Raw genomic sequence first — 56446 nt, 5'->3', positions numbered from 1 at the left:
GTCCTCAACTGCCGCAATCGGCGGCTGGGGCATGACGTACCGGTGCGGCCCGACGATTTCCTGCTGAACGGCGTGCTGTCCGCCCGGGGACTGGCGCCGGTCGCGCCGCCGAACTTCCCGTTCCGCATCGAATATGGCTATCATTTCGATGCGGGGCTGCTCGGCCAGTATCTGCGCGAACTGGCCGTCGCGCGCGGCGTCGTCCACCGTCCGGCCAAGGTGACCGAGGTTCGCCGCGCCGAGAATGGCAACATCGCCGCGCTGGTGACCGACCGGGGCGAGGCCATTGGCGGCGACATCTTCGTCGATTGCAGCGGCTTCCATGGCCTGCTGATCGAACGCACGCTGGGCGTGCCGTTCGACAGCTTCAAGGACAATCTGTTCAACGACGCCGCTGTCGTGTTGCCGACCGACATGACCGGTCGCCCGCCGGTCGAGACCGTCGCCACCGCGCTGTCCAACGGCTGGTGCTGGTCGATCCCGCTTCGGCACCGCTTCGGCAACGGCTATGTCTATGCCCGCGATTTTCAGTCGCCCGACGCTGCGGAAACCGAACTGCGGCGGACGTTGGGCGTCGGCGACGCGGTCGAGGCGCGGCACCTCACCTTTCGCGTTGGACGGGTCGCGCGGCATTGGGAGCGCAATTGCGTCGCGGTCGGGCTGTCGCAAGGGTTCATCGAACCGCTGGAGGCGACCGCGCTGCATCTGGTGCTCGGCACCGTCGAACAGTTCATCCGCCATTATCGCGAGGGTGGCTGCACTGACCGGCACCGCGCCGCGTTCAACGCCGTCGCTGCCGAACGGATGGACGGCGTGCGCGACTACATCGTCGCGCATTACAAGCTAAATACCCGCACCGACAGCGACTATTGGCGAGCGAATGCCGCGAACGAGGCGCTGTCCGACCCGCTGCTGCACATTCTCGACCGCTGGTTCCGACGCGGCGACGTGGCTGAGGAACTGGCGCGGCAGGGACAACGCAGCCATTTCGGCAACCTGTCATGGCACTGCCTGCTCGCCGGCTATGGCGCCTTCCCGCCGGTCAACGAGGCCGCGCGGGACGACATGGACTTCTACGCCGCGCGGAACATCGGTGCGTTTCTCGACGGATGTGCCCTGAACTTCCCGCCCGCCTGACTCAGCGACCCGCCTTCATCTCGGCAACGACCGCTTCGAGCTGCCGGTCGAGCTTGCGGTTATTATATTCGTCCACGACCTTCGCGAACGCTGCCTGACGCAGCTTTACCGCATCGACCTCGCCCGCCGCGATCCGATCGAGCGCCGCCGCGATGCCGTCGCCGTCGCGCTCGTCGACCAGCAACCCGCACACGCCGTCCTCGATCAGTTCGGGGATGCCGCTGTGCCGCGTGGCGAGGACGAGGACGCCATTCGCCATCGCCTCCATCAGCGACACGGGTATCCCCTCCATATCGCCATTGGCGGCGGTGACCGACGGGAGCAGGAACACGTCCGACCGTTCGAGTTCGGCAAATACCCGGCCGTGCGGCTGCGGCCCGAGGAACGCGATCGCATCGCCCGACGGCTGTGCCACGGCATGCAATTCCTGTTCGAGCGGCCCGGTGCCGATCACCTGATAGCGAATGTCCGCCTTCGCCTTGGCGACGCCGTCGATGGCGTAGGCGATGCCCTTCTTCTCGACCAGCCGTGCGACGCTCAGCACCCGCAGCGGCGACTGGATCGGCGTGTCGAATGCCGGGACTACGCCCTCCTCGATATCGACGCCCATGCGCAGCACGGTGATCTTGCGGTCCTCGGCACCCCAGCCCATCAGCCGTTCGCGCCACAAATCGCTGATCGGCAGCAGCCGTTCGGTCCGGGCGAACAATTGCTGGTAGAAGGGCTTCATCTGCTTGATGAGCGCGATCTCGGTAACGTCCAGCCCGTGGAAGATCGTCGCGATCGGGCCGTCGATGACGCCGGCCGACCGCAGGAATTCGGCACGCACGCCCGGCGGGCCGAAATGGGCGATGATCGCGTCATAGCTGCCGAGATGCCGGCCGATCGTGCCCGCCAAATCAGCCAGCGGCGCGTTGTAGCCGCCCTTCGCCGCCCGGATCGCACGCAGCAGCGTGCCGCGAAACCGGCTGCCCAGCATCGCCGCCGCGCCGTGCGCGATGCGCGACGGGATCGAGCGATGCGGATCGCGCGCGGTGCGGATCGCGCGCAACCGCACCTTCCCCGCCAACGGGTCCGCGACTTCGGGATGATATTTCCCGGTCACGACGGTCACGTCATGCCCGAGCTCGATCATGCCGCGAATCTGCCGAATGACGAAGGTTTCCGACAGCACCGGATAGGCGGCAAGGAAGAAGGCGATACGCACTGACGGAGGCTTCCCTATCGAACCAGCGAGCGCAGCTTGCGCGCGATGCGGCGGGCGATACTCGGTGGCGCGACCGGGGCCGGCGCGACCTCGCTAGGCGGCGGCATGGTCGCGGCCACCGCCCGCGCACGCTCCGGATCGGTCCGGGCCAGCAGATGCAACGCCAGCGACGGGATCAGCACCTCGCGCCGTTTGAACGCCCCGGTGACGTGATAGATGTACGTGTCGTCGTCGTCGCTGAGATAGGGCGTCGCGTCGGTCATGTTGGTCCATTCGCCCGGCGGCAGCGTCGATGCCGGCAGGCGGTTGAACGCCTTGGGCAGGATCGTCAACGGCACCTTCGCGCTGTTGAGCAGATAATAGGTCAGCGTCTGGTGCGGATAGGCCGCGAACAGCATTTCGCGCGCGGCGAGAATGCGTTTGGGCGAAATCGCGTCCGCCATGCCGCGCGTGTAAAGCATGACGCCCGAATTCATATAATGCTCGGGATTGTACGGAATTTCCGGCTCGCCGCGCGCCTTCAGATATTTGCGGATTTCCTTGAAGCTCAGCTCGGCATGGGCATGGCTGGTCTCGGTCAGGCCGACCGCGCCCGGCTCGATGAAATCGAACACATTCGGGGCGTCGTGCTTCACGCAGCAGGAATCGTCGACGACCAGCACCCGGTCATAGCCCTCCTGCGCCAGCAGCCGCCATGGCAGGAACGCCTTCAGCGCATAGACGCGCTTGTGCGCGCGGCCGGGGCTGTCGGGCATGGCAGGCAGCGGGAAGTCGGCTTCCGAGGGTTCCTCGGTCTGGAGGATGAACGTCGCGCCGCACTTCTTCGCGTAATCGCGGAACAGTTCGGACGTCGCGCGCGACCATGGCCGTGCGCCGATCGCGATCATCAAAATGGCAAGCCGCTCGTTCGATCCAGCCACACCCATGGTCGAACACCTCCCTCATTACATCCATACCGCACCAAGCCCCCGGCGCGGTATGGATCGACCCTACAGCCATGCTGCAAGTGCGAACTCATGGCGCAAGCGTGACCCGAAGCCAAGCCGTTTCCAAGTGGCCGCTTGGTACAGGCAAGACGGCTGCAGGAATATAGCGAAATGCGGCAGGGCGACCGATCCGTTGGAGAAGCCGTCGCGGCCATCCGCACCAAAACCCTTTCGCTGCGGTGCGTGGTAGGCTAGGCGAACAGCCATGCAAGCTGTCTCCGTCGTGATACCTACGCACTTGCGTTCCCATCTCTTGCGCGAGTCGATCGCCAGTGTCGCCGCGCAGACATTGCAGCCGGTCGAATTGCTGGTGGTCGACGATGCGAACGATCCGGCGACCCAGGCGGTCGTCGACGAAGCGGATGCGCGGTTTCCTTTTGCAGTGCGGTATATTGCGAACGAAACCGGCGGCGTGTGCCATTCGCGCAACAAGGGGGCGGAGGCCGCGACCGGCCGGTGGATTGGGTTCCTCGACGATGACGATCTGTGGCATCCGCCCTTTCTCGAACGGCTGGTCGGACTGGCCGAACAACAGCGGGTCGAGCTGGCGCTGGGCGGACTGCTGCACCATGAGGACGAACATACCGTTACGCCGCGCGCGCAGTTGACCGGGCTGACCCCCGACACCGCCTTGCGCCAGAACGGGTCGATGACCGGCAGCAATTTCGTGATCGATCGGGACGCCTATTTCCGGGTCGGCGGATTCGACCCGGCGGTGACCGTATTCAACGACTGGGACTTCTTCGTCCGGCTGCTCGATGCCGGTGTCACCTATGCCGTCGATCCCGAACCGCTGGCCGAATGGCGGTTCCATCCGGGCGACCGCATCGCCACGCCGTCGCTGCGCCGTGCCGCGGGGATCGGGTTCTTCCTCGACCGGCATGGCAAACGCATGTCGCCACAGGTCTGGCGCGATCTGGAAACGACGATGCTGGGCATTCGTCGCATCCATACCAAGAGCCGGTTCGAAAAGCTGAAACTCAGCGCGCAGTTGATCCGCGCGCACGGGCCGCTTCGCTATGCGAAGCGCATCCTGCGCCGCTGACGCAGCCGCGATCCTGCTTCGGATCGCGAAACCAGATTATGATGAAAGTGAGACTGACAGGTGGATATCGCTGAAGCCAAACGCCGGGCGCAGGTCGGGCCGAAAGCCTTGCTGGCGCGGCGTGCCTTCACGCTGATCATTTCGCTGGCATCGACCTTCACCATCGCCCGGCTGGTGTCGCCAAAGGACTATGGTCTGGCGAACATGTCGCTCATCATGCTGGCATTCGCGGTCACGCTGCGCGATTTCGGCATGACCAACGCGTTGATGCGCAAGGGCAGCATCAGCCAGGCGGAGATGAGCTTCGTCTTCTGGTTCAATTCGTCGACGACCGTGCTGCTGACGCTCGCCATCGGTATCGCATCGCCATGGATCGCCGACTTTTATGGTCAGCCGATCATCGTATGGACCATCCTCGCCTCGCTGGTCGGATTTCTATTCAGCGGGATCGCATCGCAGTACAAGGCGATGCTGTCGCGCAACCTGCAGTTCAAGCGGCTGGCGCTGATCGATTCCGCCTCGCTGTTCATCGGTTTCCTGTCGACGCTGGTGCTGGCCTATCTCTATCGCAACGTGTGGGCGATCGTGCTGGGCAACGTCGCACAGCTCGTCAGCGGCGCGATCATGTATGTCGGCAGCAACCGGTGGAAGCCCGACCGTCCCGCCAAACCCGACAATCTGCGCGAATTGCTGGCGTTCGGTGCGAACACGTCGATCTATTCGCTGGCGCTGTTCGCGGCGGGCAATGCCGCACCGATCATCATCGGTCGTTTTCTCGGCGCGGCGCCGCTTGGCCAGTTCAACCGCGCGCAGGCACTGTTCCAGATCCCGACGTTGAACATCGTGCAGCCAATCGCACAGGCAACCCTGCCCTTCCTCGCGCGGATGCGGCCGCATCCCGACGAATATCGCAGCGCCTATATCGGCCTCGTCCGGCGGCTCTGCACCTTCCTGATCCCGGCATCGGCCGCCCTGTGCATCGTCGCGCTGCCGCTGGTGCGCACGCTGCTGGGCGATCGCTGGCATGACGCCGGCCTCGTCCTCGCGCTGCTGTCGCCGTCGCTGGCGGCGGTCGGGTTCGGCTATGCGGCGGGGGACCTATTCATTTCGCAGAACCGGTCGGGCGAGCTGCGGACGCTGGGCGTGGTCGACATGATCGTGCGCATCGTCGCCATCCTGATCGGCGTGCAGTTCGACATCGCGGGCGCCGCGATCGGGTTCAGCGCGGCGTCGATCGCGATGGCGTTCGTCCGCGTCTTCGCCTCGGGCCGCAAGGGTCCGGTCAGCGCGCTCGATCAGCTTCGCGCGGGGCTGCCGGGGCTGTTGCTCGGCATCGTCGCCGCGATCGGCGCGGGCGCCGGCGTGCTGGTGTCGCACCAGATGTTTTGGTCCGATGCGCTCACCTCGATCGTCGGCTTCGCGGTGGGTGGCATATGCACGTTGCTGTTCGGCCTGATCGTACGGACGACGCGCATCGCGCTGTTCGACCTGTTCGATGCGATCGGGCTGGCCAAGATCGTGACGCTGACCGGACTGCGGCGGTTCGCGGTGAAATAGGGACCGTCCCCGCCATCGAAGGAACCGGACCATGAAGCTCGCCCCGCTCCTCCTCGCATTGGCCATATCGGCCACCCCGGCCACCGCCGCGCCGCGCAGGAACAGCCACGCGTTTCTCGACCAGGGACGCTGGTGGGGCGTGAATGTCAGCGGCATGGAGTTCAAGGACGAACTGCCGGTCAAGCCGCAGGACATCGACTTCTATGCCGATGCCGGCGCCAAGAGCATCCGCCTGCCCGTCAAGCGCGCCAGGTTGCAGACGCCGGAGAAGCTTGCCGCGCTGGACGCCCTCATCCGGCGGGGGACGGCACGCGGGATGCTGATGGTCATCGACGAGCACAGCTACGGTAATATCGGCGACCCCGATATCCGCGACTTCTGGCTGCGGATGGGCCGTCGCTATCGTGGCCAGCCGCTGGTCGCATTCGATCTGCAGAACGAGCCGAAGGGCGGGACCTGGGTCAGTTGGGGGCCGGACGCCCGCGATCTGATCCACGCGCTGCGAAAGGCCGGGGTCGACAACCAGTTGATCCTCGAATGGCGAGGCTGGTCCGGCTTTGGCCGCGCCGATCGCGGCGAACATCCGAAGAAGGCGTGCGAGAGCGCGCTGTGCAGCCTGAACCGCGCGGGCATCTTCACCTTGGCCGACCTTGACCCGCTGAAGCGCACGTGGCTGTCGCCGCATCGTTATTTCAATCGCGGCGGTTCGGGGGCGACGCCCGAATGCCGACCCTATCCGCCGACCGGGCCACTGGGCAATTCGGTAAAGGCGGCGCGCAAGCTCGGCATGCGGCTTTATGTCGGGGAGTTCGCGTTCGGCCGCGCCAAGACGGTACCGCTTACCTGCAAGGCGATGGTCGACGACATCGTCGCCTTTTTCCGCAACACGCCCGAAGTGGTCGGCGGCGCCGCATGGGGCTGGGGTCCGCGCTGGTCGAAGACCTATTTGTTTCGCGGTGAGAGCATCGGCGACCGCAACAAGAGCTGGGACACGGAGAATGGGCGGCTGATCCGCTCGCTCTGGGCCAAGTAACCCTTTGACTGCGCCGACCGTCCCGGTTCGGGACGGTCAGCCGTTCGCCGTGCGGCGCGACGGGTCGGCGTCGCGCAACGCCGCGCGGCGGATCGCCGCTGCCAGCGTGTCGGGCGCGCTGGGCTTGGGACATACCATCGCCTGCGGATAGCGCCGCCTGAGATCGGCATCGTCGGCATGGCCCGAATGGAAGATCAGCGGCACGCCGGCGGCATGCAGCCGGTCCGCCGCTTCGAAGACGTTGCCGTCGGCGAGCCGTACGTCGAGCACCGCCGCGGCGAAGGCGGCGTTATAGCGATCGACCGCCTCCTGCGCCTCGACCAGCGTCATGCACGGACCCTCTACCGAGAAACCCGCCGCCTCGATCGTCGCCTGTACGTCCAGCGCGATGAACAGCTCGTCCTCGACGAGCAGGACCGGGTCAGTCACGCAGCAGTACGGCGGTCGGGAGCCGTATTTCCAGGCGGAAGACCCCGTCGCCAACCACATTGTGCATCGTGCCGCGCAATTGCCGCACGCTGGTTTCGACCAGCACCGAACCGAAACCACGCTTGCCGGATGCCGGCTGCTGCGTCCCGTCCGCTTCCTCGGTCCATGTCAGTTCAATTCCCCCGTCCCCGGCCTGCCACCGGACGCGCAGCCCGCGCTTCCCGTTACTGCCCAGCGCCCCGTATTTCACGGAATTGGTCGCCCATTCGTGAAGAACGAGCGCCAGCGGCGAAAGACAATTCCGATTTAGTGCAACGACCGGACCATCGATTTCGATCCGTGCGTGATCGCGATACGGCGCGAGCGTAGTTTCGACGATATCGTCCAGCCCGACCGCCTGCGGCTGTCCGGCCGGCGAAGCGAGCGAATGCGCCGCCCAGAGTGCGGCAATACGGCGGCGGATATCGTCGGCAAAACCCGGCACGTCGCCATGACTGCGCGAGGCGATGGTGATCATGCCCGCGATCACCGCGAACAGGTTCTTCACCCGGTGGTTCATCTCGCGCAGCATCAGTTCGCGCGTTTCGGCGACGGCATATTCGGGCGTCACGTCGATCGACACCCCGACCAGCCGCTTGGGCGTGCTACCCGCGACGATCCGCCCGAAACCCTTGATCCAGCGGGTTTGATCATCGGGCGCATGGACGCGGAAGGTCGCCTCGAAATCGCCGCTGCGTTCGACCGCGCGGCGCAGTGCCGCCTCGACATTGGTGCGGTCCGCCGCGTCGATCCGGTCGAGCAGTGCGGCGATATCGTCGCCGTCCTGCGTGTTCAGCGAGAAGAGTTCGCGTTCGACCGGATCGAGCACCAGTTCGCCGGTTTCGGGCGCATATTCCCAGACGCCGATGCCCGCCGCCTTGATCGCGATATCGAGCCGCTCGCGCTCGGCGGCGAGTTGCCGTTCGAGCGCGAGCGCATCGGTAATGTCGGTGAGCACCAGCGTCGCGCCATCGACGTCGCCGCTCTGCTTGCGATAGGGCAAGGCGCGCATCGAAAAGATACGCTGGCCGTCGAGCGTGCGGACCCGCCGTTGGCGGGGGGCGGCGCCACCCACCACTGCACGGGCATCTTCGAGGTGATCGGCGCCCTGCAACCGGCTGGCGACATCGGTCAGCGGACGGCCGCGATCGGTGGGCTTGAGCGGGAAGATCGACGTCGCCGCATCGGTATAGCTGCGGACCTTCATGTCGGCGTCGAGCACGACGACAGCCAGTTCGGTCGATTCGTAGAAATTGCGAAGATCGGAATTGGCGACGGTCAGCTGGTCGACCTTGCTCTTCAACTCGTCATTGACGGTCGACAGTTCCTCGTTGGTCGATTGAAGCTCCTCGTTCATCGACATCATTTCTTCGTTGGAGCTCTTCAACTCCTCGTTCGCGGTCTCCAGTTCCTCGATCGCCGAACGCAGACGGTGGCGGGTCAGGCGCAGATCGTCCTCGAGCGCCTCCATATGATCGTGCCCGGCCTCGAGATCGCGCATCTCGTCGTTATCGGCGGGACGAAACGGGCCGGTTTCGCGGAACACGAACAACAATGTGCCGTCACCCAGCGGGTCGCAGATCACCTCGACCGGCTGGTTGCCATAATCGGTCTGGACGGTCACGTCGCGCGCGATCGTCCGCCGCCGTTCGTCGCGCGCCTGTCGCAGCAGGGGGCCGATCACGGTGCGAAGCCCCGGGCGCGCCAGATTGACCGCACTGCTCCCGCCCGTCCGCGTCACCGGAAATTCGAAATAGCGGCTGAGCTTGCCATAGGCCGAGATGATTCCACCATCCTGATCGACGATCAGGCTGGGCGGCGCATAGCGTTCGACCATCCGCCGGACGGCCGTCCCCTCACTCGCCAACGACCGGCTGTCGGCGCGTTCGCCGCGATCGCGCCGGACGACCGGTGGATGGGCGTTGGCCGGCAGGTCGATCGGATAGCTGGTCGCACCTGCCGTGCGGACGAACAGCCGCGCCGGTTGATCGACCGGCTGGAACAGATGTTCGAACCGGCCGACGCTTTCCGACGGCCCGAGAAACAGATAGCCGCCCTCGCGCAGTGCGAAGTGGAACAGCGGCACCACCGATTGCTGCAACCGGTCGTCGAAATAGATCAGCAGGTTGCGACACGACACCAGGTCGATGCGCGAGAAGGGCGGATCCTTGACCACGCTGTGGCTGGAAAAGCGGATCATGTCGCGGATCGTCGACGTCATCGAGAACCGGTCGGTATGGGGAACCGTATAGCGTTCGCGCAGCGCCGGTGGCAGATCGACCAGTGCGGAGGTCGGATAGCTGCCTTCGCGTGCGATCGCGAGCATCTGTTCGTCGATATCGGTCGCGAAGATCTGCACCGCCGGCGGCTGGCCGGTCTTGCGTGCCGCCTCGGCGAACAACATCGCGATGGTGTAGGCCTCTTCGCCGCTCGAGCATCCCGGTACCCAGACGCGCAGGTCTTCGTCGGGCGGTCGCTGCGACATCAGCGGTTCGATGACGCGGACGCGCAACTGCTCGAATGCTTCGGGATCGCGAAAGAAGCGCGTGACGTTGATAAGCAGGTCGCGGAACAGCGCCTCGCACTCGCCGGCATCGCCACGCACCCGCGACAGATAGGCGCGGCCGGTATCGATGCCGAGCACATGCATGCGCCGTTCGACCCGGCGGACGAAGGTCGATCGCTTATAGCCCGAAAAATCGTGGCCGATCGTCGATCGCAGAACCCGGCACAGTTCGTCAACATGGTCGGCGACGACATCGGCCTCATGCTCGTTCGGATCGCTGCGACGTCGTTCGAAAAAGCTTTGCAGGCATTCGAGGATTTCGCCTGGCGGCCGGACGAAATCGGTCATGCCGGTGCCGACCGCCGACAGCGGCATCCCGTCATAGCGCGCGCTTTCGGGCTGTTGCGCGACGCAGACCCCGCCATTCTCCTTGATCGCGCGTAGCCCGGTCGTGCCATCAGCGCCGGTGCCCGACAGGATGACGCAGGCTGCGTTCGATTGCTGATCGCTGGCCAGCGACAGGAAAAAGTCGTCGATCGGCCGGCGCAGCCCGCGCGGCTGCTGGAACTCGGTCAGCTCCAATACGCCGTCGCGCACCGCCAGCCCGCGCCCGGGCGGGATGATATAGACGGTGTCCGCTTCGATCCGCTCACCGCCGGCACTTTGCAGCACCTGCAACGCCGTGTTGCGATCGAGCAGTTGCGCCAGCATGCTTTCGTGATTGGGGTCGAGATGCTGAACCACGACGAAGGCGAGGCCGGTCGGCAAGGTCGCCGGGGCCAGCATCTCGCGCAGCGCTTCCAGCCCGCCGGCCGAAGCCCCGATCCCGACGATCGGCACTGCGGCCGTCTGCGGCGCCGCCTTGCTGCGCGACGTCGTCACATCATGCACCGCGCGCGGACTCCAGATCGGACAACATCATCTTGGCCTGTGCCACGATCGCGGCGCTGTTGGCGATGGTCAGCAGCGTACCTTCGACGACGATCCCGGCTTCGCCCGCGATCGGCACCAGCTTGCCGAGCGTCGCGCGGAGCTGTTCGTCATATTCGGCCAGCATTTCGGGCTGGGAACGGCTGACGTCGAATTGCGATGCGAAGATGAAATCCGACCGACCGTCGATCGATCGCAGCCGGGACATGTAGAGCAGATTGACGAACGGTGTCCCGTCCTTGCGGAAGTTGACGATCGGGGTCCTGACGTTGGTCTGGTCGGATTGCGCCAGAAACTCGCGCAGCTTGGCACGCGGCTGCACGTTGGGCGCTTCGCGCTGCAACAGGCGACAATTGCGGCCCACCACGTCCTCGGCGGTATAACCGGTCAGCGCGGAGAACGGGGCGTTGACCATCAGCAGATGATTGTCGCCATGGGCAGACGCGAGTGCCAACGCGACGCGCGACTGTCGTAGATAGTCGACGAGCGACCCTGGCAGTTCCTGTTGCACGCGCGCTCCTTTTTTCGAATCAGCGAATTACGCGCAAATCCGCTACGATAACAACCCGTGCGGCAGCGCCGCAGCGATCACTTTTCCAGATTTCGGCGCGGCACACGTCCAACCTTTGGATGAGAATATGATCCGGATCATATTCGTGGTAGGAGCATTATATCGTCGAGCGGTCAGTGCGACATGTTGCACGGACCGCGCCCCAGTCCAGGACCCTGATCTTCCTAATGTCGGATATTCCCGTCTCGCTGGCGCCAGCCCCGCATGCCACGCCGGGGTTTCTCGCCGGTGGCGGCGAATGCGCCACGTTGATCGCTCGGCACGATTGGTCGCAGACGCCGCTCGGCCCGATCGACGATTGGCCGCAATGCCTGCGGACGACGCTCGCCATGGCGCTCCGCTCGCCGGTGCCGATCGTGCTGCTATGGGGTGTCGAGGGCGTTATGCTCTATAACGACGCCTATTCGGTGTTCGCCGATGCCCGGCACCCGCTTCTGCTCGGCTCGAACGTCCGCGAAGGATGGCCCGAGGTCGCGGCGTTCAACGATCATGTGATGCAGACGGTACTGGCCGGCGGGACGTTGCGATACCGCGATCAGGAACTGACGCTGGCGCGTAGCGGGCGCCCCGAACAGGTGTGGATGGATCTCGACTATTCGCCGGTACTCGACGAAGCAGGCGTGCCGGCGGGCGTGATCTGCATCCTTGCCGAGACGACCGAACGGTTCGCGAGCGTGCGCCACAGCCAGTTCCTGCTGTCGCTGTCCGACGCGCTGCGCCCGCTGGCGACACGGGCGGAGATCACCACCGTCGCGTCCGAACGCATCGCCGAATGGCTGGGCGCGTCGCGAGTATTCTACGCCGAGATCAGCAACGAAGGCATGATGGTCGTCGAACGCGACCATTGTCGCGGAGTGCCTTCCATCGCCGGCGTCCACTCCCTCGCCGCCTTTGGCCCCGGCCTGCTCACGGCCTATCGCAGCGGTCAACCGCTGGTATGCTGCGATATTCCCAACAACATGGACCTGAACGACGAAACCCGGGCGGGGCTGGCCGAACGCTGTGTCGCGGCGTTCGTCGACGTCCTGCTGTTCGATGAAACGGACAGGGTCGGGGTCCTTGCCGTGCAGTCGGCAACACCGCGGACATGGACGCAGGCCGAGGAAAACCTGATCCGCGAAGTCGGTGAACGCGTAAAGAGCGCGGTCGAACGCGCCCGCGCCGAAGAGGGGCTGCGCCGGCTGAACGAGACGCTGGAGGAGCAGGTCGCGATCCGGTCGGCCGAGCGCGACCGGTTGTGGAACCTGTCGCAGGACATGCTGGCGCGCGCCGATTATGCCGGCATGATGTCGGCGGTCAGCCCGGCATGGACGAAGATCCTGGGCTGGAGCGAAGCCGAGCTGCTGTCGCGCGGCTATGCCAGCTTCATGCACCCCGACGACGAGCCGCAGACGCTGGCGGCGATCGCCGGCATGGCGCAGACCCGCCAGCCGTGCCGGTTCGAAAATCGCATCGCCACCCGCGACGGCGACTGGAAACATATCGAGTGGACCGTCGCGCCCGAAGCGGACGGAATGAATTTCGTCGCGGTCGGCCGCGACTTGAGCGACGCCAAGGCGCGCGAAGCCGATCTGGAAGTCGCGCGCGATGCGCTGCGACAGAGCCAGAAGATGGAGGCGATGGGCAGCCTGACCGGCGGGGTCGCGCATGATTTCAACAATCTGCTGACGCCCATCATCGGTTCGCTCGACATGCTGGTGCGCAAGGGTGTCGGCACCGAGCGCGAACAGCGGCTGATCGGTGGCGCATTGCAATCGGCCGAGCGCGCCAAGACGCTGGTGCAGCGCCTGCTGGCCTTCGCCCGGCGGCAACCGCTGCAACCGACCGCCGTCGACGTCGCTCGGGTGATCGACAGCATGACCGGGCTGATCGGATCGACGCTGGGCCCGACGATCGCGATGCGCGTCGATTTTGCCGACCTGCCCCCGGCGCGCGCCGATCTGAACCAGCTCGAGATGGCGCTGCTGAACCTTGCCGTAAATGCGCGCGACGCAATGCCAGAGGGCGGCACGCTGACGATCACCGCGCGGCAGGAAAGCGTGCTGTCGACCCATATCGCCGGCATTCCACCGGGCGACTATGTCCGGCTGAGCGTCGGCGACAGCGGCTTTGGCATGGACGAGGAAACCCGCCGCCGCGCGATCGAGCCCTTCTTTTCGACCAAGGGCGTGGGCAAGGGCACGGGACTTGGCCTGTCGATGGTCCATGGGCTGACTGCGCAGCTTGGCGGCGGCCTGACGATCGACAGCACCCCTGGTCATGGTACGGTCGTCAGCCTGTGGCTGCCGGTCAGCCCGCTGACGATCTGCGACGCCGAACCCCTGCCCGACACGCTGGCGATGCCGGGGCGGATCGGCACCGTGCTGTTGATCGACGATGAGGAACTGGTCCGCATGAGCACCGCGCACATGTTGACCGATCTGCAATATCGCGTGGTCGAGGCGGTATCGGCCGAGGACGCGTTGCGCATGATGCGCGAGGGACTGACCCCCGACATCGTCGTCACCGACCATCTGATGCCCGGCATCAGCGGCGCGCAACTGGCGCGGATGCTCAAGTCGAGCCATCCGACGCTGCCGGTGCTGATCGTATCCGGCTATGCCGAAGAGGCGGGAATCGATTCCGACGTCCCGCGTTTGACCAAACCGTTCCGCAACGACGAGTTGCAGGCGAGCCTGTCGGCGCTTTCCGCAACCGGCGCCCCAACGCCGGAATTAATCCAAATCATTGAAATACCCTGATTTAAGCGGGACCAATTAGTCGCTCATCGGTTGGTGGAGGGACGGTCCGACGGGAATATCCGGTCGGAGCGCAGCGTGTGGTCCACACCACGCGCGACCCCCGACCTCAGGAGCAAAGCGACATGGCAATCCAGCAGGACATCCTCCGCGAACTATTCGTCACCGGGCTGACCAACGCGCATGCGGTCGAGAAACAGGCGCTGTCCATCATGACGCCGCAGGTCGAGCGGATCGTGAACTACCCCGAGGTCGCCGATCGGTTGCGCCTGCACATCGACGAGACCAACGAGCAGATCGCCCGGCTCGACGAATTGCTCGCCGGCTTCGACACCAGCGGGTCGACGCTCAAAGACCTCGGTCTGAGCCTGTCGGGCGGTATGGCGGCACTGGGCCATAGCGTTGCGGGCGACGAGATCGTCAAGAACAGCTTCGCCAACTATGCTTTCGAACATTTTGAAATCGCGGCCTATAAATCGCTGCTGACCATGGCCGAAGACGGCGGCTTCGCCTCTGCCACGCCATTGCTGCAACAGTCGCTGAGCGAGGAACAGGCGATGGCGCAGTGGATCGATGAATCGCTGCCGGTGGTCACCCGCCGCTATGCCATGCTGTACGCCGAACAGGGTTCGTCAGGCGCGAAGGTCTGAGCCACCGGGGTCGGACGGTAGCGGCCGGGTAAGGATATAGGCGGCACATGCCGTCATCAGCGCCGCTACCAACACGGCGAGCCCGATGCCCGGCCGAGCGCCGACGACGAACAGCACATATCCGAAGGCGATGCCGCCGCAAGCCATCGCCTTCGCCCGCCGACCGATCGCGCCGTCGTGGCGCCACGCGACGAGGGTCGGGCCGAACTGGGGATGGTGGAGCAGCCAGCGCTCCAGCCGTGGCGAACCGCGGGCGAAACAGGCAGCGGCAAGGATGATGAAGATCGTCGTTGGCATCACCGGCAACAGCGCACCGATCACCCCCAGCCCGACGAACAGCCCCCCGAGCGCGATCCAGCCCGCTCGCACCAATTGCATCCGGCGCGGCATCGGTCGTTGGGGAACGGGTGGCAACATCATCGACACCCTAACGCCTGCGGGACGTTCTCGATACCGGCGAAGCTGAACGGAAGATGGACTCGACCGTCCGTAGCGATGATTCGCGTCAGTCCGGCGACAGCGATCATGGTTTAAATCGATTAACACCTCCCCGAATTATCGTTTCGGGCGTGGATTGATCGGATGTGCCGAACGGTTCGTCGCCGATGAACGGCGCCCGCGTTGACAGTTCGCCGCGTCGAAGCGATGAGCCGTGCCGAGTTCAGCCGGTCCGGCGATCCGCGTGCGCAAGCAGCGGCAACGGACGGCGAGACGTGGGGGATCCCGACGGCCGCTCTATTTGTCCGCGTTTCTGCGGCCGATGGCGGGCACCCTCGCGCAATAGCAGTGAGTGGGAATGAATAAGCGCTGGTCCGTATTGGTTTTGTGGAGCCTGACCGCAGTGAGCGGCGTCGCGAGCGCCCATGTCGCGATGAGCACGGATTCCGAACCACAGATTGCCCCGCAATCGACGCCAGCACAGAGTTCCCCCGTCCCCGTTACCTTTGCCGCACCCGCCCCGGTGGTGCAGGCCCTTCCCGAAGCCGAACCGGCCCTGTCCGACAATGAAACCGCCAGCCTCGACAAGCGCGAAGTCGAATGCGTCGCCAAGGTCGTGGTGCATGAAGCCGGCAACCAGCCGCATCGTGGTCAGGTCGCTGTCGCACAGGTCATCCGCGCCCGCATGAACAGCGGTCGCTTCGCCGACAGCGCCTGCGGCGTGGTCAAGCAGCGCGGTCAGTTCTTCAACGTCGATGCCTACAACCCGCCCCGCAACAATGGCCGCTGGGACACCGCCGTCGACATCGCCAAGCGCACGCTGAGCGGCAAGGGCGAGGACGTGGCTCCGGGCGCGCTGTTCTTCCATTCGGCCGGTGCCTCGATGCCGAAGCGCACCCGCGTCACCCAGATCGCCGACCACACTTTCTATCGCTGAACCGCCGCCCGGCAGGTTCGCGTTCCGCAACGCCCGCGCTGAGCTAGGCTCGCGCGGGCGTTGCCGTTTGGGGCGGCGCCTATCGCGTGCTGCCATCCTCACCCGGTTGTTCGGTACCGAACCGTGCCGCCTGCGCGGCTTCCCAGCGCTCGCGGACCGCCGCACGCGGTCCATCGAACCCCAGCCTGGTCGTCAGCGCCACCCACGACGCGATCGGCGCGCGCAGCGGCTCGGTGACCGGCGACGGCGGCAGTTCGTCGAACCATGCGCCGATCGCATGGGCGTTGAACACAGCCAGGAACAGCGTCGCCGTCGCGATCGCGCCGGTCATCCAGCGCCATGGCCGCACGGTGTCGACCCGATCGGCCGGCACCAGCACCGGCGATCCGACCTCGGCGATCTCTCCCTGTTCGGCACCGGTGGTCATGCTGCGCTTTCCATCAGAACTGGTAATAGATGAACGGCGCGACCCCATCGGGTCGCATTGCGTCGACGATCAGGATCGACACGCCCAGCGCCAGTCCGACGATCGGCGCGGCATGCGCACGCACGCGCGTAGCGATGGCGGGCAGGATGCCGACGGGAACGGCGTGGATCGCCAGCCCTAGCGCGACCAATCCCAGCGACAGCGGCGTCACCAGCGTATTGCGCCAGTCACCGGCGAACAACTGACCGAGATAGGCGAACGCTTCCCCCTCCCCCTGTGCCCGGAAGAAGATCCAGCCGAGGACCACGACGTGGAAGGTTACGAGGATGCCCAACCAGCGCGGGGCCGCGCGCCAGCCGGCGGGGCGGTGGCGCGACCAGAAACGCTCGATCGCCAGCCAGCCACCATGCAGCGCGCCCCAGATCACGAAGCTCCAGCTCGCGCCATGCCACAGCCCGCCAAGCAGCATCGTCAGGAACAGGTTCAGATAGGTGCGCACCGCCCCCTTTCGGCTGCCACCCAGCGGAATGTAGAGATAGTCGCGCAGCCAGCTCGACAGGCTGATATGCCAGCGCCGCCAGAAATCCTGCAGCGACGCGGCGCGGTAAGGCTGATCGAAATTGCGCGGAAAGGTGTAGCCGAGCAGCGCCGCCAACCCGATCGCCATGTCCGAATAGGCGGAAAAGTCGCAGTAGATCTGGACCGCATAGCCATAGGCACCGATCAGCAGGTCGAAGCTGGAGCGACTGGCCGGATCGAAGAAGGCCGGATCGACCAGCGCACCGGCCAGTTGCGATGCGATCACCGCCTTCTTGAACAGACCCCATAGGATCAGCAGCAGCGCCGCGGCAGCGGTGCCGCGATCGATGCGCGGCACGCGGCGGAATTGCGGCAACAGGTCGGCGCCGCGCACGATCGGTCCGGCGACCAGATGCGGAAAGAACGACATCAGCAGCGTCAGGTCGAGCAGGCTGGCGGCGGGCAGGCGGCGGCGATGGACGTCGACGAGGTAGGAGATTGCCTGAAAGGTGAAGAAGGATACGCCGACCGGCAGTATGACCTGCAACAGCGGCAGGTCGCGGCCGAAGCCCAGCGGCTGCAACAGCGCCGAGAGCTGTTCGAGGAAGAAGCCGGCATATTTGAAATAGCCGAGCACGCCGAGGTTCGCGGCGACGCCGAGCGTCACCAGCGCCCGCCCGCGCCGGTCTTCGCTGCGCACGATCGCCGCCGCCAGCGCCCAGTTGACGAAGGCGGAGACGAACAGCAGCGCGACGAAGCGCGCGTCCCATGCGCCGTAGAAGAACCAGCTTGCCAGGAGCAGCGCGATCTTGCGCCATTCGTTCGATCGGCCGAGCGACCAGGTGATCGCATAGACGATCAGGAAGAACAGCCCGAAGCTGAGCGTAGGGAACAGCATTTAGCGGACCGTCGATACGGGAACGGTCGGTGCCAGCAGGCTGTTCATGGCAAGGTCGATATCGGCCTGAAGCAACCGGGCGATCTCCGCCCCGCCCGTACTGGTGAAGTGGACATGGTCGCCGCGCATGCGCGGGGTCGCCCCCTGCGTCCATCCATCGGCGACGCAGCGCCCGCCCATCGCCTGCGCCCAGTCCCAATAGGCGATGCCGAACGCCCGCGCCTGTCGCCGCTGGATCGCCTGCACCGATGCCAGTGCCGCCGTCGGTCGCCACAGCGCAGAGGAGGCGCACGGCAGGCTGGTGCCGCTCTCGCCGATCTGGAGGCTGGGAGTACGTGTTGCGGAGTCGGGCGCGCCGAACAAAAGCATCGGCACGCCCGGAGCCAGCCGCCGCAGCCGGGTCAGATCAGCGCGCAGCGTCGCCTCATATGCCGCCGCCGAAAAGCCGGGGCGGAAGGCTTCGTTGGTGCCGAACGCGACGACGATCAGGTCGGGGCGATAGGCGGCTAGCTCGGTCGCGACGACGCGATCGTCGGTTCGGTCGAAATGGGTGAACTGTGCGCCGACCGTGCCGAGGTTCGACAGGATCACGCCACCGCCGAGACTGCGTTCGGTGCTCCACGACGTCAGCGTCACCGGACCGCGTACGACCGTGGCCGAGGCGATCGCCGCTTCGCCGCCGGCATCGAGCGTGCGACAGCGGCTGCCGGTCTCCAGCGCGGCAAGCGGCCATTCGACCACCGCCGCGCCGATGCTCAACTGCACGGTCCCCGCCCCCGGCCCGGTCAGGGCGCAGACGGTCAGCCGATCGAAGGTCCGCCCGCCATCGGCGCTGAGCGTCACCGCCGCGCCGGGAGTGTAGCTGGTGAGGCTATAGGCGCTTAGCCCCATGCGTACGCCGCCGGTCGGTTGATAGGCCGATCCGAAGATGCCGTTGACGCGCCACCCCGCCGATTGCGTCGCGGTGATATCGCGCGTCAGGTAACCGGCATAAGGCCTTCCGGGGGCAAGCGTTCCCCGCCCCGCCCGGCCGTAGCGCGCCTGCAACTGCGTCCGCCAGCTACCGGTGATCTGGTCGCCGGCGGTGTGGCTGTCGCCGATCTGGACGATGCGGACCGGCGCCGGGCTGCTGCGGGCGGTCGCCAGCTTTTCGAGGAAGGGTCGGATGCGATCGGCGTCGCACAGCGCGCCATAACAGGTCGATGCCCCCGCCTGCGCCAGCGCGATCGCCATCAGCGCCGACATCAGCGTGTCCCTCCGCCCGGTGCCGGTCGCCCCGCCGCCTGGCGGGCACGATCGGCATAGCGTCGCAGATCGGCGGCCACGCCGTTGGTCAGCCGCTGATAGCCGACCCCGATCATGTGCAACCCGTCGCCGGTCCGCAGCAGCACCGGCTTGCCCGTCTTCAGATCAGGCAGATAGGCATTATACTTGCCCTCCGCATCGAGCGTCAGCGGCCGGGAGTCGACGAACGGTACGCCGAGGCGGCGCATATGATCTTCGTAAAATGCGTCCATCGCCTGCATGTCGGCATCGAGTTGCGGGTCGCGCATCACCGGCAGGCCGACCCAATAGACGACCGCGCCGGTCGAGCGGACCGCCGCCACGAACTTGTCGATGCGCTCGCCAATCACCCGTTTCCAGCCGTCGCTCATCAACGGATGAAGATGGCCGTCGGCGAACACCGCCTGATTGTCATTGGCCCCGAAGCTGATCACGACGGCGTCGACCGGCTGCTGCCGCAACTGTTCGAGCGCCCGCTTCTCCAGATCGAGCGTGCGATAGCGCGTGAAACCAGTAGCTTCCTTGGCGAACTTCAGAACCTCGAACCCGTCGCTCCCCGGCAGTTGCCGATAGAGTGCGTCCCAGATGCCGTTGCCGAAGCTGTCGCCGAACACACCCACGCGCAACACGCCGTCGCGTCGCATCCGGTCGATCACGCGCGGGTCGAGCGGGCCGTCGACGGTTCGTGCGGTGGCAGGCGGCGACGGGGCCGGCGCGACCACGTCACTGCCGGTCGAGGAGGCGCCGGGGGCGACCGGCGGCGTCGGCGAAGCGGTCGGCATGGGCATGTCGGGCAGCGCGATATGTCCGCCCCCCGCAAAGGACAGCCCGACGACGAAGCCGGCGATCAGGCCGAGAACGAGGACCGCCATCCGGTCCCCGAGCCACCACAGCCTGGAATCGGTCGTGCGAGAGGCAGCAGTCACGTTCGACACTCGTTCAAATCGGGATTGGGGCGCGTCGCGCCACAGGGTCAGCACGTCCGCGTAACCGCTCGCACCTGTTCGGGCAAGCCGGACCAACGGCTGTCGAACCGGCAAATGCCCCGTGCCGTCCCTTGCAAGATCCGATCGCCGATGATCAGGTCAGCGCCCGGACCCTGCGCAAATTCCGGTCTTTCCGATTGCGGCACACCGCCGCCCGATACGGATCACCACCGCGTCGGCCCGGCAGCAATCGATTTGGCCCGTCCGGTGACAGCCTCGCGCAAAACCCTACGATCGTTTCACAATTTCCGTATATTATGCCCGAGTTCGACAAACGCGGGGTTGATCGGTCGGCGGTAGGATGCAGCGGCGGAGGGTTGCTGCATGGGTTATCGGGCGATGATATTTTGGTCGTGCGGGAGGGCATCGCGCGCGTGTCGGCATGCGGCCACGCGCCTGGCCGAAGATCGGCGCGGTCTTGCCGTGGTCGAAATGGCGCTGACCTTGCCGATCCTGCTGATGTTCCTGTTCGGCATATTGAGCGGCGGCTGTTGGCTGGCCATCGCGCATGAGGTGCAGGAAAGTGCCAATGAAGGCGCGCGCGCCGCGCTGGCGGGACTCAACGCGCCGGAACGCGCGGCATTGGCGAGCGATGCGGCGCGAACGGTGCTGGCCGGCACGTACGGCATATCGCAGACCGATATCGGGATGCAGGTCGAGGACGACGGACAGCGACTGACGCTGAACGTCACCTATGACGGATCGGCCAACCCGCTGATGAACCTCCCGATCCTGCCCGCGAGCAGTACGACGATCCGGCGACAGGCCAGCGTCGTGCTGAACGGACTGTGATCGCGATGCATTGGTTGCGAACGCTCGTCCGGCGGCGCGACGGCAATGTCGCGATGATCGTGGCCGGGGGCATGGCGATGCTGACCGGAACCGCCGTGATCGGCGTCGATACCGCGTCGATGTTCCTTGAGAAACGCCGGTTGCAGGGGGTGGCGGATGCAGCGGCGCTGGCGGCGGCACAGGATCCGGCCAATGCTACCGCGCGGGCGCAGGCGGCGGTGGGGCTTTCGCCTGACAATGGCACGCGGATAGTCAACCTGACCCCGGGACATTTCGAACGCGATCAGTCGGTTACGGTCGACGCGCGCTTCGTCGCGGGCACGGCATCACCCAACGCCGCGCAGGTTACGGTCGAAAGCCAGCTACGCCCCTTCTTCGCGCAGATCTTCGGGACGCAACAGGTGGCGATCGCCGCGCAGGCGACGGCGGCGAGGATCGACCTGGCTGCCTTCTCGATCGGGACGCGACTGGCGTCGGTGCAGGGCGGATTGCCCGGTACCCTGCTGTCGCAACTCGCCGGCAGCGACCTGTCGCTGTCGGTGATGGATTATAATGCGCTGGCATCAGGACAGGTCGACCTGCTCAAGACGATCGAACTGCTGCGTACCGGTCCCGGTGTCCGCGCCGCGACGTTCGGCGAGGTGCTGACCAGCGATATCACCCTGCCGCAACTGGCGATCGCGATGGCGGGCGCGACGACGAGTAGCAGCGCCGCCGCGACGCTGCGCACTTTGTCGACAAAGCTGCCGGCGCGCAGCATCCGGCTGGGATCGATCCTTGATCTCGGTCCGTTGGCCGACCGCACCACCGCCGATCCGCAGCGACCGATTCGCGCCGATGCCTATGCGATCCTGCGCGAAGCGGTGCAGATCGGCACCGGCACCCGCCAGATACAAAGCGATATCGATCTGGGGATCGCGGGGATCGGGCGGACCCGGCTATGGCTGCAGATCGGCGAGCGGCCGGCGAACAGCCCGTGGCTGTCGATCGGACAGGCCGGTCGCACCGTGGTGCGCAGCGCACAGACGCGACTATGGATCGATATCGCGTTGCTGAACGCGCCGCTGAGCCTGGGGTCGGTCCGGGTGCCGATCTATGTCGAACTGGCAGAAGCCGAAGCACGGCTGGCATCGATCGCGTGCGTCGGCGGCCCTGCCAATTCGAACGTCGGCCTCGACGTCACGCCCTCGCTCGGCCGTGCCGCGATCGCCGATCTCGATCCGACGCTGCTCGGCAATTTCCAGCAGGCGATGGCGCTACGTCCGGCCCGGATGGTGACGTTGCCGCTCGCCACGTTGACCGGGTTCGCCGATATCAAACTGGGCGGAACGCAGGCGCAGCGCGTTACCTTTTCGCGTGCCGAAATTGACGGGGATGTCGTCAAATCGGTCGCGACCAACGATATCGCCGCCGGCATTGCCAGCAGCCTGTTGCGCAACGTCGATATCCGCGTCAACGTCCTCGGCATCGGGCTATCGGGTGGCTTGCTGACCACGACGCTGGGCAACACGCTGACGCTCGCCGCGCCGGCGCTCGACCTCGTGGTGGGCCAGGTCGGCGCGCTGGCCGGCGTGCATCTGGGTCAGGCCGATGTGCGGGTCGACGGCGTGCGGTGCGGCGCGCCGGTGCTGGTGCGGTGAGCCGCTACCTCCGGGTCAGCAGGACGATCGCGCCTTCATTGCCATAGGTGCCGCGCAACTCGGCGATGGTGATCCGGACCGGGACGGCGCGTCCCTCGTTCGACAGGATAGCGCTGTCGATCGTGCGGGCGCCCTCGCCGCTCAGCACGCGATCCAGCGCTTCGCGAAATGCCACGCGCTGGCCCACCGGGATCAGATCGGCCAGCGCGACGTGCCGCAGCCGCTCCTCGGGCAGATGGATCATCGCGCAAAAGGTCGGTTCGGCCTGATCGATATGCCCACGCGTGTTCAGGCAGACATAGCCGATGCCGTCATGCACCGCGATCGCCTCGCGCAGCGATTTGCGCGCATCGGCGAGGCGGTGGATCTTCATGTCGTCGGTAATGTCGTGGAACAACACCGTGACATAGTGGGCGAACGGATGAATTTCGGCCCGGACCCAGGTATTTTCGCGGAAAAGCGATGGGATTTCAGCCGAATATGGTTCCTTGCTCGCAACCGCTCTCAGAACGTAGGTTTCGATCAACGACCGGCGCAGCCTCGGCAACGCCTCGAACACCTTGCGACCGGCCAGGTCGCCGTCCTGCCGGTCGAGCTGGACATGGGCAACGCGGTTGGCCGCGACGATCCGCAGGTCGTAGTCGATTAGCAGCACGCCGATACTGAGGCAGTTGGCGAGTTCGTGCAGGCTGGTCGCCGCGATCGTATCCGCCCGGTCGGCACCGTTTGCCTGTTGCAGCGCCGTATAGTGGCGGACCGTGGTCAATACATGGGTGGCGCGGCCGTGATGGGTGACGAAGATCGCCTCGTCATCCTGCATCTGTCGGAGCTGACCGAATTTTCGGGCGAAGTCGGCGGACGATACCATCGGGTGAGAGGAAGCGCCGTGGTTTGCGGCTTCCCGGTCCTGCAACGCCATAATCCCTTCTCCCCGAAACATATCCCTATTGGTCGAACACCCCAAGTAATCGGCAGCATCATGCTGATAAGGCAAGCATTTATGCTACAAACCTGAGTTAGTATCCTCGCCGGACCAAATCAATATGGCCGAACGCAAACAACCACCATGATGGATGTGGTAGCGATGCCGCCCACGCCGAATCGGCGAGGTTTGGGAGAGAAGAAGATGCGCATTCTGCTGAGCGCCGCCGCCGCGCTGGCGACGATCGCCATTCCGGCGCAGGCGGAACCCTGGGTCGCGGGCTGGACGGCATCGCCGATCAAACCCAATGCCGAGCAATTGCTGACCGACGCGCAGTATCGCGACGCGACGCTGCGTCAGATCGTACGGGTCACGATCGGCGGACGGGCAGTGCGCGTGCGGTTCTCCAACCGCTTCGGCGCGACGCCGCTGCGCATCGCGGGCGCAAGCGTCGCACTGGCGACAGGGCCGGCGGCCGCGTCGATCCGGGCCGGCAGCGATCGGCCGCTGCGCTTCGGCGGCAGGGCGATGGTGGAGATACCGGCGGGGGCAGACTATTGGTCGGATCCGGTTGCCTTGCCGGTGACGGCGCTTGCCGATCTGGCGATCAGCACGCGCTTCGCCGACCTGCCGCAGCAACAGACCGGCCATCCCGGCGCGCGGACGCGCAGCTGGATCGCACTGGGCGACCGGCTGTCGGATGCGGCCTTCGCCGATGCGGTCCCGGTGGAACGCTGGTTCCAGATCGCGGCGGTGGAGGTCGATGCGGCACCCGCCGGGCGCGCGATCGTCGCACTGGGCGATTCGATCACCGACGGGTTCGGCGTGAAGGACGGCCGCCATCAGCGCTGGACCGACGGTCTGGCGAGGCGGTTGTCGGCGAACCGCGCGACCCGCGACGTGGCGGTGCTGAACCACGGCATCGGCGGCAACTGTCTGCTGGTCGAATGCCTTGGCCCCAATGCCCTGTCACGCTTCGACGGCGACGTGCTGAGCCAGCCCGGTGCGCGCTATCTTATCCTGCTGGAGGGGATCAACGATCTGGGCGGCCTCGCCCGCGAGAAGCCGGCGACTGCAGAGGAACGCCGCGCGCATGTCGAGCGGATGATCGCCGGCTACGCTCAGATCGTCGCGCGCGCCCGGGCCAAGGGGCTGAAGGTGATCGGCGGCACGGTGATGCCGTTCATGGGCAACGACTATTATCATCCCGATGCGGCGGCGGAGGCATCGCGGCAGGCGGTGAATGCATGGATCCGCACGCCGGGCCATTTCGACGCCGTGATCGATTTCGACCGCATCGTCCGCGACCCGGCACAGCCCGGCCGATTGCTGCCCGCCTATGACTCGGGCGACCATCTCCACCCGTCGATGGTGGGCTATCAGGCGATGGCCGACGCCATACCGCTGGCCCTGTTCGCCAAATGACGTTGACGCTGGATCGCGACGGCGCGGCGGCCTCGAATGGATGGGCGTCTGACCCTTGGCGCTACCCCGCACGGCCCCCATGTGCGGCGCGAACCAATCGGAGGCTGCTTCATGATCGATCTGCACTATTGGCCGACGCCCAACGGCCACAAGATCACACTCTTCCTCGAAGAAGCCGGGCTGCCCTACACCATCCATCCGGTCGATATCGGCAAGGGCGAGCAGTTCCGCCCCGAATTCCTCGCCATCGCGCCCAACAACCGGATGCCGGCCATCGTCGATCATGAACCGGCCGGGGGCGAGGCGCCGCTGGCGATCTTCGAATCGGGTGCGATCCTGCTGTATCTGGCGGAGAAGACCGGGCGCTTTCTGCCCGCCGACCTGCCCGGACGATTCGAGGCGATCCAGTGGCTGATGTGGCAGATGGGCGGTCTGGGGCCGATGGCCGGGCAGAACCATCACTTCAACATCTATGCGCCCGAGAAGATTCCGTACGCGCAGGACCGCTATATCCGCGAAACGGCGCGGCTGTACGGCGTGCTCGACAAGCGGCTCGCCGACCGGGCGTTCGTCGCCGGGGACTATTCGATCGCCGACATGGCCGCCTATCCGTGGATCGTGCCGCATGAGGCGCAAGGCCAGAAGCTCGAGGATTTTCCGAACCTGCAGCGCTGGTTCGAAACCATCGCGGCACGTCCCGCGACGATCGCGGCATATGAGAAGGGCAAGGCGGTCAGCAGCGGCAACCAGCCGATGAGCGAGGAACAACGCCGCGTCCTGTTCGGGACGCCGGCTGCGCGCTGAACCAGCTGCGACAAACTGCGACAATTATCGCCCGCGACGACATAGGTCGGCGACAAGTCGCGGGCAAATGGGGAGCATCATCCACCGGGGTGCTCCCCGTTTTCGAAAGGTTCGCTTCCCATGCGATCGTTGATCGTCGCCGCCTCGCTCGCCGCCATCGCCCTGCCGGGCGTCGCACTCGCCGCCCAGACCCCGCCCCCGCCGCCCGGCGCCGACCGGGTCGTCACCCGCGCCGACGCGATGGCACGAGCCGATCAGCGTTTCGACGCGCTGGATACCGACCATGACGGCAAGATCAGCGCCGCCGAGCGCGCCGCGCTGCCACAGCGCGGGCCACGCGGGCTGGATGGCGAGGCCAACCCGCCGCGCCGGGGTGGCGGTGGCGCGCGGATGCTGGAACGCGCCGATGCCAATCGCGACGGCGTCATCACCCGGGGCGAGTTCCGTGCCATGGCCGCTGCCGGTTTCGACCGGCAGGATATCAACCGCGACGGCAAGATCGACCCGTCCGAACGCCGTCAGGCGCGCGAACAGCGGATGAGCCAGCGCGGGGCGAAGGGCGGCACGGTCACCCGCGCCGCGTTCCAGGCGCGCGCCCTCGCCCGCTTCGACCGCATCGACGCGAACAAGGATGGGCAGATCGACCCGGCCGAACGCTTCATGGCGCGCGAGAAGCGGATGCAGCGTCGCGGTCCGCAGATCGCCGGCTGACCCACGCCGGACGGCAACGCCACCTTGCCGTCCGGCCTTTCCATTCAGGAGCTTCCGCGCCTAGCATGTCCGACATGGCCGATATCCCGCATCTGTTGCTGGTCGACGACGAACGATCGATCCGCGAACCGCTTGCCCAGTATCTGACGAAACAGGGGTTTCGCGTGACCCAGGCGGGCGATGCCGAGGGCGCACGCGCGCGGCTCAACGCCTATGCGATCGACCTTGCCATCCTCGACATCATGATGCCGGGCGAGGACGGGCTGTCGCTGTGCCGCCATATCCGCGAAACCAGCGAGACGCCGGTCATCCTGCTGACCGCCCGCGCGGAGGAAACCGACCGCATCGTCGGGCTGGAAATGGGCGCAGACGATTATGTCGTGAAACCCTTTTCCCCGCGCGAGCTGGCGGCGCGGGTCAAGGTCGTGCTGCGCCGGACCGCCGGTGGCGCGGTCCGGCAACATGCACCCGAAGCAGGGTCGTTCGCCTTTGCCGGCTGGGTGCTCAAGACCGGGGAGCGCGCACTGGTCGATCGCGAGGGCGTGTCGGTGCCGCTGTCGACCGGCGAATATAATCTGCTCCACGCGCTGGTGACCCGCCCGCGCCAGGTGCTGACCCGCGACCAGTTGCTCGACCTGACCCAGGGGCGCGAGGCCGCTGCGTTCGACCGCGCGATCGACAATCAGGTCAGCCGGTTGCGCAAGAAGATCGAGACCGACGTCCGCAACCCGGAGATCATCAAGACCGTCTGGGGCGGCGGCTATACGCTGGCGACCGAGGTGACTCGCCTGTGAGGCGACTGGGGCCGACCAGCCTGCCCGGTCAGATCGCGCTGCTGGTCGCGGTGGCGCTGTTCGTGGCGCAGGCGCTGAACTTCGCGCTGCTGCTGCGGGAACGGCGCGCCTTTCGCTTTGCCGAAATCACCCTGCCCGCGGTCACCCGCCTGATCGATGCCGCCGAGCGGACGACGGCGCCCCGCCCCGTGCCGACGCGCGACCGGATGCGCGGCGTGCGGCTGGTGACCGACCGGATGCCCGCGCTGCGCGGCGAACCGGAACGCGACGTCGAACAGGCGATCCGCGCCGGCTTCGCCGATGCCGGCATTCGCCCCGGCCGGATCGCCGCGCATATCCGTCCGATCGACGAGGCCGAGATACGGGAACGCGGTATCGGCGGACAGCGGGCCGAACGGCTGCGGCGCATGGGGGCGGTGCTGGACGCGGCGGTCGAACTGCCCGGTCGCGGCTGGCTGGTATCGCATACCCCCTGGCCGATGGCGGAGCGCGGGCTGTTGTGGCAGTCGCTGGCGCAGACCTTCATCCTCTATGTCATCGTGCTGTTGCCGGTGCTGTGGATCGGGCGGCGGATCGCCAAGCCGCTGCGCCGGCTGGCGGTGGCGGCCCGCGAATTCCATCCCGCCCGGCCGCTGCCGGCGATCGAGCCGTCGGGGCCGCAGGATGTGCGGCTGCTGATCTCCGCCTTCACCGATCTGGGTCAGCGGGTGAATGCGATGGTCGATGAAAAGGACCGGATGCTGGGCGCGATCGGCCACGACCTGCGGACGCCGCTGGCGGCGCTGCGCGTCCGGATCGAATCGGTCGAGGACGATACCGACCGGGCACGCATGGCCGAGACGATCGACGAGATGAACGCGACGCTCGACGATATCCTGTCGCTGGCGCGGCTCGGGCGGCCGAGCGAGGCGGCGACCGATGTCGACGTCGCCGCACTGGTCGACGCGGTGGTCGATGATTTTCGCGACCTTGGCCATGACGTCGATTTCGTCGAGGCGGCGCGCGTACCGTTGCACCTGCGTCCCAATCTGATGCGACGGGCGGTGCGCAACCTGATCGAGAATGCGATCAAATATGCCGGCGCAGCGGAAGTGCGGGTCGAAACGAGCGCGCGCGCGGTGGCGATCGTCGTCGCCGACCGGGGGCCGGGCATTCCAGTCGATCGGATGGATGCGGTGTTCGATCCGTTCACCCGGCTGGAAACGTCGCGCAATCGCGAAACCGGCGGGATCGGGCTGGGACTGGCGCTGGCACGGGCGATCGTTCGCGATGCCGGCGGCGAGATTACGCTGGTAAACCGCGACGGCGGCGGATTGAACGCGACCATCCGGTTGCCGCGCTGAACGGCTGCGAAACGAAATACGGTATCGCGACGTTGAGTGCCAAGCGATGATAAAAGTAGCCAGCTACAATATGCGCAAGGCGATCGGCACCGATCGCCGCCGGATGCCCGAGCGGACGCTGGAGGTGCTGCGCGAGATCGACGCCGATATCATCGCATTGCAGGAATGCGACCGGCGGCTGGGCGAGCGGGCCGGCGTAATTCCGGCGCATCTGCTCGACGAACACAGCCCATGGGTCGCGGTGCCGCTGGCGATCCGCGCGAAATCGATGGGCTGGCACGGCAATGCCCTGTTGGTGCGCAAGGAAGCGAGCGTCAGCGGGCAGCGGCGGATCGAGATACCGGCGCTCGAACCGCGCGGCGCGGTGCGGGCCGACGTCACCACCAACGGCATGGCCTTGCGCGTGGTCGGCATGCATCTCGATCTGTCGGGGCTGTGGCGACGCAAACAGGCGCATGCGATCCTGAGCGAGGTCGACGGCTGTTCGCCGAAACTGCCCAGCGTGTTGATGGGCGACCTGAACGAATGGACGCCGCGATCGGGGTGTCTCCGCGACTTCGGGCGGACGCATTGCTTTGCCGAGACCGGACCCAGCTTCCACGCGCGCCACCCGGTCGGGCGGCTCGACCGGATCATGGTGTCGAGCGAATTGAAGATCGTCGATGCCGGCGTCCATCACAGCGCGGCCGCGCGCAAGGCATCGGACCATCTGCCGATCTGGGCGACGCTCGCCCCGGCATGACCGACGCACCGCCCCCGCTCCACGAACGCGAACTGCGCCTGGCACTGGTCTGCTACGGGGGGATCAGCCTCGCCGTCTATATGCACGGGCTGGTCAAGGAAATCTGGCATATCGCCCGCGCCAGCCGGGCGGTTCAGGACGCGGGCGAGCCGCTGACGGGCAGCGCGGCGGTGTATCAGGCGATGCTGACCGATCTGGCCGCGCTGACCGGTATCCGCCTGCGCGTGCTGGTCGATATCGTCGCCGGGGCGAGCGCGGGCGGGATCAACGGCGTGTTCCTGGCGCAGGCGGTGTCCACCGGCCAGTCGCTCGATCCGCTGACCGACCTGTGGCTCGACGGCGCGGATATCGAGGCGCTGATCGATCCGGCACAGGCGCCGGCGAGCGCGCTGTCGCGACCTTGGGCGCGACCGATCGCATGGATGGCGCTAGGCCGCGAGGACGAGGCCGCGTCGAGCGTCGATATCGCCGCGCGCGACGAACTGCGCGCCAAGCTCGACCGTTTCGTCCGGGCGCGCTGGTTCGAGCCGCCCTTTGGCGGGCGGGCGATGGTCGACATGCTGCTCGACGCCTTTGCCGCGATGGCCGCGACCCCTGCCGGGCCGCGACTGCTGCCGCCCGGCCAGCCGCTCGACCTGTTCGTGACCGTCACCGATTTCGCGGGGCATCCCGAAACGCTGCGGCTCAATTCACCGCCGGAAGTGGTCGAGACCGAGCACCGGCTCGTCATCGGCTTTCACGACCATGGCGGGGAATGGCTGGCCGATACCGCCGAGCTGGTGTTCGCGGCGCGGGCGACGTCGAGCTTTCCCGGTGCGTTTCCGCCGTTCCGGGTCGGCGAGCTGGACGCGGCGCTGACCGATCGGGCGGTGGAGTGGCCGGGACGCGATGCGTTTCTGCGCCGGGTGCTGCCGCGCCAGTCGGCGGTCGGCATGGCGGAGCAGGCGACGCTGATCGACGGATCGGTGCTGGCCAATGCGCCCTTCGCCCCCGCGATCGATGCGCTGCGCGAACGCCCGGCGCGGCGGCAGATCGATCGGCGCTTCGTCTATCTCGACCCCGCCCCCAACCACAAGTTCGGCATCGGCACCGCGCATGACGGTCCCCCCAGCTTCTTCCAGACGATCCTCGGCGCGCTGTCCGAACTGCCGCGCAAACAGCCGATCCGCGACAATCTGGATGCGATCCAGCGAAGGTCGGAACGGATCGAACGGATGCTGGCGATCGTCGAGCAACTGCGCGGCGGCGTGGAGGCGGAGGTCGAACAGTTGTTCGGCTATACGCTGTTCCTCGACTGGCCGACGCCGTCGCGGCTGGCCGGCTGGCGACAGCGGGCGCAGGCGCAGGCGGTCAAGCGTGCCGGATATGGCCATGCCGCTTATGGACTGCTGAAGGTCGATCAGGTGCTGGACCGGCTGGCCGAACGCGTCGCGACGCTGGCGGACGATGCGTCGCCCGACCGGATACGGCGGTTGCGCGACGGGTTCGCCGGGGTCGTCGCGGAGGGCGGTGGCGTCCGGTTCGATGGCGACGGCGCGTCGGCGGAGGCGGTCGCGTTTCTGCGCGCGCACGATCTCGCCTTTCGCATCCGGCGGTTGCGGCTGCTGGTACGGACGATTTCGGCGATGGAGCCCGAACAGGATGCGGCGGCATTGGCGCCGGTGCGCGAGGCGATCTTCGCCAGCCTGACGCCCTATCTGGCGTGCGAGAATGCCGACCATTTCGCCGCGGTGCGGACGCTGGCGGCGGACAAGCGCGCCGATCCCGCCGACCTGCTGACGGCAATGGCCGGTGCGATGGACCTCGCGACGCTCGACGCGCAGACCGATGCACGGATGTCGGAGGCGCTGTCCGCCACTCCGCGCGATATCCGGCGGCCGATCCTGCTTGCCTATCTCGGCTTTCCCTTCTTCGACATCGCGACGCTGCCGCTGCTGGGCGGCGAAGGACTGGACGAATTCGATCCGGTGCGGGTCGACCGGATCGCGCCCGACGATGCGCCGTCGATCCGGGCGGGCGGTGCGGAGGCAACGCTGAAGGGCATACGCTTCAACAATTTCGGCGCGTTCTTCAGCCGGTCCTATCGCGAGAACGACTATCTTTGGGGGCGGCTGCATGGCGCCGAGCGGATGATCGACATCGCGCTGTCGACCCTGCCACCCGAGATCCGCCTGCCGCCCGGCTGGATCACCCGGCACAAACGCGCCGCGTTCACAGCGATCCTCGACGAGGAACAGCCGCGGTTGCAGGCGATCCAGCCGCTGTTCGACGAACTCCGCGCCGAAATCGGCTGACCCGTCGCCTATTGGAAAAGCCGCCACGACGGGCGTAAGGAAGGGCGGACGACAACGACGAAGGCTCCCTGAGCGATGCAGTTCCTGAAAACCCTGTTCTGGGCATTGCTGGTGGGGGTGATGGTCGCCTTTGCACTCAACAACATGACGATGGTGCCGCTGAAGCTGTGGGGCACGCTCTATGCCGATGTGAACCTGCCGCTGCTGCTGCTCGTGACCTTTCTGGCCGGGTTCCTGCCGACCTTCGTCGCGCTGCACCTGACGCGCTGGCGGCTGCGGCAGCGGATCGCGGCGACCGACCGGACGCTGGCCGATCTGCACCGGGCGGATACGGCGCCGGTCGTCGCCGCCGAGGCGATACCCACGAGCAATGCGGGAGCCACGCTATGAGCCGTTCGCCCATCTATGTCGCGATCGACACGCCCGATCTGGACCGGGCAAAGGCACTGGCGCAGGCGGTGCGTGGCCATGTCGGCGGGCTGAAGCTCGGCCTCGAATTCTTCATGGCCAATGGCCGCGCGGGGGTGCGGACGATGGCCGATCTGGGCCTGCCCATCTTCCTCGACCTGAAGTTCCATGACATCCCCAACACGGTCGCCAAGGCGATCCAGGCGCTGGGACCGCTCGACCCCGCCATCCTGACCGTCCACGCCGCCGGTGGGCAGGCGATGCTGGAGGATGCGAAGGCGGCGGCGCCGGTCGGGACCAAGGTGGTGGCGGTGACGATGCTGACCAGCCTCGACGCGCATGACCTGTCGTCGATCGGCCTTGCCCCCGATCCGCACGAACAGGTGGTGCGGCTGACCGAATTGGCGAAGCGTGCCGGGATCGACGGCGTGGTATGTTCGGGGGCCGAGGTCGCGGCGGCGAAGAAGGCATGGCCGCAAGGATTCTTCGTCGTGCCGGGCGTGCGGCCGGCGGACGGCCCGGTCGGCGACCAGAAACGGGTGGTGACCCCGCGCGCGGCGCTGGACGGCGGCGCGTCGGTACTGGTGATCGGGCGGCCGATCACCCAGGCGGAAAACCCCGATCAGGCGGCTCGCGCGATCGAGGCTACGCTATAGGCCATGCACCGGATCGGCCGTGCCGCCGCCGCCCGAAATGGATGGCGGCGGCGGTATCGGCATGCCCGTGGCGGGTGGCCCGGATCGCCTGCATCACCCGCTTGCCCTGTACCGCCAGCGTCAGGCCGGCGAGCGCCGCCGGCAGGGCGAACAGGGCCGACGCCGACCCAAAAGCCAGGACCGCGACCGCACAGGCGGTGACGATCAGCGCCATGCCCGCGGCGCGCCAGCATAGATCGCGACGACGCATCATGCCGCCCCCTGCCCGGCCGGGATCGGATCGTCGATCACGACGTCCCCGGCCGCCGCCATCATCGATCCCGGAACGGCGGTGTGACACAGCAGGATATCGGCCGGCGCGTCGACTTCCTCGACCAGCGCGCCGAGCGCGTCGCCCGCATCGAACGTCACGCCGATCGCCGGATCGCGCAGCCGCGTCGCGGCACGCCGCGCACGCCCGATCCGCATCGGCGACCGGTCGAGGCCCCGGCCTTCGATTGCGGTGAAACCGAGCGCGCGGGCATGGGTCAATGCCGCGAGCAGCAGGGTTCCGCACCCGCAATCGGCATCGACGATCCGCACCGCCCGGCGGCGGCGCTGGCGCAACCCCGACAAGGTGGCGGCGATCGCATTCCACCGCGGATCGCGGAGGGCGATGTTACGCGCCATGTGCGGCCTCCCGCGGTTCGCCCGCGACCGGTCCGAACGGGATGATCGGGATCAGCGGGACCGTCGCCAGTTCGATGCCGGCATGATAGCTTTGCCGCTCCGCCTCCGCGAAGCGCAACGCCGCCGAAAACGAGACGAAACGTCCCTCCAGTCGCCGATGCCGGTCCTGGACCAGCCAGTGCCCGGCACAGTCCTGTCCGACATAGAACAGGTCGGGTTCCGCGATATCCGATTGCGTTGCAGATGCCATATACCGTTGCCTTCGATGGACCCGGTCGCCGTTGCGGCCGTGCCATTCCAGCTACTTACCGCGACATAGCAATTCGAGATCGATTGTCGGCAATCGCATAGTGCGGACATAGCATGCGCATTTTTCCAGGGGTCGACGCCCTATCGCCACGCTCCGCCGCCCGCTAAGCCGCGGTCCATGACCCTCATCAAGATTTGCGGCCTGTCGACGCCCGACACGCTGGCCGCCGCGTTGACCGCCGGGGCGAGCCATGTCGGTTTCGTCTTCTTCGCCCCCTCCCCCCGCAATCTCGCATTAGATGCGGCGGCGGGGCTCGCGCGGCAAGTGCCGGACCGGATCGCGAAGGTCGGCGTGTTCGTCGATCCCGACGATGCGCTGCTCGATGCGGCGATGGCCGCCGCCCGGCTGGACGCGATCCAGCTTCACAAGACCGCGCCCGATCGGATCGCCGCGATCCGGGCGCGGACCGGCCGGGAAGTCTGGGGTGCGGTCGCGGTCAAGACGCGGGCCGATTTGGAGGCCGCGCGGACGCTGGTCGGGGCGGCGGACCGGGTGCTGTACGATGCCAAGACCCCGCCCGGCGCGGCATTGCCGGGTGGCATGGGGCTGCGGTTCGACTGGGGGCTGCTCGACGGCTTCGTCCATCCGCTGCCCTGGGCATTGTCGGGCGGACTCGATGCCGGCAACGTCGCGGAAGCGATCCGGGCGACGCGGGCGCCGCTGGTCGATGTGTCGTCGGGCGTGGAAAGCGCGCCGGGGGTCAAGGATGCCGGGCGGATCGCCGCATTCGTACGCAGCGTGACCGGCGGCTGATACTCGACAGCGCCCGCCGCCGGGCGTAACGAGCGACCCCATGAACGCTCCCAACAGCTATCGCGCCCAGCCCGACGATCGTGGTCATTTCGGTGCCTTTGGCGGCCGTTATGTCGCCGAAACGCTGATGCCGCTGATCCTCGACCTCGACCGCGAATATAAGGCGGCGAAGGCCGATCCCGCCTTTGCCGCGCAGTTCGACGACCTGATGACGCATTATGTCGGTCGGCCAAGCCCGCTCTATCACGCCGAACGCCTGTCGGAGACGCTGAGAGCTTCGGCCGAGCCGGGCATGGGCGCACAGGTATGGTTCAAGCGCGACGAGCTGAACCATACCGGCGCGCACAAGATCAACAATTGCATCGGCCAGATCCTGCTGGCGATCCGCATGGGCAAGACGCGGATCATCGCCGAGACGGGCGCCGGCCAGCATGGCGTGGCGACCGCCGCCGTCTGCGCGCGCTTCGGCCTGCCCTGCGTCATCTATATGGGTGCCAAGGACGTCGAACGGCAGCAGCCGAACGTGTTCCGCATGAAGCTGCTGGGTGCCGAGGTGCGGCCGGTGACCAGCGGTGCGGCGACGCTGTCGGACGCGATGAACGAAGGCCTGCGCGACTGGGTCGCAAACGTCCACGACACCTTCTACATCATCGGCACTGCCGCCGGCCCGCACCCCTATCCCGAACTGGTGCGCGATTTCCAGAGCATCATCGGCCGTGAGGCGCGCGCGCAGATGCTGGAGCGGACCGGCCGCCTGCCCGACCTGCTGGTCGCGGCGATCGGTGGCGGATCGAACGCGATCGGGCTGTTCCATCCGTTCCTCGACGATCCCGACGTGGCGATGCTGGGCGTCGAGGCGGCGGGCCATGGGCTGGACAAGGACCATGCCGCGTCGCTGGCCGGCGGGTTCCCCGGCATCCTCCATGGCAACAAGACCTATTTGTTGCAGGACGAGGACGGGCAGATCGCCGAGGGGCATTCGATCTCGGCGGGCCTCGACTATCCCGGGATCGGGCCGGAACATGCGTGGCTGCGCGATATCGGGCGGGTCGAATATGACAGCGCGACCGATGTCGATGCGCTCGACGCGTTCCAGATGCTGTGCCGGACCGAGGGGATCATTCCGGCGCTGGAACCCGCCCATGCCATTGCGGCAGTGGCGCGCCGGGCGAAGACGATGCGGAGCGACCAGATCATCCTCGCCAACCTGTGCGGCCGCGGCGACAAGGATATCTTCACCGTGGCGAACGCGCTGGGGGTGAACATCTGAAGCCAAAAGCCCTCTCCCCTTCAGGGGAGAGGGTTGGGAGAGGGGCAGTGCGCGACGCTGGTTTGACGGAAAGAGCCAAGGCGGCACGTAAGGCTCCCACTCCTGCCGAACAGCGTCTGTGGTTCGCGTTGCGGGCCGAACGGTTTGCCCGCGTCAAGTTCCGGCGGCAGAAGGTGATCGGGCCGTTTATCGCCGACTTTGCCAGTAACGCGCCGAAGCTGGTGATCGAACTCGACGGCCACCTGCACGGCGAAACCGTCGCCTACGATGCGCAACGAACCGCCTATTTGACGCAAGCCGGCTATCGGGTAGTGCGGTTCGCTAACGCTGACGTGATGCATAATCTCGAAGGCGTGCTTCGACAGTTGGAAGACGTTGTACATGACCCCCTCTCCCAACCCTCTCCCCCAAGGGGGAGAGGGCTATAAGATGAACCGCCTCGCCGCTGCGTTCGGCAAGGGCCGTCCAGCGCTGGTGTGCTTTGTCACCGCCGGCGATCCGACGCCCGACGCCACGCCTGCCATCCTCGACGCGCTGGTCGCGGGGGGAGCGGACGTGATCGAACTGGGCATGCCGTTCACCGATCCGATGGCCGATGGTCCCGCGATCCAGTCGGCGAACATCCGTTCGCTGGCGGCGGGAACGCGGACCGCCGATGTGCTGCGCATCGCGACAGGCTTTCGCGAACGTCACCACGACGTGCCGCTGGTGCTGATGGGCTATGCCAATCCGATGGTCCGGCGCGGGGCCGACTGGTTCGCACAAGCCGCTGCGGCGGCCGGGGTCGATGGCGTGATCTGCGTCGACATTCCGCCCGAGGAAGACGACAGCCTGGGACAGCAGTTGCGCGACCACGGCGTCGCCGCCATCCGGCTGGCGACGCCGACCACCGACGCCGCGCGGCTGCCGAACGTGCTGGCGGGGGCCGGTGGGTTCCTCTATTACGTCTCGGTCGCGGGCATCACCGGCAAGCAGCAGGCGGTACAGGCGTCGATCGACGATGCCGTCGCCCGGCTGAAGGCCGCGACCGACCTGCCGATCGCGGTCGGCTTCGGCGTGCGCACGCCCGAACAGGCGGCCAATATCGCGCGCGTCGCCGATGGCGTCGTCGTCGGATCGGCGATTGTCGAAATTGTCGCGGAACATGGGCAGCACGCCGCCGCCCCCGTCCAATCCTATATCGAAAGCCTCGCCGCGGCGATCGCGACGGCGAGCAAGGAACCCGCATGAGCTGGCTGAACCGCGTCCGCAACGCCCTGCCCTTCGTCGCGCGCAAGGAAACGCCCGACCATCTCTGGCACAAGTGCAAGGGGTGCGGGCAGATGATCTTCACCAAGGAATGGGAAGAGAATCTGCACGTCTGCCCAAAATGCGACCATCATGGCCGTATCGGACCGAAGGAACGGTTCGAGCAGTTGTTCGATGCGGGCAGCGTCGAAATTCTGCCGAACCCGAAGGTCGCCGAAGACCCGCTGAAATTTCGCGACAGCAAGCGCTATGTCGACCGGCTGAAGGCGGCGCGGACCGATACCGGCGAGCAGGATGCGTATCAAAACGCCTATGGCACCATCGCCGGACGCGGCTGCGTGATCGGCGTCCAGAACTTCGCGTTCATGGGCGGGTCGATGGGCCAGTTCGTCGGTGAGGCGTTCATCGCCGGGGTCGAGGCGGCGATCGCACGCGGCGTGCCCTATATCGTCTTTACGGCGAGCGGCGGCGCGCGGATGCAGGAGGGTATTCTCAGCCTGATGCAGATGCCGCGCACGACCGTGGCGATCGAGATGCTGCACGATGCCGGCCTGCCCTATCTGGTGGTATTGACCGATCCGACCTCGGGCGGGGTGATGGCGGCCTATGCGATGTTGGGCGACGTGCAGATCGCCGAGCCGAAGGCGACGCTGGCGTTCACCGGGCGGCGCGTGATCGAAAGCACGATCCGCGAGAAGCTGCCCGAGGACTTCCAGACGAGCGAATATTATCGCGACCACGGCCTGATCGACCGCGTGACGCATCGGCGCGATCTGCCCGCCGAACTGGCGCAGCTGATCGAATTTCTGGGACGCAAGGAAGCGGCGTGACGGCCAAATCCTCTCCGCTTCGCGGGGAGGGGGACCGCCGCGTAGCGGTGGTGGAGGGGGATCGCAGCCAAACGCAACCGTCGTGGAGGTGGCCACCCCCCTCCACCAGCCTGCGGCTGGTCCCCCTCCCCGCGTAGCGGGGAGGATTTGCAAGTGGCTGATTTCGCTATCTCGACCGATCCGGCGGTGCAGGCGCAACTCGACCGGCTGACGTTGCTGTCGCCCGGCGCCGATATTCTCGGCCTCGATCGCATCACCCGGCTGCTGGCGCGGCTGGGCGACCCGCATCGCCATCTGCCGCCGGTGTTCCATGTCGCGGGGACCAATGGGAAGGGGTCGACCTGTGCCTATCTGCGCGCGGCGATCGAGGCGGCCGGGCTGCGGGTGCACGTCTATGCCAGCCCGCATCTGGTGCGGTTCAACGAACGCATCCGGCTGTCGGGGACGCTGATCGATGATCCGGCACTGGCGGCGCTGCTGGGCGAGGTGCTCGACGCGGCCGAGGGGATCGGGGCGAGCTTCTTCGAGATCACGACGGCCGCCGCGTTCCTCGCCTTTGCCCGGACGCCGGCCGATGCGTGCGTGATCGAGGTCGGTCTGGGCGGGCGGCTCGATGCGACCAACGTCCTGCCCGCGCCCGTCGCCTGCGGTATCGCGGCGCTGGGCATCGATCACGAAGCGTTTCTGGGATCGTCGCTGGTCGGCATCGCGGGCGAAAAGGCGGGCATCGCCAAGCCGGGCGTGCCGGTCGTCACCCTCGCCTACCCGCCCGAGATTGCCGCGCGGGTCGAAGCGACGGTCGATGCGGCGGGCGGCTCGCTGATCGCGCGGGGATCGGCCTGGGACGCGGTCGACGGGCGCTACCGCGATGCGATGGGGACGCTCGACCTGCCCGAACCGGCGCTGGCGGGGGTGCATCAGCGCGACAATCTGGCGCTGGCGGCGGCGATGCTGCGGCATCAGTCGGCGGTACCGGTGTCGGACGCGGCGATCCGCACCGCCGCCGGCACCGCGCGCTGGCCGGCGCGAATGCAACGGCTGCGGCCGGGCGGACCGCTGACCGGGCGGGTCGATCCGCGCCATGGCGTGTGGCTCGACGGGGCGCACAACGAATCCGCGGCGATCGAGGTGGCGCGCGGTTGGCCCCGCATCAGCCGGGGGGAGCGATCGGCGCTGGTCCTGGGGATGCTGGCGAACAAGGACGCCGGCGCGGTGCTGCGACATCTGGGTGAAATAGTTGACCAAGTCGTGGCAGTGCCGGTGCCGGGCCACGCCCACCACCCTCCAGCCGAATTGGCGCGGCAGGCGCGGGCGCTGGGGTTGCAGGCCGATGTTGCGACCGATCCGGCGGCGGCGCTGGATTTGCTGGCACGGTCGGAGCCGGAGTCGGTGCTGATCGCCGGGTCGCTGTATCTGGCAGGCACCGTGCTGGCGGCGAATGACGAGGTGCCGGTCTAGATCGGTTCATGCGGAGACGCGGAGAAAGAAGAAGGCTATTTTCGCGCAGAGGCGCAGAGGACGCTGAGGGGTTGTCGGGCGGACGTCGCCTGTCTGGCGAAGCCTTTTCCCCTCGGTCGGTCGCGATAGGAAAGCCGCTGGCGCCGCGTGCGCACCATCTCTGCGCCTCCGCGCCTCTGCGCGAAAATAACCTTCTCACTTCTTCCTCTGCGTAGATCAAAGCGTCTTCAACTCACGCCGCCACCGCACCCATTCGAGGAGCACGAACGCCACTGCGACCAGCCCCAATGCGGCGGTGAAGCGGAAGACCGGGGCATAGCCCATCTGTTCGACCGCCTCGCCCAGGCCAGCTCGGCCGAGCGAGCCGACCAGCAGCGTCAGCGACGACAGCAGCGCATATTGGACCGCGCTATGTTCCTTGCTGGCGATCGAGGAGAGATAGGCGACGAACGCCGCACCGGCCAAGCCGCCGGCGATGTTCTCGCCCGAGATCGCGACCATCAACCGCATCATCCGCGCATCGACGCCGAGGTTGAGCAACCCGGTCGCCCCCGCCACCGCGTCGATGACCGGCGATCCGGATGCCAGATCGGCATAGAGCAGGTTGCTCGCCGCCGCGACGATCGCGCCGATCAGCAGCGTCGGCATCCGCCCCAGCACCGCGAACGAGATCCCGCCCAGCGACACGCCGACGATCGTCATGCCGACGCCGAAGATCTTGGAGGCGAAGGCAACCTCTGCGTTCGTGTACTGCAACTCCTCCAGATAAAAGGGATAGGCGAAGGGGCCCCAGATCGAATCGCACAGCCGGTAACTGAGGATCAGCCCGAGCACGATGATCGCGCCGAACCCCAGCCGCCCGACCAGTTCGGACAGCGGCAGGATCAGTGCGCGATAGCCATGTTCGATGAAGCCGGACGTGGGTGCCGCTGCCCCGTCGCGGTTCCAGCCGAGCCATTCCGCCAGTTGCGCGCGCCGGTTGAGCCATGCCGCGACCAACGCGGGCACGACGACGGTGACCACGATGATCCATGGCCCGGTCAGCCGGGTGAAATCGCCGACGCTGGGCGGGGTTTCGCCCGGCGCGACGTTCAGGACGCGGACCATGAACGCGCCGATGGTGACGATCGCCCAGCCCCAGCACAGACCGACGATGATGAGGCCGGTGCGCTTGTCGCGGGTGCTGGGCCCCACCGCGCCGCCGACCGCCCGTTCGATGACCGGGCGCGGCGTGTCGGGGGCGAACAGCGTCACGAGCAGCAGCGCCGCCATCAACGCGCCCATCACCGCATAGACCATCGGCCAGGTGATCGCGTCGGCCAGCACCAGCGCCAGCGCTCCGCCGATCAGCGTGGCGATGCGATAGCCGAGCTGGTAGATCGACGACAATATGCCGAGCGTCGCGCGTTCGTCGGCAACGTCGATCCGCCACGCGTCGATCACCGTATCCTGCGTCGCCGCCGCGAACGCCCCGATCACCGCGACCAGCGCGAACCAGCCGATCGCGGTCGCCGGATCGCTGACCGACAGAGTCAGGAAGGTCGCGACCAGCACCGCCTGACACAGCAGCAGCCACGACTTGCGCCGCCCGAAGCGTTCGAGCAGCGGCAGGCGCAGCCGGTCGACGACCGGCGACCACAGGAATTTGAACGCCGCGATCAGCCCGATCCACGACAACAGCCCGATGGTGGCGAGGTTGATCTTCGCCTCCGCCAGCCACGCGTTGAGCGTGCCGAGCAGCAGCGTGAAGGGCAGCCCGGCCGCCAGACCGAGGGCGAACATCGCCGCCGTCTTACGATTGCCCAGCCCCATATGGATCAGCGCCAGCCCCTTGGGCGCGGCTTCGGTCATGCAAGTCCTCCAGGAAGGGGCGCGACCGTAGAAGGGGTTAGCGGTGGCGGCAAGGTGACGATCGCCGCGCTCGCCGACGCCCTTCCAATTCCGACCCTTGCCGTTCGGGCAAGGGTAAGGGAGGAAAGCGAAGTCGGGCTACGCCGCCGTGCGGAACAGGTTGAAGCCGCTGGGCAGCCTTCGCGGCAGTTTCGCGCCGCCGATCACCGCGTCGATCGCGTCGATCGCGCTCAGCAGATCCTTTTGCGGATAGGGTTTGCTGAGGCATCCGGCGGCGAAGACCTGCGCCTCCTGCGGACAGGCACCGGTGACCAGCAGCACCGGCATGCCGCGTTCATGCGCCGATCGCGCCACGTCCAGCCCGTTGCCATCCGACAGGTTGATGTCGACAAGTACCAGATCGAGATCGCGCCCGGATTCGAGCGTCGCCAGCGCGGCCGCCACCGTGTCGACCGTCGCGGCGATCTCGAAGCCCGACGCCCCCAGGAAATGTTCGGTGTCGAACGCGACCAGGGGTTCGTCCTCGACGACCAGGATCCGGTTGATGTGCCGCTTCTTGCGCCCGAACAACATTGCCCCACTCGCTTTCCACCGGGATGCTTACAGCTTATACGAACGCACAAACTCGCGAAGGCGACGAAGGAACCGCTTCGGCTGAAACTTTCGTCGCATCGCCGCAAACGGATACCCTGACCATCGTTACCCCACCCGAATCCACGACCGATTCCCCCCGTGAAGGCCAGCGAATCGCCAAGCTGCTGGCGCGTGCCGGCGTTGCATCGCGCCGCTACATCGAACGCATGATCGCCGCCGGTCGCGTCGCGCTGGACGGCGTCGTCCTCGAAACGCCCGCGACCATCCTGCCCAACCTGAAGGGCGTTACCGTCGACGGGGCGCCGGTGGCCGCACCCGAACCGACCCGGCTGTTCCGCTTTCACAAGCCCGCCGGCACGTTGACCGCCGAGCGCGACGGGGCCGGGCGCGAGACGATCTATGACCGGCTGCCCAAGGGGTTGCCGCGCCTGATCCCGGTCGGGCGGCTCGACTTGAATACCGAGGGGTTGTTGCTGATGACCACCGACGGCGAATTGAAACGCCGTCTGGAACTGCCCGCGACCGGGGTCGAGCGAACCTATCGCGCGCGCGCCTATGGCGAGATCAGCCAGCAGACGCTCGAAGAGCTGATGATGGGGATCGAGATCGAGGGCGTTCGCTATGGCCCGATCAACGCCAATCTGGAACGGCGCACCGGCACCAATACCTGGATCGAGATGACGCTGACCGAGGGCAAGAACCGCGAGGTTCGCCGCGTGCTCGAACATTTGGGGCTGAAGGTGTCGCGCCTGATCCGTACGCGCTACGGTCCCTTTTTCCTCGAAGACCTGCCCGAGGGCGAGGTGGACGAGATCAAGCAGCATGAACTGGTCGCGTTCCGCAAGACGCTGGCCAACAAGCCGACCAGCAAGCCGACTCCCGAAGGCGCCGATCCGGCGGCACTGAAGGCATGGAAGCGCGCGACGCCGTTGCCGCGTCCCGAACCGGTGGCGACGGCGCGCTTCGACGAACGGCGACCCCGGACCGAACGCGACGGGCAACGGTCGGGCTTTAGCGGCCGCCGTCCCGACCGCGACGGTCCGGGCCGGCCGCAGGGGGACGGCGAGCGGCGCAGCTTCGGCGGACGTCCGCAAGGCGATGGCGAACGGCGTAGTTTCGGTTCGCGGCCAGAGGGCGACGCCGAACGGCGCAGCTTCGGCACGCGGCCGGAGCGTGCCGGTTTCGGCGATCGGTCGCGCAGCCCGGATCAGCGCCGGGTCGGTCCGCGCACCCATGCGACCGAACGCCCGGTCGAACGGCGCGACGGCTTCGATCCGCTGACCCAGGCGGGGCAGACGCCCGCCGAACGGCGTCAGCCGGGACTGGGCGACCGACGGGCCTATGGCGAGCGGCCCGACAATGCCCGCACGCGCCGTGCCGCCGCCCATGCCGATCGGCCGGGCTATGACGGAGTCGCTCGCAAACCACGCGTCGAGCGCGGCGACGCCGCACGCGGCCCGGTCGAAAAGCGGATGACGCGCGAACAGGCGGCCGATGCCGACCGGGCGAGCTTCGTTGACCGGCCGAAGCGCAAGCCGACCGGCTGGGCCAAGGCCGCGCCCTCGAACAAGCCCGCCAAGGGTAAGCCCAAAGGCGGCCGTCCGGGCGGGGGCAAGCGCTGATGCGGGTCATATCGGGCATGTGGCGCGGCCGGCCGATCGTCGCGCCGAAGGGCGATGCGACCCGTCCCACCGCCGATCGCACGCGCGAGGCACTGTTTTCGATGCTGGCCAGCCGGGTCGGCAGCTTCGACGAACTGGCGGTCGCCGATCTGTTCGCCGGATCGGGCGCCCTGGGGATCGAGGCATTGTCGCGCGGTGCCGCGACGTGCCTGTTCGTCGAACAGGACCGGGCGGCGCTCGACGCGCTGCGCGCCAATCTGACCAAGCTGGACGCGGCGGGCGGCGACGTGCGCGCGACCTCGGTGCTGGCGCTGGGCCCCGCCCCGCGTCCGCTCGACGTGGTGATGATGGACCCGCCCTATGGCAGCGGCGCCGGCGCGGTGGCGGCGGACAAGCTGGCGCGGCTCGGCTGGATCGGGCCGGCGACCTGGGTCAGCATCGAAACCGCCAAGGCCGAGCCGATCGAGCTGCCCCGCTTCACGGTCGATGCCGAGCGTGTCTATGGCAAGGCCAAGATAACGCTATTGCGACTTGCTATGAACGACGGGGATTGACGGACCGGCGCGTTCGCGGCGAAGATCGCTAGCAGACGAGGCAAAGACGGGTACCGGACGAGAAAGGATGGATAGTGCGGTCTATGCCCTGATCGTCAATGCGGTCGTCGCCGGCCTGTTTGCGGTAACATTCGCGATCATCCGCCTGTCCTATCCGGGACAGCGTTACGTCACCTATTTCGCGCTGACCTACCTGATCGGCGGGCTGACGCCGCTCAGCGAACTGGGCGTCCGGCTGACGCCGTTCACGACGCCGTTCCTGATGCTCAGCTACGGATCGTTCCTCGTCAGCATATCGATGCTGCTGCCGGGGCTGGCACTGATGGCGGGGCGGCGGCGGCCATGGCGGGCGGTTGCGCTGCTGATCCTGTGCGGCACGCTGCTGCGGGCGGCGATCTGGGACGGTCCGCGCAACGAGCTGTGGTACGAGCTGGCGTTCCAGTCGCCCTTCATGGCCGGATCCGCGCTGGCGACGTTCATCGCGGTCGACGCGGTGCGGCGGCGGCGCGACCCGCTATGGCTGGCGCTCGGCATCGCGCTGGCGCTGATGACAACCTATTTCATCATCAAGCCGCTGTTCGCGGCGGCGTTTGGATCCGGCGCGACGCCGATCGCCTATGCCGCAAGCAGCTATGCCTTGCTGTCGCAATCGGTCGGCGGGGTGCTGATCGTGACGGTCGGGTTGCTGGCGCTGTTGCTGGTCGTGCAGGGGGCGATGGGGCGGACGATCGCCGAATCGGAGACCGATCCGCTGACCGGCATCGCCAACCGGCGCGGATTCGACCGGCGGGCACAGGCGATGATGGCCGATGCCCGCGCGCGCCAGCAACCATTGGCGGCGATCCTGTTCGACCTCGACCATTTCAAGCGGGTCAACGACAATTACGGCCATGCCACCGGTGACGCGGTGCTGCGCGCCTTTGCCCGGATCCTCGCCGATCGCCTGCCCGCGAGCGCGGCGGTCGGCCGGCTGGGCGGGGAGGAGTTCGTCGCGCTGCTCGAACGCACGACGCTGCGCGGGGCGTGGCTGAGCGCGCAGACAGTGCGGACGGCGTTGTCGGAAACCTCCTCGCATCTGCCGGCGGTGACGATCAGCGCCGGGCTGGCGGTGCTGGAACCGGCGGACACGATCGACAGCCTGCTCGAACGCGCCGATCGCGCCGCCTATGCCGCGAAGGATGCCGGGCGCAACCGCATCCTGCCGGTACCCGATCCGGTCGGCGTCGAACCGAACGCCGAACCGAGCCGGGTCAGCCGGACCGGCTGACGTCAGCGGGCACGCGGAACGAGCGCGAGGCCGATCAGGCTGGCCACCCCCGCCCCGGCCAGTACCATGCCGACCGACCACAGGCCGTAATCGATCGACAACGCCTGGGCGATGCTGGGGGTCAGGCCGCCGCCGATCAAGCCGCCGATATTGAACCCCATCGACGCACCGGTATAGCGCACGCGCGCCGGGAACAGCGCGGGCAGCCACGCGCCGAGCGGACCATAGACGAAGCCCATCATCAGTAGCGCGAACGACAGCCACGCCCCGATGACGAACAACGATCCGCCGCCGATCATCGGCCCGAGCAGGCCACCCGCCAGCACCACGCCGATACAGCCGCCCGCCAGCACCCGCGTCGGCGTCGAACGGTCCGACAGCCAGCCGGCAAGCGCAATGCCCAGCGCCATGAACAGGATCGCGACCAGCTGCGTCTGCAGGAACGCACCGCGCGAATAGCCGAGCGTGGTGGTGCCGTAACCGAGCACGAAGGTCGTCGCGATATAATAGAGCGCGAAGCAGGCGATCACGCCGAAGGTGCCGGCCAGGGTCGCGCGCAAGTGACTGTCGGCCAGTTCGGCGATCGGGACGCTCGGCGGCGCTTCATGCGCCAGCGCCTGCGCAAATGCGGCGGTTTCGGTAAGTTTAACCCGGACCCACAAACCCAGCCCGACCAGCGCGACGCTGAACAGGAACGGCAGGCGCCAGCCCCAGGCGAGGAAGTCGGCCTCGGACAGGGTCAGCCCAAGCAGCAGGAACAGCCCGTTGGCGGCGATGAAGCCGACCGGCGCGCCGAGTTGCGGGACCATGCCGAACCGTCCGCGCCAGCCGGGCGGCGCATTCTCGACCGCGAGCAATGCCGCCCCACCCCATTCGCCGCCCAGCCCCAGACCCTGCGCGAACCGCAGCGTGCACAGCAGCAGCGGCGCCACCCAACCGACCTGTGCATAGGTCGGCAGGAACGCGATGAGCAGGGTCGATCCGCCCATCAGCATCAACGATGCGACCAGCGTCGACTTGCGGCCGAGCCGGTCGCCGAAATGGCCGAACACGACCGCTCCGAGCGGCCGCGCGACAAAGGCGAGACCGATGGACAGATAGCTGGCCATCAACTGCGCCGACGCGCTTTCGGACGGAAAGAACAGCGATCCGAAGACGAGGGTCGCCGCGGTCGCATAGATATAGAAGTCGTAGAATTCGACCGAGGTCCCGATCAGGCTGGCGATCAGGATGCGGCGATGGGCCAGCATTGGGCGGAGGCTTGTCATGCCCCCGCCTAACGATTTGGCACCGTTGCGCAAGAAGGTTTCCTGAACACGCAACGCTACGCAACTATTCATATAGCCGCCCCCGGCACCGGGGCCGGGGTGGCGAACCGCACCCTTTACTTCGCGCTGGCGACAGTCACCGGCTGCAACTGCGCGACCCGGACCTGGCCGTCGCGGTGCATTTCGGCGCGGCAGCGGTTTTCGTCGGCGATCCGACGTAGGCCGAGCACGTTCGAACGACAGGCCTTGAGCGACGCACGGTCGATACGCGCGTCGAGCACGCGACGGTCCTCGGCCTTGGTCAGGTCCAGTCCGGCATAGGACACGCGAGCCGAGACGGTTTCGCGCTCCTCGGCATGGGCGACGGACGTCAGACACGCGAAAGCGGTCGCCGCGAGGGCGACGATACGAATGGTCATGATGGTAGCTCCTGCGAATTCGGTGCCCGTCGCGGCAGCAGTCGTCCACGAATCGGACGCCGCCGTCCGCCGGCAACGCGCTGCTAGACCGAAATTGTTGCAACGCAGCGAACCGTCGATGGCAGGACGATGACGGTTCCGAAACAATTTCATTGCTTGTGGCGTCGGGCTTCGTTCCCTACCTGTTCGGCGATGTCGCTTGTTCCCACTCCTGCCGATCCGCCCTATCTGCGCGGGCTGAACGAACCGCAGCGTGACGCGGTGCTGACTACCGACGGCCCGGTGCTGGTGCTGGCGGGCGCAGGCACCGGCAAGACCGCGGCGCTGACCGCGCGGCTGGCGCATCTGCTCTATACCCGCAAGGCGTACCCGTCCGAAATCCTGTCGGTAACCTTCACCAACAAGGCCGCACGCGAGATGCGCGAGCGCGTCGGGCGGCTGGTCGGCGACATGGTGGAGGGGATGCCGTGGCTCGGCACCTTCCACGCGATCGGTGCCAAGATGCTGCGGCGGCACGCCGAGCTGGTCGGGCTGCAATCCAACTTCACCATCCTTGATACCGACGACCAGTTGCGACTGCTCAAGCAATTGATCGTCGCCGCGAACCTCGATGAGAAACGCTGGCCGGCGCGCAGCCTGGCCGGGCTGATCGACGGATGGAAGAACAAGGGGATGACCCCGGCCGATGTCGATGCGGGCGAAAGCGAACGCTTCGCCAACGGACGCGGCGGCGAATTGTACCAGCAATATCAGGACCGGCTGAAGGCGGTAAATGCCTGCGATTTCGGCGACCTGTTGCTGCATGTGCTGACGATCCTGCGCACGCATCGCGAGGTGCTGGCGCAATATCAGCAGCGTTTCCGCTACATCATGGTCGACGAATATCAGGACACCAACAGCGTCCAGTATCTGTGGCTGCGGTTGCTGGCGCAGGAACGCCGCAACCTGTGCTGCGTCGGCGATGACGACCAGTCGATCTATTCGTGGCGCGGTGCGCAGGTCGAGAATATCCTGCGGTTCGAGCGGGATTTCCCGGGCGCGAAGATCGTCCGGCTGGAACAGAATTACCGGTCGACCCCGCATATCCTGGGCGCGGCATCGGGCGTGATCGCGCATAATGGTGGGCGGCTTGGCAAGACGCTGTGGACCGAAACCGATGTCGGCGAGAAGGTCCGCGTCATCGGTGTGTGGGACGGACCCGAGGAAGCCCGCCGCGTCGGCGAGCTGATCGAACGCGGGCAACGCGACGGCAAGAATCTCGACCAGTTCGCGATCCTAGTCCGCGCACAGCACCAGACGCGCGAGTTCGAAGAACGCTTTATCGGCATCGGCATGCCGTACCGGATCGTCGGTGGCTTCCGCTTCTACGAACGCGCCGAGATCCGCGATGCGCTCGCCTATCTGCGCGTGGTGAACCAGCCCGCCGACGACCTCGCCTTCGAACGGATCGTCAACGTGCCCAAGCGGGGACTGGGCGACAAGGCGGTGCAGACCGTCCACCGCTTTGCCCGCGCTACCGGCTCTTCGCTGATGACCGCCGCCGCGCGAATCCTCGACACCGACGAACTGACCGGCGCGGCGCGCAAGTCGCTGGGGCGTCTGGTCGGCGACTTCGCACGCTGGCGCGACATGGCGCAGAGCCTGCCCCATGCCGAACTGGCGCGGCAGTTGCTCGACGAAAGCGGCTATACCGCCATGTATCAGGCGGAGAAGACCGCCGAGGCCGCCGGGCGGCTGGAGAATCTGACCGAACTCGTCCGGGCGATGGAGGAATATGAGTCGCTCGGTGCGTTCCTCGAACATGTCTCGCTGGTCATGGACAATGAGGCGTCGGCGGAGGAGCCGAAGGTCACGATCATGACCATCCATGCCGCCAAGGGGCTGGAGTTCGACACCGTATTCTGCGTCGGCTGGGAGGAAGGGCTGTTCCCGTCGCAGCGTTCGCTCGACGAAGGCGGCACCGCGTCGCTGGAGGAAGAGCGTCGCCTCGCCTATGTCGCGATCACCCGCGCGCGGCGGCTGGCGGTGGTGTTCCATGCCGCCAATCGTCGCATCTATGGTCAGTGGAATTCGTCGTTGCCGTCGCGGTTCGTCGGCGAACTTCCGCCCGAGCATATCGAGACGGAAACCACCATGGCGGGTGGCGAGAGCCTGTGGCGTGCCAATTGGAGCGAGCGGGCCGACCCGTTCGCCGACGTCGCGCGCGGGACGGGGCGCGGTCCGGGCTGGCAGCGCGCCGCATCGCAAGGGTCGAGCTTCACCACCACTCCGTCGCGAGTGGTCGAGGCACGGGCAAGCGCGATCAGCCTCGGCAATAAAGGGCGCAGCGATCTGTCGACCGGGCAACGCGTGTTCCATCAGAAATTCGGTTACGGCACGATCGAGACGATCGAGGGTAACAAGCTGGAAGTACAGTTCGAGAGCGCTGGACCGAAGCGGGTGCTCGACAGTTTCGTGACGCCAGGTTGATGTGTCGGTGCGCGACAAAGCCGTGCTTAACGTATGTCAGCGACCCGATTTCCATCTTGCTATATTGTTCGATCGGCAAACTACGGACCGTCAGGAGGTTCCGATGTCGATCATCGACAATACCGAATATTACCGCCGCCGGCTGGACGAGGCCCGGACACGCGCGGACAACGCGCTGCTCCCGGAAGTACGCCGCGTCCATCGCGAAATGGCGGAGCGCTACTCGGTGATGTTGCAGGATGCCGAGCGCGGCCGACCCGCTTCGCCGATACTGGGGATCGTTCCACGCGGTTGATGCGCCGTACGAAGGCGCGGCGACAGGCAACCCGCGCGCATGTCGGTCGTTCAGTTCGAGCCATTCCCGGACAAGGATTGATCGATGCCCTATGTGAAGACCCGCGACGGTACCAACCTGTTCGTAAAGGATTGGGGACAGGGTCGCCCCGTCATCCTGATCCATGGCTGGCCGCTGTCGGCCGATAGCTGGGACCCACAGGCAATGGCGCTGGCCGATGCCGGATATCGGGTCATCGCCTATGACCGGCGCGGTTTCGGCCGGTCGGATCAGCCCTGGTCGGGCTATGATTACGACAGCCTGTCCGACGATCTGGCCGATGTAATGGCCGAAACCGGCGTCAGCGACGATGCGGCACTCATCGGCTTCTCGATGGGCGGGGGCGAGGTCGCGGGCTATATGTCGCGCCATGACGGCAAGGGCGTCAGCCGGGTCGGCTTCATCGGGTCGGTCGTACCGTATATGCTGCAGACCGACGACAATCCCGATGGCATGCCGCAGGACCAGCTTCAGGAAATCGCCGATAGCATCAAGGCGGATCGGCCCAAATTCTTCCGCACCTTCTTCGACCAGTTCTACGGGGTCGGCTTCATCACAAGCCCGGTCAGCGAAGAAGTGCTCGACCTGTCGTGGAACACGGCGATGCTCGCGGGTCTCAAGCCGACATTGGCCTGTGCCGAATCGTTCGGGACCACCGACTTCCGCCCCGACCTGCCGTCGATCACCGTGCCGACGCTGATCATCCACGGCACCTCGGACCAGACCGTGCCGATCGACGCGACCGGCCGCGCGCTGGCGAAGGCGCTGCCGAATGCCGAACTGATCGAATATGACGGCGCACCGCATGGGCTGTTCGCGACCGAGAGCGACCGGCTGACCGACGACCTGCTGTCGTTCCTCGGGCGGCGGTAACGACCGGCGTCATCCCGGCGCAGGCCGGGATGACGCCGCCAAAGCCCAAACCAATACCCCCCAAGCCGATCTGCATTGCCCCGGCCCAACAGCGGACCTAAACCCCCACCCCATGTCCGCGTCCCCGCACCCCTTCGCCATCCCCGCGTTTCGCGCCTATTTCCTCGCCCGGCTGTCGAACACGCTGGCGCAGATCGCGATGGTCGTCGTCATCGGATGGCAGGTGTACGACATCGCCCGCGAGACGATGACGATCCGGCAATCGGCGTTTCAGCTTGGGTTGATCGGCGTGGCGCAGTTTTTGCCGCTGCTTGTCCTGTCACTGGTAGCGGGTTGGGTCGCCGACCGGATCGACCGGCGCTGGATCGCGCGCGGATCGGTTGCGCTGGAGGGGAGCTGCGCGCTGCTGCTCGCCTGGCTGACCTATAGCGGCGGCATCACCCTGCCGTGGTTGTTCTTCGTCGCGGCGATGCTAGGCGTCGCGCGCGCCTTTGCCGGGCCGGCGTTGCAGGCGCTCGCCCCCAATCTGGTCCCCGCAGCCGTATTGCCGACGGCGATCGCGATGAGTTCGATCGCGTGGCAGGGCGGATCGGTGCTGGGGCCGGCAATGGGCGGCTATCTCTATGCCGCCGGCCATTACGTCCCCTATGCGGTGTCGGCCGGGCTGTTCCTGTTCGGGCTGGCCATGCTGTTCCTGATCCCGCCGATCCCGCGCGCGGTGATCGCCGGGAAGGCCAATCCGTGGCGGCAGATGCTCGACGGATTGTCCTATGTCCGGCGTAACCGGCTGGTATTCGGGGCGATCTCGCTCGACCTGTTCGCGGTGCTGCTGGGCGGAGCGACGGCGATGCTGCCCATCTATGCCCGCGATATCCTGCAGATCGGCGCGGACGGCCTCGGCCATCTCCGCGCCGCGCCAGCGCTGGGCGCGGTGGTCGTCGCCGCGGTGTTCGCGGTGAAGCCGTTGTCGAAGGAGGTCGGCGCCAAGATGCTGTTGTCGGTCATGGGCTTCGGCGCCGCCACCGCGCTGTTCGGCCTGTCCGCGCCGCTGCTGCTCCCGCTTTTCGGGCAGGCGGCGATCGGCAGCGACTTTGCGCCTGCCGTGCTGCTGGCACTCGCCGCGCTGTTCGTGGTCGGGGCGACCGACATGGTTTCGGTCTATGTCCGCCAGTCGCTGATCCAACTGCACACGCCGGACGCGATGCGCGGGCGGGTCGGTGCGGTGTCGACCCTGTTCGTATCGGGTTCGAACGAACTGGGCGAGGCGCGCTCGGGCTTCCTCGCCGCGCTGGTCGGGCCGGTCGTGGCCGTCGCGGGCGGCGGGGTGCTGGCGATCGGCGTCACCATGCTCTGGTCGAAACTCTTCCCCGAACTGCGCGCCGCGCGTAGCTTCACGCCCCCCAAAGATCTCGAAGTCACGGCTAAGGAGACCCAGCCATGAAGGCCGATACCATCCTGCAAACGATCGGGAATACGCCGCATATCCGCGTCCGCCGGCTGTTCGGCGATGCCGAGGTCTGGATCAAGTCCGAACGGTCGAACCCCGGCGGGTCGATCAAGGACCGCATCGCGCTCGCCATGATCGAGGCGGCCGAGGCATCGGGCGACCTGAAGCCCGGCGGCACGATCATCGAACCGACCAGCGGCAACACCGGCGTCGGGCTGGCGATGGTCGCGGCGGTCAAGGGATACAAGCTGATCCTCGTCATGCCCGAGAGCATGAGCATCGAGCGCCGCCGGCTGATGCTGGCCTATGGCGCGACCTTCGACCTGACCCCGCGCGAAAAGGGGATGAAGGGCGCGATCGAGCGCGCACATGAACTCGCGGCCGAGACGCCGGATGCGTGGATCCCGCAACAGTTCGAAAATCCTGCGAACATCGATGTCCATGTACGTACCACCGCACAGGAAATCCTGAACGACTTCGCCGATGCGCCGATCGACGTGATCATCACCGGCGTCGGCACCGGCGGCCATATCACCGGCGTCGCCGAGACGCTGAAGGCGCAGTGGCCGAATCTGAAGGTCTATGCGGTCGAGCCCGACCTTTCGCCGGTCATCTCGGGCGGGCAGCCGGGTCCGCACCCGATCCAGGGCATCGGCGCGGGCTTCGTCCCCGCCAACCTCCACACCCGCGCGATCGATGGCGTCATCAAGGTCGATGCCGGTGTGGCCAAGGACATGGCACGACGCTCGGCGCGCGAAGAGGGGATGCTGGTCGGCATCTCGTCGGGCGCGACGCTGGCGGCGATCCTGCAGAAGCTGCCCGATTTGCCCGATGGCGTCCGTGTGCTGGGCTTCAACTATGACACCGGCGAACGCTATCTGTCGGTCCCCGACTTCCTGCCCGAACAATGAGCGACGCGGCGGTGGTCGAACGAAGCAGGATCGGCAGCGGATCGATCGCGGTCGACGGCGTCCTCGTGGCGCTGTCGGTCGCGGCGGTCGCCGTGCCCGCGATCCTGATCCGGTCGACCCCGCCGAACCGCGCTGCCGCACAACAGAAGGAGCAACGGCGGCAGGCGGCAGCGCCGTCGCCCGAAGCACCCCCTCCCCCGGTCGAACCGATCGAATATCGTGCGCTGGAGCCGGACGACGCCCGTGTCTTCAATGCGAAGGTGCCGTTCGTTACCGGTCCCAATCCGGCGGCGCGGCCGTTCCGCTTTACCGGTGACGTCGACAACCGCACCCGCGCGACCGACTGCCTTGCCGCCGCCGTCCTCTACGAAGCGGGCGATGACGCAAAGGGGCAGCGCGCGGTCGCGCAGGTCGTGCTCAACCGGCTGCGCCATCCGGCCTTCCCCAAGAGCGTGTGCGGCGTGGTGTTTCAGGGGTCGGAACGGACCACCGGTTGCCAGTTCACCTTCACCTGCGACGGTGCGCTCGCCCGCGTCTATCCGCAGCCCTTTTGGGACCGTGCGCGCAAGGTCGCGGCGGCGGCGCTGGCGGGCAGCGTCTATGCGCCGGTCGGCTATGCGACGCATTACCATACCGACTGGGTCGTCCCCTATTGGCAATCGAGCCTCGACAAGATCGCGGCGGTCGACACGCATCTGTTCTTCCGCTGGGCCGGATGGTGGGGCACGCCGGGCGCATTCCGCCGGGTGGTCGGCACGGTCGAGCCGCGGATCGAACAGCTTGCGCCCTATTCCGCCGCGCACAAGCTGCCCGAAGTGCTGGCGGTCGAACAGGAGGCGGGCGTGCTGACCGGCAGCTTCGCCCCCGCCGCGTTGCCCCGCCCGAGCAGCGACGACCCGGTCACCTTCCTCGTGCCGTTGGACAGCTTGACCCCCGACAAATGGCCGGCCCTTGCGCAAGCGACCTGTGGCGAGCGGACGCGGTGCAAGTTCCTCGGGTGGCGCGATCCCGTCGCCGTCCCAGCGCGTGCCGGGCTGGCATGGGAGCCAGCCGCGCTCAATACCATGTCGTTCAGCTATCTCCGCGATCGGGGTGCGGGCGTCGAGAAACAGTTGTGGAATTGCCAGCTCGTCTCGCGGCCCGCCGCATCGTGCATGCGCCGCGCCCTGCCCGCCCCGCCACCCGCCGCGCGGAGCGAGGTGCCGCCGCTTTCGGGCGTACGCCGGACCGGCGATCCGGTTGCCGCCCCGTCAGCGGAGTAGGGTCGCGGCCAGCCGCTCGGCATCGTCGATCGCGACATCGACGATGTTCGGCCGGCCCAACCCCTTGGCACCGGCCGTATCGACATGGACGGTCGCCAACCCGAGCAGCCGCTGCAACACCGACCGCCGCACCGACACCGCCTGGATACGGGCGAGCGGCACGATCCACACCTGTTTGGACAGGACGCCGCGCATCACCTGCAACGTATCGCCGACGATCGCATAGCGGTGCCGCCGCCGCGCCAGCACGGCGAGGACGACCGGGATCGGCACCAGCAGCAGCGCCAACCCCGCCAGCGGCAGGAAGAATGTCGCGGCGATCACCACGATCAACGGCACCCCGCCGCGCACGATCGCGGTCCGTACGACGTGCCCGAACGCGACCGGGCGGAGCGGCAGCGGATCGAACGGGGCATAGCCCGCCGCCGCCAGCACCTGCGCAACCTCATCCTCGCGCGCGAACGGAGCGACGGTCTGCCGCCCGCCGACATCGTCGCTGCCGCCCAGCGTCTGCAACCGCAGCCCGTTCCAGCCCAGCCGCCCGCTGACCATGCCCCGTTCGATCAGCGCAAGCTGGACGCGGCGCAGGCTCAGCACGATTTCGGTCCGGGTGGCCAGGCCCCGGACCCGACGCAGCCGATCGCCTTCGCGCTCCAGCCGGAACCCATATTCGACCAGCAGGGTGCGCAGGACGCCGCTGATCGCGCCGACCAGCACCGCAACGACTGCCGCCATCGCCGCGAACAACGGCGTGGCAAGCGCCATCGCCTCCTGCCGCGCGACACCGGCCCAGTCGCGGACATCGATCCAGTTCCATCCGATCACGTCGCCGACCTGATTCAAACCTGCGAACAACAGACCGACCCAGACCAGCGAGAAACCGAACACCCCCATCGTCAGGACCCGCCGGGGCGACATGGCGAACACGACGTCGCGTACCGGTGCCTCCGCGGCGGCATCGACGACGACCGACGGCACGGTCCCGCGCAGAACCGCGCGGAGCCGCGCCGCTTCGCTCAGCGTCACACTGTCGAGCGTCGCCTCGTCCGCTTCGCCACCGCCGGTCTCGATCCGCACCCGCGCCAGCCCGAACGGTCGCGCCAGCAGCTTCTGGTCGATCGACACGTCCTGGATGCGTTCGAACGGGATCGACCGGCGCTTGCGATGCAGAACGCCGTCCGCGATCGTCAACGCACCATCGGCGATGGTGTAGGTGAAGGATCGCCACCGTATCCAGGTAAACAGCCCCGCCCCGATCACCAGCGCGGCGACGATGCCGAGCATGACACCGACGCCGGAACGCGATGTGGCCGCGGCGAGCGCCACCAGTCCGGCAACCTGTTGCGGTGCCTTGGTAACGATGCGCAGCGCGATGGTGCCGGGATGCAGCCGGCGCGGCCCCTCATTCACCACGGCGATGCTTCGATCGCGCTGCGAATGCGGTCGCGGACCATTTCGGCCTGTTCGCGGGCCAGGCCGGGCACGGTGACCAGACTATGGTCGGTACCGGCGGTGTGCAGGACCAGGGTCGCGACGCCGCATCCGCGCTCGATCGGCCCCTGGGTCAGGTCGATATGCTGTACCCGGCCGATCGGCACGATGGTATGCACCCGTGTCAGCCAGCCATGCGCGATATGCAGTTCGCGTTCGTCGAGCGCGAACCCCCAATGGACGAAGCGACGCTGTGGCGCGATCCCGACCAGCCACAGCGCGATGGCGATCGCCACGGCCCCCGCGATCCCGTTCGGCCAGCCCTGTCGATACAGGATCGCCTCCCCCACACCGCCGACGACCAGAATGATGAGGGCGGTCACCGCTGCCCGCCAGCGCAGGACGGTGACGAACCGCCGGTCGAGCGGCGCGAGCGAAAGGGGCATGTGGTCCATCGCAGTGTGATAGGCAGGCAATACGGCGCGCTCAAGCGAATCCGGCGGCGGTGCCCCACGCCTCTTGTGCGCGGACGCATGGGGGGCCATAGCGCCCGCGACAACTCCCCATTCGGACTTGAGGCAACTCCCATGAAACTCCGCATCGTCGTGACGCTCAAGAACGGCGTACTCGATCCGCAGGGCAAGGCGATCGAACATGCGCTGGCCTCGCTCGGCTTTGCGGGCGTGGGCGAAGCGCGGGTCGGCAAGCTGATCGAACTGGAGGTAGCCGATGGCACCGACGACGAGACGATCGATGCG

General features: G+C 67.0%; 54 protein-coding genes (2 of these 54 running past the window's edge). 34 read left to right on the top strand and 20 right to left on the bottom strand.

Features of this window, described 5'->3' with window-relative positions:
- A protein-coding gene (locus tag ACZ1JS_RS03755) for a tryptophan halogenase family protein (RefSeq protein WP_465167776.1) crosses the window boundary here: on the top strand, nucleotides 1-1137 show its 3' portion. It extends 321 nt beyond the left edge of the window; 1137 of the gene's 1458 nt are visible here — the last part of the coding sequence; the start codon falls outside the window, past its left edge; the stop codon is at nucleotides 1135-1137.
- 1 nt (nucleotide 1138) lies between these two features.
- On the opposite strand, the gene ACZ1JS_RS03750 is transcribed toward ACZ1JS_RS03755, so the two are convergent.
- Entirely contained in the window at nucleotides 1139-2344 is a 1206-nt protein-coding gene (locus tag ACZ1JS_RS03750; protein ID WP_465167775.1) for a glycosyltransferase, read from the bottom strand.
- A 14-nt stretch (nucleotides 2345-2358) separates the two neighbouring features.
- On the bottom strand, nucleotides 2359-3270 hold the full coding sequence (locus ACZ1JS_RS03745; protein WP_465167774.1) for a hypothetical protein: 912 nt from the start codon (nucleotides 3268-3270) through the stop codon (nucleotides 2359-2361).
- 265 nt (nucleotides 3271-3535) lie between these two features.
- Between ACZ1JS_RS03745 and ACZ1JS_RS03740 the strand changes: the two genes are divergently transcribed.
- Genes ACZ1JS_RS03740 through ACZ1JS_RS03730 form a run of 3 tightly spaced genes read left to right on the top strand, consistent with a single transcriptional unit; the run spans nucleotide 3536 to nucleotide 6965 of the window.
- Entirely contained in the window at nucleotides 3536-4375 is an 840-nt protein-coding gene (locus tag ACZ1JS_RS03740; protein ID WP_465167773.1) for a glycosyltransferase family 2 protein, read from the top strand.
- Nucleotides 4376-4435: 60 nt separating this feature from the next.
- On the top strand, nucleotides 4436-5932 hold the full coding sequence (locus ACZ1JS_RS03735) for a lipopolysaccharide biosynthesis protein (protein ID WP_465167772.1): 1497 nt from the start codon (nucleotides 4436-4438) through the stop codon (nucleotides 5930-5932).
- A 31-nt stretch (nucleotides 5933-5963) separates the two neighbouring features.
- Nucleotides 5964-6965: a glycoside hydrolase family 5 protein gene (locus tag ACZ1JS_RS03730; RefSeq protein WP_465167771.1), complete on the top strand. Its 1002-nt coding sequence runs from the start codon at nucleotides 5964-5966 to the stop codon at nucleotides 6963-6965.
- A 36-nt stretch (nucleotides 6966-7001) separates the two neighbouring features.
- Here the strand turns inward: ACZ1JS_RS03730 and ACZ1JS_RS03725 are convergent, their stop codons facing one another.
- Genes ACZ1JS_RS03725 through ACZ1JS_RS03715 form a run of 3 tightly spaced genes read right to left on the bottom strand, consistent with a single transcriptional unit; the run spans nucleotide 7002 to nucleotide 11380 of the window.
- A complete protein-coding gene (locus ACZ1JS_RS03725) occupies nucleotides 7002-7394 on the bottom strand; it encodes a response regulator (RefSeq protein ID WP_465167770.1) in 393 nt (130 codons plus the stop codon).
- A complete protein-coding gene (locus ACZ1JS_RS03720; protein ID WP_465167769.1) occupies nucleotides 7387-10830 on the bottom strand; it encodes a CheR family methyltransferase in 3444 nt (1147 codons plus the stop codon). The genes ACZ1JS_RS03725 and ACZ1JS_RS03720 overlap by 8 nt, the downstream gene beginning before the upstream one ends.
- Nucleotides 10823-11380 (bottom strand): PAS domain-containing protein, encoded by a 558-nt coding sequence (locus ACZ1JS_RS03715; RefSeq protein ID WP_465167768.1) that lies wholly within the window; start codon nucleotides 11378-11380, stop codon nucleotides 10823-10825. The genes ACZ1JS_RS03720 and ACZ1JS_RS03715 overlap by 8 nt, the downstream gene beginning before the upstream one ends.
- Nucleotides 11381-11607: 227 nt before the next feature.
- Here ACZ1JS_RS03715 and ACZ1JS_RS03710 point away from each other — a divergent pair, with 227 nt between their 5' ends.
- Nucleotides 11608-14181 carry an ATP-binding protein gene (locus ACZ1JS_RS03710; protein ID WP_465167767.1) on the top strand — a complete coding sequence of 858 codons (2574 nt, stop codon included), beginning with the start codon at nucleotides 11608-11610 and terminating at the stop codon, nucleotides 14179-14181.
- A gap of 122 nt (nucleotides 14182-14303) precedes the next feature.
- Entirely contained in the window at nucleotides 14304-14828 is a 525-nt protein-coding gene (locus ACZ1JS_RS03705; protein ID WP_465167766.1) for a ferritin-like domain-containing protein, read from the top strand.
- Here ACZ1JS_RS03705 and ACZ1JS_RS03700 read toward each other — a convergent pair.
- Nucleotides 14811-15206: a YbaN family protein gene (locus tag ACZ1JS_RS03700; protein WP_465167765.1), complete on the bottom strand. Its 396-nt coding sequence runs from the start codon at nucleotides 15204-15206 to the stop codon at nucleotides 14811-14813. The genes ACZ1JS_RS03705 and ACZ1JS_RS03700 overlap by 18 nt on opposite strands.
- 418 nt (nucleotides 15207-15624) lie before the next feature.
- On the opposite strand from ACZ1JS_RS03700, the gene ACZ1JS_RS03695 reads away from it, so the two are divergent.
- On the top strand, nucleotides 15625-16203 hold the full coding sequence (locus ACZ1JS_RS03695) for a cell wall hydrolase (RefSeq protein WP_465167764.1): 579 nt from the start codon (nucleotides 15625-15627) through the stop codon (nucleotides 16201-16203).
- A 79-nt stretch (nucleotides 16204-16282) separates the two neighbouring features.
- On the opposite strand, the gene ACZ1JS_RS03690 is transcribed toward ACZ1JS_RS03695, so the two are convergent.
- The 4 genes from ACZ1JS_RS03690 to ACZ1JS_RS03675 are packed head-to-tail and all read right to left on the bottom strand — an operon-like array spanning nucleotide 16283 to nucleotide 20203.
- Nucleotides 16283-16630 carry a hypothetical protein gene (locus ACZ1JS_RS03690; protein WP_465167763.1) on the bottom strand — a complete coding sequence of 116 codons (348 nt, stop codon included), beginning with the start codon at nucleotides 16628-16630 and terminating at the stop codon, nucleotides 16283-16285.
- Nucleotides 16631-16643: 13 nt separating this feature from the next.
- The gene (locus ACZ1JS_RS03685) at nucleotides 16644-18047 is read right to left on the bottom strand and encodes an MBOAT family O-acyltransferase (protein WP_465167762.1); all 1404 of its coding nucleotides are present in this window, start codon (nucleotides 18045-18047) and stop codon (nucleotides 16644-16646) included.
- Nucleotides 18048-19292 (bottom strand): GDSL-type esterase/lipase family protein, encoded by a 1245-nt coding sequence (locus ACZ1JS_RS03680; RefSeq protein WP_465167761.1) that lies wholly within the window; start codon nucleotides 19290-19292, stop codon nucleotides 18048-18050.
- Nucleotides 19292-20203, bottom strand: a complete 912-nt coding sequence (locus ACZ1JS_RS03675) for an SGNH/GDSL hydrolase family protein (protein ID WP_465167760.1) — start codon at nucleotides 20201-20203, stop codon at nucleotides 19292-19294. Before ACZ1JS_RS03675 ends, ACZ1JS_RS03680 begins: the two co-directional genes overlap by 1 nt.
- A 438-nt stretch (nucleotides 20204-20641) precedes the next feature.
- Here ACZ1JS_RS03675 and ACZ1JS_RS03670 point away from each other — a divergent pair, with 438 nt between their 5' ends.
- Both ACZ1JS_RS03670 and ACZ1JS_RS03665 read left to right on the top strand, forming a co-directional pair.
- Nucleotides 20642-21109 carry a TadE/TadG family type IV pilus assembly protein gene (locus tag ACZ1JS_RS03670; protein WP_465167759.1) on the top strand — a complete coding sequence of 156 codons (468 nt, stop codon included), beginning with the start codon at nucleotides 20642-20644 and terminating at the stop codon, nucleotides 21107-21109.
- A 5-nt stretch (nucleotides 21110-21114) separates the two neighbouring features.
- Nucleotides 21115-22749: a TadG family pilus assembly protein gene (locus ACZ1JS_RS03665; RefSeq protein ID WP_465167758.1), complete on the top strand. Its 1635-nt coding sequence runs from the start codon at nucleotides 21115-21117 to the stop codon at nucleotides 22747-22749.
- A 4-nt stretch (nucleotides 22750-22753) separates the two neighbouring features.
- Here ACZ1JS_RS03665 and ACZ1JS_RS03660 read toward each other — a convergent pair whose 3' ends face one another.
- A complete protein-coding gene (locus ACZ1JS_RS03660; RefSeq protein WP_465167757.1) occupies nucleotides 22754-23617 on the bottom strand; it encodes a PAS domain-containing protein in 864 nt (287 codons plus the stop codon).
- Between the two features lie 258 nt (nucleotides 23618-23875).
- Between ACZ1JS_RS03660 and ACZ1JS_RS03655 the strand changes: the two genes are divergently transcribed.
- The 9 genes from ACZ1JS_RS03655 to pyrF all read left to right on the top strand — a co-directional run bounded on the left by ACZ1JS_RS03655 (nucleotide 23876) and on the right by pyrF (nucleotide 32848).
- On the top strand, nucleotides 23876-25096 hold the full coding sequence (locus tag ACZ1JS_RS03655; protein ID WP_465167756.1) for an SGNH/GDSL hydrolase family protein: 1221 nt from the start codon (nucleotides 23876-23878) through the stop codon (nucleotides 25094-25096).
- Between the two features lie 111 nt (nucleotides 25097-25207).
- On the top strand, nucleotides 25208-25900 hold the full coding sequence (locus tag ACZ1JS_RS03650) for a glutathione binding-like protein (RefSeq protein WP_465167755.1): 693 nt from the start codon (nucleotides 25208-25210) through the stop codon (nucleotides 25898-25900).
- Between the two features lie 120 nt (nucleotides 25901-26020).
- Nucleotides 26021-26611 (top strand): EF-hand domain-containing protein, encoded by a 591-nt coding sequence (locus ACZ1JS_RS03645; RefSeq protein WP_465167754.1) that lies wholly within the window; start codon nucleotides 26021-26023, stop codon nucleotides 26609-26611.
- Nucleotides 26612-26685: 74 nt separating this feature from the next.
- Entirely contained in the window at nucleotides 26686-27405 is a 720-nt protein-coding gene (locus ACZ1JS_RS03640) for a response regulator (protein ID WP_066689608.1), read from the top strand.
- Nucleotides 27402-28748 (top strand): sensor histidine kinase, encoded by a 1347-nt coding sequence (locus ACZ1JS_RS03635; protein WP_465167753.1) that lies wholly within the window; start codon nucleotides 27402-27404, stop codon nucleotides 28746-28748. Before ACZ1JS_RS03640 ends, ACZ1JS_RS03635 begins: the two co-directional genes overlap by 4 nt.
- A gap of 46 nt (nucleotides 28749-28794) precedes the next feature.
- Nucleotides 28795-29490, top strand: coding sequence for an endonuclease/exonuclease/phosphatase family protein (locus ACZ1JS_RS03630; protein WP_465167752.1), 696 nt, complete (start codon nucleotides 28795-28797; stop codon nucleotides 29488-29490).
- Entirely contained in the window at nucleotides 29487-31784 is a 2298-nt protein-coding gene (locus ACZ1JS_RS03625; protein ID WP_465167751.1) for a patatin-like protein, read from the top strand. Before ACZ1JS_RS03630 ends, ACZ1JS_RS03625 begins: the two co-directional genes overlap by 4 nt.
- Before the next feature lie 75 nt (nucleotides 31785-31859).
- A complete protein-coding gene (locus ACZ1JS_RS03620) occupies nucleotides 31860-32174 on the top strand; it encodes a lipopolysaccharide assembly protein LapA domain-containing protein (RefSeq protein WP_465167750.1) in 315 nt (104 codons plus the stop codon).
- Nucleotides 32171-32848 carry an orotidine-5'-phosphate decarboxylase gene (gene pyrF / locus ACZ1JS_RS03615; protein ID WP_345876805.1) on the top strand — a complete coding sequence of 226 codons (678 nt, stop codon included), beginning with the start codon at nucleotides 32171-32173 and terminating at the stop codon, nucleotides 32846-32848. The genes ACZ1JS_RS03620 and pyrF overlap by 4 nt, the downstream gene beginning before the upstream one ends.
- Here the strand turns inward: pyrF and ACZ1JS_RS03610 are convergent.
- The 3 genes from ACZ1JS_RS03610 to ACZ1JS_RS03600 are packed head-to-tail and all read right to left on the bottom strand — an operon-like array spanning nucleotide 32838 to nucleotide 33767.
- The gene (locus ACZ1JS_RS03610; RefSeq protein WP_465167749.1) at nucleotides 32838-33101 is read right to left on the bottom strand and encodes a hypothetical protein; all 264 of its coding nucleotides are present in this window, start codon (nucleotides 33099-33101) and stop codon (nucleotides 32838-32840) included. The genes pyrF and ACZ1JS_RS03610 overlap by 11 nt on opposite strands.
- Entirely contained in the window at nucleotides 33098-33517 is a 420-nt protein-coding gene (locus tag ACZ1JS_RS03605; protein ID WP_465167748.1) for an SAM-dependent methyltransferase, read from the bottom strand. Before ACZ1JS_RS03605 ends, ACZ1JS_RS03610 begins: the two co-directional genes overlap by 4 nt.
- Nucleotides 33507-33767 carry a hypothetical protein gene (locus ACZ1JS_RS03600; RefSeq protein ID WP_345876802.1) on the bottom strand — a complete coding sequence of 87 codons (261 nt, stop codon included), beginning with the start codon at nucleotides 33765-33767 and terminating at the stop codon, nucleotides 33507-33509. Before ACZ1JS_RS03600 ends, ACZ1JS_RS03605 begins: the two co-directional genes overlap by 11 nt.
- Nucleotides 33768-33944: 177 nt before the next feature.
- On the opposite strand from ACZ1JS_RS03600, the gene ACZ1JS_RS03595 reads away from it, so the two are divergent.
- The 6 genes from ACZ1JS_RS03595 to ACZ1JS_RS03570 all read left to right on the top strand — a co-directional run bounded on the left by ACZ1JS_RS03595 (nucleotide 33945) and on the right by ACZ1JS_RS03570 (nucleotide 39386).
- Nucleotides 33945-34580 (top strand): phosphoribosylanthranilate isomerase, encoded by a 636-nt coding sequence (locus ACZ1JS_RS03595; RefSeq protein ID WP_465167747.1) that lies wholly within the window; start codon nucleotides 33945-33947, stop codon nucleotides 34578-34580.
- Nucleotides 34581-34620: 40 nt separating this feature from the next.
- The gene (gene trpB, locus ACZ1JS_RS03590; protein ID WP_465167746.1) at nucleotides 34621-35850 is read left to right on the top strand and encodes a tryptophan synthase subunit beta; all 1230 of its coding nucleotides are present in this window, start codon (nucleotides 34621-34623) and stop codon (nucleotides 35848-35850) included.
- Between the two features lie 47 nt (nucleotides 35851-35897).
- On the top strand, nucleotides 35898-36278 hold the full coding sequence (locus ACZ1JS_RS03585; RefSeq protein WP_465167745.1) for an endonuclease domain-containing protein: 381 nt from the start codon (nucleotides 35898-35900) through the stop codon (nucleotides 36276-36278).
- 1 nt (nucleotide 36279) lies between these two features.
- Nucleotides 36280-37080 carry a tryptophan synthase subunit alpha gene (gene trpA / locus ACZ1JS_RS03580; protein WP_465167744.1) on the top strand — a complete coding sequence of 267 codons (801 nt, stop codon included), beginning with the start codon at nucleotides 36280-36282 and terminating at the stop codon, nucleotides 37078-37080.
- On the top strand, nucleotides 37077-37928 hold the full coding sequence (gene accD, locus ACZ1JS_RS03575) for an acetyl-CoA carboxylase, carboxyltransferase subunit beta (protein WP_465167743.1): 852 nt from the start codon (nucleotides 37077-37079) through the stop codon (nucleotides 37926-37928). The genes trpA and accD overlap by 4 nt, the downstream gene beginning before the upstream one ends.
- A 153-nt stretch (nucleotides 37929-38081) precedes the next feature.
- Nucleotides 38082-39386 (top strand): bifunctional folylpolyglutamate synthase/dihydrofolate synthase, encoded by a 1305-nt coding sequence (locus ACZ1JS_RS03570; RefSeq protein ID WP_465167742.1) that lies wholly within the window; start codon nucleotides 38082-38084, stop codon nucleotides 39384-39386.
- Nucleotides 39387-39602: 216 nt separating this feature from the next.
- Here ACZ1JS_RS03570 and ACZ1JS_RS03565 read toward each other — a convergent pair whose 3' ends face one another.
- Entirely contained in the window at nucleotides 39603-41237 is a 1635-nt protein-coding gene (locus tag ACZ1JS_RS03565; protein WP_465167741.1) for an AmpG family muropeptide MFS transporter, read from the bottom strand.
- A 138-nt stretch (nucleotides 41238-41375) separates the two neighbouring features.
- A complete protein-coding gene (locus tag ACZ1JS_RS03560) occupies nucleotides 41376-41810 on the bottom strand; it encodes a response regulator (protein ID WP_465167740.1) in 435 nt (144 codons plus the stop codon).
- A gap of 116 nt (nucleotides 41811-41926) precedes the next feature.
- On the opposite strand from ACZ1JS_RS03560, the gene ACZ1JS_RS03555 reads away from it, so the two are divergent.
- The 3 genes from ACZ1JS_RS03555 to ACZ1JS_RS03545 all read left to right on the top strand — a co-directional run bounded on the left by ACZ1JS_RS03555 (nucleotide 41927) and on the right by ACZ1JS_RS03545 (nucleotide 45274).
- Nucleotides 41927-43453, top strand: a complete 1527-nt coding sequence (locus tag ACZ1JS_RS03555) for a pseudouridine synthase (protein ID WP_465168623.1) — start codon at nucleotides 41927-41929, stop codon at nucleotides 43451-43453.
- The gene (gene rsmD, locus ACZ1JS_RS03550) at nucleotides 43453-44007 is read left to right on the top strand and encodes a 16S rRNA (guanine(966)-N(2))-methyltransferase RsmD (protein WP_465167739.1); all 555 of its coding nucleotides are present in this window, start codon (nucleotides 43453-43455) and stop codon (nucleotides 44005-44007) included. The genes ACZ1JS_RS03555 and rsmD overlap by 1 nt, the downstream gene beginning before the upstream one ends.
- A 67-nt stretch (nucleotides 44008-44074) precedes the next feature.
- Nucleotides 44075-45274 (top strand): GGDEF domain-containing protein, encoded by a 1200-nt coding sequence (locus ACZ1JS_RS03545; protein ID WP_465167738.1) that lies wholly within the window; start codon nucleotides 44075-44077, stop codon nucleotides 45272-45274.
- A gap of 2 nt (nucleotides 45275-45276) precedes the next feature.
- Here the strand turns inward: ACZ1JS_RS03545 and ACZ1JS_RS03540 are convergent, their stop codons facing one another.
- Together ACZ1JS_RS03540 and ACZ1JS_RS03535 are read right to left on the bottom strand one after the other, a co-directional pair.
- Nucleotides 45277-46542: an MFS transporter gene (locus ACZ1JS_RS03540; RefSeq protein ID WP_465167737.1), complete on the bottom strand. Its 1266-nt coding sequence runs from the start codon at nucleotides 46540-46542 to the stop codon at nucleotides 45277-45279.
- Between the two features lie 116 nt (nucleotides 46543-46658).
- Nucleotides 46659-46961, bottom strand: a complete 303-nt coding sequence (locus ACZ1JS_RS03535) for a UrcA family protein (RefSeq protein ID WP_465167736.1) — start codon at nucleotides 46959-46961, stop codon at nucleotides 46659-46661.
- A gap of 192 nt (nucleotides 46962-47153) precedes the next feature.
- On the opposite strand from ACZ1JS_RS03535, the gene ACZ1JS_RS03530 reads away from it, so the two are divergent.
- The 6 genes from ACZ1JS_RS03530 to ACZ1JS_RS03505 all read left to right on the top strand — a co-directional run bounded on the left by ACZ1JS_RS03530 (nucleotide 47154) and on the right by ACZ1JS_RS03505 (nucleotide 54257).
- Complete coding sequence (locus tag ACZ1JS_RS03530; RefSeq protein WP_465167735.1) at nucleotides 47154-49430, top strand: ATP-dependent helicase; 2277 nt, start codon at nucleotides 47154-47156, stop codon at nucleotides 49428-49430.
- 103 nt (nucleotides 49431-49533) lie between these two features.
- A complete protein-coding gene (locus ACZ1JS_RS03525) occupies nucleotides 49534-49725 on the top strand; it encodes a hypothetical protein (RefSeq protein ID WP_465167734.1) in 192 nt (63 codons plus the stop codon).
- 84 nt (nucleotides 49726-49809) lie between these two features.
- Entirely contained in the window at nucleotides 49810-50637 is an 828-nt protein-coding gene (locus tag ACZ1JS_RS03520; RefSeq protein WP_465167733.1) for an alpha/beta fold hydrolase, read from the top strand.
- A gap of 112 nt (nucleotides 50638-50749) precedes the next feature.
- On the top strand, nucleotides 50750-52078 hold the full coding sequence (locus ACZ1JS_RS03515; protein ID WP_345876787.1) for an MFS transporter: 1329 nt from the start codon (nucleotides 50750-50752) through the stop codon (nucleotides 52076-52078).
- Nucleotides 52075-52995, top strand: a complete 921-nt coding sequence (cysK, locus tag ACZ1JS_RS03510; protein WP_345876786.1) for a cysteine synthase A — start codon at nucleotides 52075-52077, stop codon at nucleotides 52993-52995. The genes ACZ1JS_RS03515 and cysK overlap by 4 nt, the downstream gene beginning before the upstream one ends.
- Nucleotides 52992-54257, top strand: coding sequence for a cell wall hydrolase (locus ACZ1JS_RS03505; protein WP_465167732.1), 1266 nt, complete (start codon nucleotides 52992-52994; stop codon nucleotides 54255-54257). The genes cysK and ACZ1JS_RS03505 overlap by 4 nt, the downstream gene beginning before the upstream one ends.
- On the opposite strand, the gene ACZ1JS_RS03500 is transcribed toward ACZ1JS_RS03505, so the two are convergent.
- Together ACZ1JS_RS03500 and ACZ1JS_RS03495 are read right to left on the bottom strand one after the other, a co-directional pair.
- Entirely contained in the window at nucleotides 54246-55670 is a 1425-nt protein-coding gene (locus ACZ1JS_RS03500) for a PH domain-containing protein (protein WP_465167731.1), read from the bottom strand. The two genes, ACZ1JS_RS03505 and ACZ1JS_RS03500, sit on opposite strands and share 12 nt — an antisense overlap.
- Complete coding sequence (locus tag ACZ1JS_RS03495) at nucleotides 55664-56143, bottom strand: PH domain-containing protein (protein ID WP_465167730.1); 480 nt, start codon at nucleotides 56141-56143, stop codon at nucleotides 55664-55666. Before ACZ1JS_RS03495 ends, ACZ1JS_RS03500 begins: the two co-directional genes overlap by 7 nt.
- Before the next feature lie 132 nt (nucleotides 56144-56275).
- Between ACZ1JS_RS03495 and purS the strand changes: the two genes are divergently transcribed.
- Nucleotides 56276-56446, top strand: partial view of a phosphoribosylformylglycinamidine synthase subunit PurS gene (gene purS, locus ACZ1JS_RS03490; protein ID WP_242116258.1) — the 5' portion only. It continues 60 nt past the right edge of the window; only the first 171 of its 231 coding nucleotides appear in the window; the start codon lies at nucleotides 56276-56278; the stop codon falls past the right edge of the window.

It is taken from the genome of Sphingomonas sp. BL-S-05 (genome assembly GCF_055521695.1).
Note: the sequence above shows the minus strand (reverse complement) of the source record. Positions and strands in the feature narration are given on the sequence as shown.

Coding starts and splice junctions, on each gene's coding strand:
- ACZ1JS_RS03745 (WP_465167774.1), bottom strand. CDS start 3,270: ATGGGTGTGGCTGGATCGAACGAGCGGCTTGCCATTTTGATGATCGCG.
- ACZ1JS_RS03740 (WP_465167773.1), top strand. CDS start 3,536: ATGCAAGCTGTCTCCGTCGTGATACCTACGCACTTGCGTTCCCATCTC.
- ACZ1JS_RS03730 (WP_465167771.1), top strand. CDS start 5,964: ATGAAGCTCGCCCCGCTCCTCCTCGCATTGGCCATATCGGCCACCCCG.
- ACZ1JS_RS03710 (WP_465167767.1), top strand. CDS start 11,608: ATGTCGGATATTCCCGTCTCGCTGGCGCCAGCCCCGCATGCCACGCCG.
- ACZ1JS_RS03705 (WP_465167766.1), top strand. CDS start 14,304: ATGGCAATCCAGCAGGACATCCTCCGCGAACTATTCGTCACCGGGCTG.
- ACZ1JS_RS03700 (WP_465167765.1), bottom strand. CDS start 15,206: ATGCAATTGGTGCGAGCGGGCTGGATCGCGCTCGGGGGGCTGTTCGTC.
- ACZ1JS_RS03695 (WP_465167764.1), top strand. CDS start 15,625: ATGAATAAGCGCTGGTCCGTATTGGTTTTGTGGAGCCTGACCGCAGTG.
- ACZ1JS_RS03690 (WP_465167763.1), bottom strand. CDS start 16,630: ATGACCACCGGTGCCGAACAGGGAGAGATCGCCGAGGTCGGATCGCCG.
- ACZ1JS_RS03685 (WP_465167762.1), bottom strand. CDS start 18,047: ATGCTGTTCCCTACGCTCAGCTTCGGGCTGTTCTTCCTGATCGTCTAT.
- ACZ1JS_RS03680 (WP_465167761.1), bottom strand. CDS start 19,292: ATGTCGGCGCTGATGGCGATCGCGCTGGCGCAGGCGGGGGCATCGACC.
- ACZ1JS_RS03675 (WP_465167760.1), bottom strand. CDS start 20,203: ATGGCGGTCCTCGTTCTCGGCCTGATCGCCGGCTTCGTCGTCGGGCTG.
- ACZ1JS_RS03670 (WP_465167759.1), top strand. CDS start 20,642: ATGGGTTATCGGGCGATGATATTTTGGTCGTGCGGGAGGGCATCGCGC.
- ACZ1JS_RS03665 (WP_465167758.1), top strand. CDS start 21,115: ATGCATTGGTTGCGAACGCTCGTCCGGCGGCGCGACGGCAATGTCGCG.
- ACZ1JS_RS03660 (WP_465167757.1), bottom strand. CDS start 23,617: ATGGTATCGTCCGCCGACTTCGCCCGAAAATTCGGTCAGCTCCGACAG.
- ACZ1JS_RS03655 (WP_465167756.1), top strand. CDS start 23,876: ATGCGCATTCTGCTGAGCGCCGCCGCCGCGCTGGCGACGATCGCCATT.
- ACZ1JS_RS03650 (WP_465167755.1), top strand. CDS start 25,208: ATGATCGATCTGCACTATTGGCCGACGCCCAACGGCCACAAGATCACA.
- ACZ1JS_RS03645 (WP_465167754.1), top strand. CDS start 26,021: ATGCGATCGTTGATCGTCGCCGCCTCGCTCGCCGCCATCGCCCTGCCG.
- ACZ1JS_RS03640 (WP_066689608.1), top strand. CDS start 26,686: ATGGCCGATATCCCGCATCTGTTGCTGGTCGACGACGAACGATCGATC.
- ACZ1JS_RS03630 (WP_465167752.1), top strand. CDS start 28,795: ATGATAAAAGTAGCCAGCTACAATATGCGCAAGGCGATCGGCACCGAT.
- ACZ1JS_RS03625 (WP_465167751.1), top strand. CDS start 29,487: ATGACCGACGCACCGCCCCCGCTCCACGAACGCGAACTGCGCCTGGCA.
- ACZ1JS_RS03620 (WP_465167750.1), top strand. CDS start 31,860: ATGCAGTTCCTGAAAACCCTGTTCTGGGCATTGCTGGTGGGGGTGATG.
- pyrF (WP_345876805.1), top strand. CDS start 32,171: ATGAGCCGTTCGCCCATCTATGTCGCGATCGACACGCCCGATCTGGAC.
- ACZ1JS_RS03610 (WP_465167749.1), bottom strand. CDS start 33,101: ATGATGCGTCGTCGCGATCTATGCTGGCGCGCCGCGGGCATGGCGCTG.
- ACZ1JS_RS03605 (WP_465167748.1), bottom strand. CDS start 33,517: ATGGCGCGTAACATCGCCCTCCGCGATCCGCGGTGGAATGCGATCGCC.
- ACZ1JS_RS03600 (WP_345876802.1), bottom strand. CDS start 33,767: ATGGCATCTGCAACGCAATCGGATATCGCGGAACCCGACCTGTTCTAT.
- ACZ1JS_RS03595 (WP_465167747.1), top strand. CDS start 33,945: ATGACCCTCATCAAGATTTGCGGCCTGTCGACGCCCGACACGCTGGCC.
- trpB (WP_465167746.1), top strand. CDS start 34,621: ATGAACGCTCCCAACAGCTATCGCGCCCAGCCCGACGATCGTGGTCAT.
- trpA (WP_465167744.1), top strand. CDS start 36,280: ATGAACCGCCTCGCCGCTGCGTTCGGCAAGGGCCGTCCAGCGCTGGTG.
- accD (WP_465167743.1), top strand. CDS start 37,077: ATGAGCTGGCTGAACCGCGTCCGCAACGCCCTGCCCTTCGTCGCGCGC.
- ACZ1JS_RS03565 (WP_465167741.1), bottom strand. CDS start 41,237: ATGACCGAAGCCGCGCCCAAGGGGCTGGCGCTGATCCATATGGGGCTG.
- ACZ1JS_RS03560 (WP_465167740.1), bottom strand. CDS start 41,810: ATGTTGTTCGGGCGCAAGAAGCGGCACATCAACCGGATCCTGGTCGTC.
- rsmD (WP_465167739.1), top strand. CDS start 43,453: ATGCGGGTCATATCGGGCATGTGGCGCGGCCGGCCGATCGTCGCGCCG.
- ACZ1JS_RS03545 (WP_465167738.1), top strand. CDS start 44,075: ATGGATAGTGCGGTCTATGCCCTGATCGTCAATGCGGTCGTCGCCGGC.
- ACZ1JS_RS03540 (WP_465167737.1), bottom strand. CDS start 46,542: ATGACAAGCCTCCGCCCAATGCTGGCCCATCGCCGCATCCTGATCGCC.
- ACZ1JS_RS03535 (WP_465167736.1), bottom strand. CDS start 46,961: ATGACCATTCGTATCGTCGCCCTCGCGGCGACCGCTTTCGCGTGTCTG.
- ACZ1JS_RS03530 (WP_465167735.1), top strand. CDS start 47,154: ATGTCGCTTGTTCCCACTCCTGCCGATCCGCCCTATCTGCGCGGGCTG.
- ACZ1JS_RS03525 (WP_465167734.1), top strand. CDS start 49,534: ATGTCGATCATCGACAATACCGAATATTACCGCCGCCGGCTGGACGAG.
- ACZ1JS_RS03520 (WP_465167733.1), top strand. CDS start 49,810: ATGCCCTATGTGAAGACCCGCGACGGTACCAACCTGTTCGTAAAGGAT.
- ACZ1JS_RS03515 (WP_345876787.1), top strand. CDS start 50,750: ATGTCCGCGTCCCCGCACCCCTTCGCCATCCCCGCGTTTCGCGCCTAT.
- cysK (WP_345876786.1), top strand. CDS start 52,075: ATGAAGGCCGATACCATCCTGCAAACGATCGGGAATACGCCGCATATC.
- ACZ1JS_RS03505 (WP_465167732.1), top strand. CDS start 52,992: ATGAGCGACGCGGCGGTGGTCGAACGAAGCAGGATCGGCAGCGGATCG.
- ACZ1JS_RS03495 (WP_465167730.1), bottom strand. CDS start 56,143: ATGGACCACATGCCCCTTTCGCTCGCGCCGCTCGACCGGCGGTTCGTC.